Source organism: Pseudomonas spelaei (genome assembly GCF_009724245.1).
Taxonomy (GTDB): Bacteria; Pseudomonadota; Gammaproteobacteria; order Pseudomonadales; family Pseudomonadaceae; genus Aquipseudomonas; species Aquipseudomonas spelaei.
In genome coordinates this window covers 56,349-113,251 of sequence record NZ_WNNK01000010.1, presented here as the reverse complement: position 1 = coordinate 113,251, position 56,903 = coordinate 56,349, and the positions used below count along the sequence as shown (strand labels likewise).

The window sequence follows — 56,903 nt, the reverse complement described above, 5'->3', positions numbered from 1 at the left end:
ACCGTTCCGCCTGGATCAATGCGCGGACCGTATCGGCCTGGGGGTTTCGCGGATTTACCAGAAGCATTTCATGCGTGAGATGCTCGCCTACATTCGGGTGAAACAGCGCCAGTTTCTGAAGGATGGCCGTGAAGAGGGGCTCAAAACCCTGGAGGACCTGGGCTCGCTGGAGAAGATGCGTACCTTCTGGGATTTCGACGGCCGAGTCACCGCGCCGCTGCACGGCTACCTGAGTGCCGAGGACTATTACCGCCGGGCATCGAGCCGTTATTTCCTCGGTGGCATTCGCACACCGACCCTGATTATCCAGGCTGCCGACGACCCCTTCGTGTTTGCCCACAGCCTGCCTGAGGCCAGCGAGTTATCGGCTTGCACCGAGTTCGAGCTGACGAGCAAAGGCGGCCATGTAGGGTTTGTCGATGGCACGCTGAAACAGCCTGGCTACTACCTTGAACGGCGGATTCCCCAGTGGTTGTCGGCGAAATACGGTTGATTGGGGCTACTCATGAATGTTTTGTAGCCGCTGCCGAGGTACGAGGCTGCGATGCGTGTCCGCAGGACCGCCCTTGGGGCCGCTACGTCGGAATGCCGCACCAAGCCCATCGCAGCCTCGTGCCTCGGCAGCGGCTACAGAAAGCTCGCTGCCTTTGGCTCAATCGCCTGTCGCGATCGCCCGCTGCGGATCGGTGATCCACTCACTCCACGAGCCGGCATACAGCTTGCCCAACGGATAACCCGCCAGACACAGGGCGAACAGGTTATGGCACGCCGTCACCCCAGAGCCGCAGTAGGCCACCAGCTCATCCGGCGAACGGTCTTGCAGCTTGGCCGCAAAGCGCTCCTTGAGCTGTTCAGCCGGCAGAAAACGGCCGTCGCTGCCCAGGTTTTCGTTGAACGCCGCACATTGCGCGCCAGGGATATGCCCGGCAATCGGGTCGATGGGCTCCACTTCACCGCGAAAGCGCGGCAAGCCACGGGCGTCGATCAGGGTCAGGCCTGGCTGGTCGAGACGCTTTTGCAGGTGTTCGGCATCCAGCAGCAAACGGTTGTCCGGCGTGCCTTTGAAAGTACCCGGTTCCATCACCAGTGCGTCCAGGCTCAGGGGAAAGCCTGCTGCGTGCCAGGCCTTCAGGCCACCATCGAGGATAAAGACCCCATCACGCTTGCCCAGCCAGGTCAGCAGCCACCACGCCCGCGCGGCATACGCACCGGGGCCGTCGTCATACAGAACGATCTCGCTATCGGAATTAACGCCCCAGGCGCGCAACTGCCGGATCAACGACTCCGGCGCCGGCAGCGGGTGACGACCCGTCACACCCTTGGTGACTGGCCCACTGAGGTGACGCTCCAGGTCAGCATACTGCGCACCTTCGATATGCCCTTCGGCATAGCTGCAAAGGCCGTAATCCGGGTCTTCCAGGGCAAAGCGACAATCAAGGATCACCAGAGCACCACGCGTCTGGCGCTCGGCCAGTTGCTGGGGGCTGATCAGTTGGGCAAGCGGCATAACGGACTCCTATGAAGGTATCAGGGGAAAATCCTACTTCACTTCTTCCAGCGCCTGATTCAACGGCACGTAAAACTCTTTGAACAACGCGTCCACGGCCTCTTTTGCCTGCGGGGTGATAAACCCGGCTTCCAGCACCAGCACCTGATACACCCCGCGTTTGATCGCTTCGGCGCTCAAATGGGTGGATTTTTCGTTGGTGGTGCACAGAAAACGCACCCAGGACGTAAGGATGATCCAGGCATTGAGGGTCAGGGCTTCGGTTTGCACCGGGTCCATGTTCAAGATGCCGGCATCGACAAAACCCTGGTAGATGGCGCCGCCCTGGATCAGGCAACGCTGGGAGAAACGCCGATAACCGGTGGCCAGCTCCGGGTCGCTCTCCAGCAGATGCTCAAGGTCGCGGTGCAAAAAGCGATAGCGCCACATGCCGGCCAGGACCGCCTGCAGGTAGAAACGCTTGTCTTCCACGGTCACGGCACGGCCCTGGGGCGGGCGCAGGAAGCTGTCCACCAGGGCTTCGTACTCACGGAACAGCACGGCGATGATCGCCTGCTTGTTGGGGAAGTGGTAGTACAGGTTGCCCGGGGAAATTTCCATATGGGCAGCGATATGGTTGGTGCTGACACTGCGCTCACCCTGCTGGTTAAACAGCTCCAGGCTGGTTTGCACAATGCGCTCGCTGGTCTTTACTCGTGGTGCCATGGGGGATCAGCTTCGATTACCAGTGGTGCGGGCATCTTACGGCCTATCCTTGTCTGGATAAATCCAAGTGTTGCTGCAATGTTATTTGACAATTTAGAGCAATGACTCTAAATACTGATGCATTCCAATAACAAACGGGACCTGCGCCATGTCTGCCAATGTAGCCTACCTGCAAGATTCTCAGGCGCTGGACCAGCTCCAGGACCTGTTCGATGCTCAACGTCTCGCCTACGCCGCCAACCCCATGCCGCCGGCTGCGCAGCGCCAGCAGTGGCTCAAGGCCCTGCGAGACTTGCTCAGCGATGAGCGCCAGGTGCTGATCGACGCCATCAGCAGCGATTTCAGCCACCGCAGCGCAGACGAAACCCTGTTCGCCGAACTGATGCCGAGCCTGCACGGCATTCACTACGCCAGTAAGCACCTCAAGGGCTGGATGAAACCTTCCCGCCGCGCGGTAGGCATCGCCTTCCAACCTGCGTCGGCCAAGGTCATCTACCAACCCCTGGGCGTGGTCGGGGTGATCGTGCCCTGGAACTACCCGCTGTATTTGGCCATTGGCCCGCTGGTGGGCGCGTTGGCCGCCGGTAACCGGGTGATGCTCAAGCTCAGCGAATCCACGCCAGCCACCGGGCAGTTGCTCAAGGCCCTGCTGGCGAAGATCTTCCCCGAGGACCTGGTGTGCGTGGTACTCGGCGAGGCCGAAGTGGGCATGGCGTTCTCCAAATTGCGCTTCGATCACCTGCTGTTCACTGGCGCTACTAGTGTCGGTAAGCATGTGATGCGCGCCGCAGCCGAAAATCTGACCCCTGTGACCCTGGAGCTGGGCGGCAAGTCGCCGGCCATTGTTTCCGCCGATGTACCGCTCAAGGATGCGGCCGAACGTATCGCCTTCGGCAAGGCGCTGAACGCCGGGCAAACCTGTGTCGCACCGGACTACGTGCTGGTGCCGGAAGACCGTGTCGACGGTTTCGTCGAGGCCTACAGCAAAGCGGTTCGCGGTTTCTACCCGACCTTGAGCGACAACCCGGACTACACCGCCATCATCAACGAACGGCAATTGGCCCGGCTCAACGGCTACATCAAGGACGCCACCGACAAAGGCGCCACCCTGGTCCCGCTGTACGACCAAAGCCAGGCACGACGTATGGCCCACAGCCTGCTGCTGAATGTCAGCGACGAGATGACCGTGATGCAGGACGAGATCTTCGGCCCGGTATTGCCCATCGTGCCCTATCGCGGCCTCGACCAGGCCTTTGCCTACATCAACCAACGCCCTCGCCCGCTGGCCCTGTATTACTTCGGCTACAACAAGGCCGAACAACACCGCGTGCTCCACGAGACCCACTCCGGTGGTGTGTGCCTGAACGATACCTTGCTGCACGTGGCCCAGGACGACATGCCCTTCGGCGGCATCGGTCCGTCGGGCATGGGCCATTACCACGGTCACGAAGGCTTCTTGACGTTCAGCAAGGCCAAGGGCGTGCTGGTCAAACAGCGCTTGAACGCGGCGAAACTGATTTACCCGCCGTACGGCAAATCCATCCAGAAGTTGATTCAAAAGCTGTTTGTCCGCTAACAACCCACTGCGGGATAACAATAAGAATGAACCCTAGCCTGACTGAAACACCGGGGCTGTCGCGGCGCGGCGTCCTGAAAATCGGCCTGTGTGCCAGCGCCTTCCTGGCCACTGCCGGCCTGGGTGCCAGCCTCAGCGGTTGCTCCAGCAGCACGCCGGCCAGTGGCTTTGCCATGTTGCGCAGCAGTGACCTGCCCTTTCTGCGGGCGGTAATCCCGGTACTGCTGGAAGGCGCCGCCACGGCCGAAGTGGTTGCCGCCGGTATTGATGACACCCTGAAAAAGCTCGACTACAGCCTGCAACACCTGTCGCCGGAGATGTTCAAGCTGACCCAGCAGTTGTTCGACGTGCTGGGTATGGCGGTCACCCGCGGACCGTTGACCGGCGTGTGGGGCAGTTGGGAAAACGCCAGCAGCGAGCAGATCCGCAACTTCCTGCACCGTTGGGAGAACAGCTACCTGAACCTGCTGCGCATGGGCCAGGGGTCGTTGCTCAAGCTGGTGATCATGGCCTGGTACTTCCGACCCGAGTCCTGGGCCCATTGCGGCTACCCCGGCCCACCGAAAATCTGATCTGCACCTTCATAAAAACAAGAGACGATCCTGATGCCCGTACCCGATCTGTTCCGCGACGGCCTGGCCCGCGGCTGGAAAACCTACAATGGCGCCGCCCTCGACCAGGACCTGATCCTGGAAGCCGATGTCGCGATCATCGGCAGCGGCGCGGGCGGTGGCACCACCGCTGAAATCCTCAGCGCCGCCGGCTACAAGGTGTTGTTGATCGAGGAAGGCCCGCTCAAGACCAGCAGTGACTTCAAGCTATTGGAGGACGAGGCCTACGCCAGCCTGTACCAGGAAGGCATCGGTCGCATGAGCAAGGACGGCGCCATCACCATCCTTCAGGGCCGCGCCGTGGGCGGCACCACGCTGATCAACTGGACCTCGAGTTTCCGCACGCCAGACCCAACGCTGTCCCACTGGGCCAGCGAATACGCGGTCAAGGGCCACAGCAGTGCCGAGATGGCACCCTGGTTCGAAAAAATGGAACAGCGCCTGGGCATCGCCCCCTGGGCAATGCCACCCAATGCCAACAATGATGTGATCCGCAAAGGCTGCGAAAAGCTCGGCTACAGCTGGCACGTGATCCCGCGCAATGTGCGCGGCTGTTTCAACCTGGGGTATTGCGGCATGGGCTGCCCGGTCAACGCCAAGCAATCAATGCTGGTGACCACTATTCCCTCGACCCTGGAAAAAGGCGGCGAGCTGCTGTACCTGGCCCGTGCCGAGCGCTTGAAATTCAGCGGCGACACCATCACCAGCCTGGAATGCGTGGCCATGGACCCGCGCTGCGTATCACCTACCGGCCGCAAGATCACGGTCAAAGCCAAGCATTACGTACTGGCGGGCGGCGGCATCAACAGCCCGGCGCTGCTGATGCGCTCGGACGCACCCGATCCCCATTCGCGGCTGGGTAAACGGACGTTCCTGCACTTGGTGAATTTCTCCGCAGCCTTGTTCGATGAAGTGATCAACCCGTTCTACGGCGCACCGCAGTCGATCTACTCCGACCACTTCCAGTGGCAGGATGGCACCACCGGGAAAATGTCCTACAAGTTGGAAGTCCCACCGTTGCACCCTGGCCTGGCCAGCACGTTATTGGGTGGTTACGGCACGCAAAACGCCCTGGACATGGGTCAACTACCCAAGACTCACGCCATGCTTGCGCTACTGCGCGACGGCTTTCACCCCGACAGCCCAGGCGGCAGCGTCGAACTACGCGGCGACGGCACACCGGTGCTCGACTATCAGGTCTCGCCCTACGCCTGGGACGGCCTGCGCCGCGCGTTCCACAGCATGGCGGAGATTCAGTTTGCCGGTGGCGCCAAGTCCGTCATGCCGCTGCACGGTGATGCCCGTTACGTGAACACCTTGGCCGAGGCCCGCAGCATGATTGACGGCTTGAACCTGGAATTGCACCGCACACGCCTGGGCAGCGCCCACGTGATGGGCGGTTGTGCCATGGGTGAAGAACCGACAAACGCCGTAGCGGACAGCCTCGGCCGCCATCACCAACTGCGCAATCTGTCGATCCACGACGGCTCGTTGTTCCCCACTAGCATTGGTGCCAACCCACAGCTTTCGGTGTACGGACTGACGGCGCAACTGGCGACGGCGCTGGCTGAACGTCTGAAAACAGCGTGAAAAAACAGGAAATTTGCCATGTCTATAGTGCTTTCTTCTGCATAAGTTGACTTGGCCGACCGGTAAGGCTGCGATACCATCCGGTTCCCCAACGGACTCCGCCAGGACGACGCGATGAACCGAGTGTTGTACCCAGGTACCTTCGACCCGATTACCAAGGGCCATGGCGATCTGGTCGAACGCGCCTCGCGCTTGTTCGACCACGTCATCATTGCGGTCGCAGCCAGCCCCAAGAAAAACCCGCTGTTTCCCCTGGAACAGCGCGTGGAGCTGGCCCGTGAGGTCACCAAGCATTTGCCCAACGTCGAAGTTGTTGGCTTCGCCACGCTGCTGGCGCATTTCGCCAAGGAACAGAACGCCAATGTGTTCCTGCGCGGCCTGCGGGCGGTGTCAGACTTCGAATATGAATTCCAACTGGCCAACATGAACCGCCAACTGGCGCCGGACGTGGAAAGCCTGTTCCTCACGCCGTCGGAGCGTTATTCGTTCATTTCCTCGACGCTGGTCCGGGAAATCGCCGCGCTGGGCGGTGATATCACCAAGTTCGTGCACCCGGCTGTGGCTGATGCGCTGACCCTTCGCTTCAAGAAGTAAGACCGCTCAAGCGGCGCCCGCTCGCACTGCGGGCGCCAATGCGGCACAATTGCGCGCATTAGTTTTTCAAATGCCTTGGCTGAGTGCCCTGGCAGGAGTTTCCATGTCCCTGATCATCACCGACGATTGCATCAACTGCGACGTCTGCGAACCCGAGTGCCCGAACGCTGCCATTTCCCAGGGCGAAGAGATCTACGTGATCGACCCCAACCTGTGCACCCAGTGTGTCGGCCACTACGACGAACCCCAGTGCCAGCAGGTTTGCCCGGTGGATTGCATTCCGCTGGATGAGGCCCATCCGGAGACGGAAGAGCAGTTGATGGAGAAGTACCGGTTGATTACCGGGAAGGCGTAAGCCCTAAGGGCCTCATCGTGGGCAAGCCCGGCTCCCACATTGACCGAGTTCACCGATCAAATGTGAGAGCTGGCTTGCCTGCGATGAGGCCAGCAGCAACACCGCACACCTTCAGCTCTGGCACCTCGGGCAAAACACACTCGCCCGCTGCCCCAGCGTCACGCTGCGCAACTCGGTCCCACAGACCTTGCACGCTTCGCCTCCTCGGCCATAGACAAACAGTTCCTGCTGGAAATACCCCGGCTGCCCGTCGCCACCAATAAAGTCGCGCAACGTGGTGCCGCCGCGCTCAATCGCGGCTGCCAGGATGCGTTTGATCTCGATGGCCAGTTTCAGGTAACGCCCACGGGAAATGCCCTTGGCTTCCCGGCGTGGATCAATACCCGCCGCAAACAACGCCTCGGTCGCATAGATATTGCCCACCCCCACCACCACCGCGTTGTCCATGATGAACGGCTTGACCGCCATCGAACGCCCACGGGACAGCTGGAACAGCCGCTCGCCGTCGAACAGGTCGGTCAACGGCTCCGGCCCCAGGCGAATCAACAGTTCATGATTGTGCGGGTCGAGGCTCCAAAGCATCGCCCCAAAACGCCGAGGGTCGGTGTAACGCAGGGCCAGGCCCGATTCCAATTCGATGTCCACATGCTCATGCTTGGCCGCCGGCATGCCGACTTCCACCAACCGCAGGTTGCCGGACATACCCAAATGGCTGATCAAGGTGCCCACTTCAGCATTGATCAGCAGGTATTTGGCCCGCCGCTCCACCCGCACGATGCGTTGCCCGGACAGGCGCACATCGAGGTCTTCCGGGATCGGCCAGCGTAGGCGACGCTCACGCACCACCACACGGCTGACCCGCTGGCCTTCCAGGTGCGGCGCAATACCGCGTCGGGTGGTTTCGACTTCGGGTAACTCAGGCATGTTGGCCTCGCTCGTGAAGGTTTAGTGCGCACCCAGCTCACGAATCGACAACTTCAAGCTCTCGAAGTCGTAATCCGACAGGCCGACGTGGTCCAGCACCAGATGACCGATGCTGTTCCATTCGTGATCATCCACCTGATTACCCAGTACCCGGCAGGACGCGCAAATGTGCTCGGCCATTTTCAGGATCGCCAGCAGGTTTTTCAGCTGCGGGTTGCGCGCCGACTCATCACTGAAAATCGCCAAGGCGTTATGGTGGTTGGCAATAGCGTCAGTCACGTGCTCCGGCAAGCGCCAGGACTTGGCCGTGTAGTAACCCACCACCGCGTGGTTGGTGTTGAACACCCGGTTCTCAGTATCGACCACCCGAGACTCGGGGCCGGCGCAGGCGTAGGCCTCTTCCAGCACCGCCATGTAATCGGGGAAGCGCTTGAGCATCAGCGGCACGCCGCAATCGTGAAACAGCCCCAAGGCATACGCTTCGTCCACCGTCTGGGAGCCGGTGCGCTTGGCCAGAGTCAAACAGGTCATGGCCACGTCCTGGGCGGTGTCCCAGAAGCGGTTGAGGGTGACGATGGTGTCGTCGCTCATCTCGCCCTTGATCGACTGCGCGTTGATCAGGTTGATGATGGAGCGGCTGCCCAGCAGGTTCACCGCGCGCTGAATGGAGGCGATCTTGTTGCTCAAGCCGTAATACGGCGAGTTGACGATCTTCAGCAGCGAACCAGACAGGCCTGGGTCCTGGGCGATCAGCCGGGCGATCACTTCCAGGTCAGGGTCGGGCATGTACTGCTCCATCTGCAAATCCACCATGATTTGCGGTTGAGGCGGCACGCTGATTCCTTGCAAGGCCTGTTGGATCTGTTCGGGAGAAAGCTCTTGGGGCATAAGGACACACTCTGGACTAGGCGGCGATTCTAACCCCTATCGCTGACTGGCCGACACCTCTATGGCCGACCTGAAATGAGGTCACCTGTGGGAGCTGGCTTGCCTGCGATAGCATCGACTCTATTTACCTGAAGGCCCGAGTCGCCTGCATCGCGGGCAAGCCCGCTCCCACACAAACGCGGTCCCGCATATCTGGCTACGCGGCCAATTCCCACACAACACGGTATACTTCCGCTCTTTTTTCCGGAGCGACGTCATGTCCCTGCCAAGCCTGCGTCTCAAAGCCAACGCCGATCGTCGTTTGCGCAACGGCCACCTGTGGGTCTACAGCAACGAAATCGACGTGGCCGCCACCCCACTTCACGGCTTCCAGGCAGGCGACCAGGCCATCCTGGAAGCGGCCGGCGGCAAGACCCTGGGCATCGTGGCCATGAGCCCGAACAACCTGATCTGCGCACGCCTGCTGTCGCGCGACATCAAGTTGCCACTGGACAAGTCGCTGCTGGTGCACCGCATCAACGTGGCCCTGTCCCTGCGCGATCGCCTGTTCGACAAGCCGTTCTACCGCCTGGTCTACGGCGACTCCGACCTGTTGCCAGGCCTGGTCGTCGACCGTTTCGGCGACATCCTGGTGGTGCAGATCGCCTCGGCGACCATGGAAGCCCATAAAGAAGACGTGATCGCCGCCTTGACCCAAGTGCTCAAGCCAAGCGGCATTCTGTTCAAGAATGACTCCGCCGCCCGCGACGCCGAAGGCCTCAACCGCTACGTCGAAACCGTATTCGGCCTGGTGCCGGAGTGGGTTGCCCTGGAAGAGAACGGCGTGAAGTTCGAAGCCCCGGTGATCCAGGGCCAGAAAACCGGCTGGTTCTACGACCACCGCATGAACCGCGCTCGCCTGGCCCCTTACGCCAAAGGCAAGCGCGTCCTCGACCTGTACAGCTACATCGGCGGCTGGGGCGTGCAAGCTGCGGCCTTCGGCGCCAGTGAAGTGTTCTGCGTAGACGCTTCCGCCTTCGCCCTAGACGGCGTCGAGCGCAACGCCGCGCTCAACGGTGTGGCCGAAAAAATGACCTGCATCGAAGGCGACGTCTTCGAAGCCCTGAAAGAACTGAAAGCCAGCGAAGAGCGCTTCGACGTGATCGTCGCCGACCCGCCGGCCTTCATCAAACGCAAAAAAGACATGAAAAACGGCGAAGGCGCCTACCACCGCCTGAACGAGCAAGCCATGCGCCTGCTCAGCAAGGACGGCATCCTGGTCAGCGCTTCGTGCTCCATGCACTTGCCGGAAGATGACCTGCAGAACATCCTGCTGACCAGCGCCCGTCACCTGGATCGCAATATCCAGATGCTGGAACGTGGCGGCCAGGGCCCTGATCATCCGGTGCACCCGGCGATTGCCGAGACGCGGTATATCAAGAGCATTACGTGCCGGTTGTTGCCCAATAGCTAAGCCACACTCCGCTCTCCGATAGAGCGTGGATCAAAAAGTGGGAGCGGGCTTGCTCGCTCCCACTTTTTTTGCGGAGTGTCAGAAACTGTTTTCCTACCGCTGCAAGCCATATCAATCTGGGAACCTTCCCACAGCGTTTTTGATTGAATTCCACTTTTCACAGACTAATATCGGTTTCTGGTTTTACTCCGGAAAATAAAAATAATGTCTGAGTCCTCCTATTCCCAGCCAAGTGGCGACATAAAACGCCAACAGCTCTCTCGATTTATCCTCATCACCTGCATTTCACTGATCAGCTTTTTCCCACTCAATATTCTCCTGCCTTCTTTCCCTGCCCTCGCCGCGAAGTTCGACATTTCAACCGCAGAGGTCGCCCTATCCGTCAGCTTGTTCACACTAGTTTTTGCGATCTCTCAATTAGTAACCGGCCCGCTCTCAGATAAGTTTGGGCGCAAGGAAGTACTGCTGGGATGTATCGTCGTTTCGACCCTCGGTTCTATAGGCTGCGCACTCGCGACGGATTACCCGGTTTTCCTCCTATTCCGCGCCATCCAGGCCATCGGCTGTGGTTTTTTTGTGCTCGGCCACGCGCTGGTCGAAGATCTGTTCGAAGAACAGGATCGGGCCCGTGTGCGCCTCTATTACATGACCTTGAGCGGATCGTTTGTGGCCCTGTCGCCACTGCTGGGCTCATGGCTGCAAACTACCTTCGACTGGCAGGGAAGCTTTTATGGATTTGCGGTGATGGCGCTCGGCATGTTCATCCACGCTCTATGGATATTGCCCTCCAAATCAGAGAGCCCGAAAAAAGCCCCGACCGCTATCCTCCACACGCTGAAAAGCATCATGGGCAATCGAGATTTCCTGCGTTACTGGTGGATCGCCGCGTTGGTATTCGCCTGCTATTTCGCATTGATCAGCGTGACGCCGCTGATCTTCATGGATGAGTTGAAACTCTCCGAGTACCAGTACGCGCTGGTGTTGATGGTGTATGGAGTGGCCTACCTACTCGGCGGCGTCGCTGCTTCGTTTTTGCAGAAACACATCTCCCTGTCCCGGCAAATCAATATCGGTCTCGGTTTACTGGGCGTCGCGGGCATTTTGTTAGCGTTGATCATCCGTTATGAAGCGATAACCACCATCACCCTGCTGATACCGATGCTGATCAGCGCCCTGGCCGTCACGCTGGTTCGGCCGGCCGCGATTTCTGCGGCGATGTTGCTGTTCTCCAGTAGCGCCGGTACGGCCGCATCAGCGGGCAACAGCATCATGTTCTTCACCGCAGCCATCAGCAGCGCGGCACTCGCGCAAGCTGGAGCCAACTTGCTGATGACCATCGCCATCAGCTTCATCGTCTTCAGCATTTGGGGCATGGTGACGAATGCCAGGGTCGGGCGCTAATCACTGTGTGGCTTGCTCGCTAAAGCGGTGTATCAACCACAGCAGATGTCGACTGAAGTACCGTCTTCGCGAGCAAGCCCGCTCCCACACAAGCTCGCTCCTTGGTATACGGCCATTCCCTCCGGCCGCCAGCGGTGTAGAATCGACGCTATTCATCGCCAGTCATCCCCCGGCGGGTTTATGAGCTCGAGGCCCGAGCGTGCGGCGATCCCGCGACGCGAGTGGCAACTTCCGGACACACGGTCATTTCTGAGTGTTCCCGACGTCAATAGAAGCTCTCTCCCCTTAGTACCTGATTAGTAGTGCCTGATTAGCCGCCCGGAGTGCTCCATGCCAGATTACCGCTCGAAGACATCCACCCACGGCCGCAACATGGCCGGCGCCCGCGCGCTGTGGCGCGCCACGGGGATGAAAGATGACGACTTCAAGAAGCCGATCATCGCGATTGTCAACTCGTTCACCCAGTTCGTACCGGGCCACGTCCACCTCAAGGACCTGGGGCAACTGGTGGCCCGCGAGATCGAACGCGCTGGCGGCGTAGCCAAGGAATTCAACACCATCGCCGTGGATGACGGCATCGCCATGGGCCATGACGGCATGCTGTATTCCCTGCCGAGCCGCGAGATCATCGCCGACTCCGTGGAGTACATGGTCAACGCCCACTGCGCCGACGCCATCGTGTGCATTTCCAACTGCGACAAGATCACCCCCGGCATGCTGATGGCCTCCCTGCGCCTGAACATCCCGGTGATCTTCGTGTCCGGCGGCCCGATGGAAGCCGGCAAGACCAAGCTCGCCAGCCACGGCCTGGACCTGGTGGACGCCATGGTCATCGCAGCCGATTCCAGCGCGTCTGACGAGAAGGTTGCGGAATACGAGCGCAGCGCCTGCCCTACCTGCGGTTCGTGTTCCGGCATGTTCACCGCCAACTCGATGAACTGCCTGGTGGAAGCCCTGGGCCTGGCGTTGCCGGGCAACGGCTCGACACTGGCCACCCACAGCGACCGCGAGCAACTGTTCCTGCAGGCCGGCCGCACCATCGTCGAGCTGTGTAAGCGTTACTACACCGAAAACGATGAGTCGGTGTTGCCGCGCAACATTGCCAACTTCAAGGCGTTCGAAAACGCCATGACCCTGGACATCGCCATGGGCGGTTCCACCAATACCATCCTGCACTTGCTGGCCGCCGCCCAGGAAGCCGAGATCGATTTCGACCTGCGCGACATCGACCGTCTGTCCCGTCACGTACCGCAACTGTGCAAAGTCGCGCCGAACATCCAGAAGTACCACATGGAAGACGTGCACCGCGCCGGCGGGATCTTCTCGATCCTCGGCTCCCTGGCCCGTGGCGGCCTGTTGCACACTGACCTGCCGACCGTGCACAGCAAATCCCTGGCCGAAGGCATCGCCAAGTGGGACATCACCCAGACTGACGACGAAGCCGTGCACACCTTCTTCAAGGCAGGCCCGGCCGGCATCCCGACGCAGACGGCGTTCAGCCAGTCGACCCGCTGGGAAACCCTGGACGACGACCGTGAAAACGGCTGTATCCGCAGTGTCGAACACGCTTACTCCCAAGAAGGCGGCCTGGCCGTGCTGTACGGCAACATCGCCCTCGACGGCTGCGTGGTGAAAACCGCGGGCGTGGACGAGTCGATCCACGTCTTCGAAGGTCGCGCCAAGATCTACGAAAGCCAGGACAGCTCGGTACGCGGCATCCTCGCTGACGAAGTCAAAGAAGGCGACATCGTCATCATCCGTTACGAAGGCCCGAAAGGCGGCCCGGGCATGCAGGAAATGCTCTACCCGACGTCGTACCTGAAATCCAAGGGCCTGGGCAAAGCCTGCGCCCTGCTGACCGACGGTCGCTTCTCCGGTGGCACTTCCGGGCTGTCCATCGGCCACGCTTCGCCAGAAGCCGCTGCCGGTGGCGCCATTGGTCTGGTGCAGGATGGCGACAAGGTGCTGATCGACATTCCGAACCGTTCGATCAACCTGTTGATCAGCGATGAAGAACTGGCCGCACGCCGGGTCGAGCAGGACAAGAAAGGTTGGAAGCCGGTAGAGAAGCGTCCACGCAAAGTCACCACCGCGCTGAAGGCTTACGCCCTGTTGGCCACCAGTGCCGACAAGGGTGCAGTACGTAACAAGGCGATGCTGGACGGGCTGTAAGTCTTAGCTGCTCCCATAAAAATGCCCCGCCAAGTGCGGGGCATTTTTATGCCTGGCAAAAATCCCCCAAACAAAGGAGATCAAATGTGGGAGCTGGCTTGCCTGCGATGCGGGCGACTCGGTGAGTCAGATTTACCGCAGCGCTGCCATCGCAGGCAAGCCAGCTCCCACAATTGACTGCATACACTCGTGATTACTGAATCTCGTCCGGCTTGACGATCACCCAGTTTTTATCCGCCGTCACCGGCAACCCTTCCTTGGCCTGGGCCGCAGCGTGCTTGGCCATCATGCCGTTAAGCTGGGTCATGTACTTGTCCTTGCGGTTGACCCACAGGTGGATGCCGCCCTTGGCCACGTCGACATCGTGGAACAGCATGTAGCCGTCACTGGTCGGGGTGTCGCCGCCGACGATGACCGGTTTTTTCCATTCGTCGATGTAGGTGAGGATTGCCGCATGCTTGCCGGCCATCCAGGTCGCCGGAGTCCATAGGTAAGGAGTCAGTTCCAGGCCGAGGTTGGCTTTCTCGTCATACTTGCCGGCAGCAATTTGCTTGCGGGCAGTGGTCAGTTCGCCAGTCTTGCGGTCCTTGAGCAAGGTACTCACGCCAATGACGTTCTCGGGTTTGACGTTGTAGCCGTACTTCGGATCGGCGGCGACCATACGCACCAGCTCTTCAGAAGCGGCGGTCATCACGTAGACCTCGATACCGTTTTCCATCAGTTTGTTGTACAGCTCGGCCTGGCCGGTGAAGACTTTCGGCGGCTGGACCTCCATGTTCTTCACCACGTCGCCTTCGTAGTAGGTGACAGGCACCGGCTTGCCGGAAGCCATCAGCTCATCGACGTAGCCCTTGAGTTCCTTGAGGGTGAAGCCGGAGAAAATCTGCGCAACCCACGGGTAGCAGACCATGTCGTCGACTTCGCAGAGACGGTAGTAGTAGCTGAACAGGCTTTCCTTGTGGTCGGCGGTGTCCTTGAACGGGATCAGCTTCAGGGAAGGGTCCATCGTGTCGCGGGTGATCAGGCCCTTGTTTTCCAGGTAAGGCAGCAAGGACTCTTCGAGGTCGTAGCGGTAACTGGTGTTGTCCATGTCGAACACCGCGAAGTTACCCTTGTTGGCGTTGGCGGCGATCATCGCATCCAGTTGCTTGGCGGCGGGCGCCGGCCAGTGTTTCAACTCGGTGGCAGCCAGGGCCTGGCCGGCAAGGCCCAGGCACAGTGCAGCGGCAAACAATCTCGGTGCGAGCTTCATGTGCGTTTTCTCCCTGAGTGAAAGATATCGACGCTAACAAATCTCTGTGACAGTTATCGTCCGAGCACGACCGCTTGCGTTCTGATTCCGCCAGCGCCATATGCCTGGGCGTCATTCTCTTATTCCAAAAACGACAGTCGCCATTCCATAACGGTATTAAATCAATATATTTCAAGCTGTTAGGCTTTCCGGTTCACAATCGCCGGTTAAAGCGATTGGCAGCCATCCTTGGAGTTTCAATGAATCTGCCCCTGATTCTCAATTTGCTGGTGTTCGTGGCCCTGTTGCTGGGCCTGGCACAGACCCGCCGCACTAACTGGAGCCTGGCCAAGAAGGTCTTGTTTGCTCTGGTACTTGGTGTGATTTTCGGTGTGGTCCTGCACGCCATCTACGGTGCCGGCAACCCGGTACTCAAGGCCTCCATCGGGTGGTTTGACCTGGTGGGCAATGGTTATGTGCAGTTGCTGCAAATGATCGTGATCCCGCTGGTGTTCGCTTCGATCCTCAGCGCCGTGGCCCGCCTGCATAACGCCTCGTCCCTGGGCAAGATCAGCTTCCTGACCATCGGCACGCTGCTGTTCACCACGGCGATTGCGGCGCTGATCGGTATCGGCCTGACCAACCTGTTCGGCCTCACCGCCGAAGGCTTGGTGGCTGGCACCCAGGAAATGGCCCGCCTGCAAGTGATCCAGAGTGATTATGCCGGCAAGGTCGCCGACCTGAATGTGCCGCAGTTGCTGCTGTCGTTCATCCCGCAAAACCCGTTCGCCGACCTGGCCCGTGCCAAGCCGACCTCGATCATCAGCGTGGTGATTTTCGCCGCCTTCCTCGGGGTTGCCGCACTGCAACTGCTCAAGGATGACGTGGAGAAAGGCCAGAAAGTGCTCAACGCCATCGACACCCTGCAAGCCTGGGTGATGCGCCTGGTGCGCCTGGTGATGAAGCTGACCCCGTACGGCGTGCTGGCATTGATGACCAAAGTGGTCGCCAGCTCCAACCTGCAAGACATCATCAAGCTCGGCAGTTTTGTGGTGGTGTCCTACCTGGCCCTGGGGCTGATGTTTGTGGTCCACGGCCTGTTGTTGTCCCTGGCCGGGATCAACCCGCTGCGGTTTTTCCGCAAGGTGTGGCCGGTGCTGACGTTTGCCTTCACCAGCCGCTCCAGCGCAGCCAGCATCCCGCTGAGCATTGAAGCGCAGACCCGTCGCCTGGGCATTCCGCAGTCCATCGCCGGCTTTGCCGCCTCGTTTGGCGCGACGATTGGCCAGAACGGCTGCGCGGGCCTGTACCCGGCGATGTTGGCGGTGATGGTCGCGCCGACCGTGGGCATCAACCCGCTGGATCCGCTGTGGATCGCGACGCTGGTGGCGATTGTGACCCTGAGTTCGGCCGGTGTGGCGGGCGTGGGCGGTGGTGCGACGTTTGCCGCGCTGATCGTGCTGCCGGCCATGGGCTTGCCGGTTTCATTGGTAGCACTGCTGATTTCGGTAGAGCCGCTGATCGACATGGGTCGTACGGCGTTGAACGTAAATGGTTCGATGACGGCGGGGGCGATTACCAGCCAGATCATGCAGCAGACGGATAAAGAATTGCTGAATGCGGATGAGCATGCGGAGTTGGCGCAGGCTTAACTAAGCCTGCCCTGTGGCAGGGAGCTTGCTCCCTGCTAGCTCAAGCGGTCAGTGGCTTTGCGATACACCTCGTCGCGCTCACGCTTATCCACAGCCACAACAAACACCGTGACCTCCTGATCAATCACTTGATAGACCAACCGATAGCCGCTGCTGCGAAGCTTGATTTTGTAGCAATCAGGTAAGCCATGGAGACGGTTCGCCTCAATGCGTGGATAGCTCAGGAGCTCAACCAGTTTTTTCTTGAACTGTTGACGAACAGTATCCCCAAGTTTGTGCCATTCCTTTAAAGCTCGTGCATCGAACTCAAGGCTATAGGTCATCCAGTGAGACCTTCACCCGCTGGGGAGCTGCCAACCGTTCCCGAACAGTGGCAAACAAGGCTTCATCTTCTTCTGTCATCAGAACCGGTTTAAAGGGTAATTGGCCGCGCTCAGCCACGTATTGCAAGGCTTGGCGCATCAATTCAGAAGGCGTTACGCCGAGCTTTTCCAGCTCATGATAAGCACGGGCTTTAAGATCGTCGTCGATACGAACATTGATAGAGGCCATGGGTCAGCCCTCACTGTAATGACATTGGTCATTACAGTGGCGCAAGAGGCCCTCTTTTGCAAGCCAGATTTGTCGGCGATGCTTCAGGCTTTTTCCCAAACCTCAAAACTGTACGCCGGCTTATCCCCTTGCGCCGGATTCTCGACATTCGACATCAGCTTCCACTGATTCAAATCAAACTCGGGAAACCACGCGTCCCCGTCCGGGTTCAACGCCACCCGCGTCAGATACAGGCGATCCGCCTGCTCCAGGCCTTGCGCATACAACTGCGCGCCGCCGATCAGCATCAGCTCATCCGCGCCCTGGGCCCTTGCCCATTCCTCAGCACGCGCCACCGCCGCATCAAGGGACGGAAAAACTTCCGCACCTTCGAGCGCCAGATCGGTCTGACGGCTGACCACAATATTCAAGCGACCCGGCAACGGTCGACCCAGGGAATCCCAGGTCTTGCGCCCCATGATGATCGGCTTGCCCAGCGTGGTGGCCTTGAAATACTTGAAATCCCCCGGCAAGTGCCAGGGCATGCTGTTGTCGACGCCGATCACGCGGTTTTCACCGAGGGCTGCGATCAGGCTTAAAGGGAGAGTTTTTTTCATGGCGACGAGAATACCAGAGGCGCGGGCGGCATACCCCAACCGGCGCTCCAGCGGTTATGCTCCAACCTCACTGGCTCAACAGGACGGCGCGTGACTGCACTGAACCCCCTGCAAAAACTCTGGCTGACGGAAACCGTGCGCCTGCGCGAAGAACACGCAGGCCCGCTCGAAGACCAGGAAGCCAATCGCCAGGCCCGCAGCACCGGCGGCGACTTGCCAACGCGCATTCAAAACCGCGCCCTGTGGCTGGCCGAACGCGATGGTCTGAGCGCCGCCCTTGGCCGTTGGCTGCAAGGCGCGCGGCTGGCGCTGATCCTGCTGGCGGTGGTCGCCATCGTCAGTGGTGCCGGCCTGGCCTTTGCAGCACTGGGCAACGGCCTGACGCCGGTGAATGTGTTCTGGGCTCTGGGCAGTCTGCTGGGCTTGAACCTGATCCTGTTGTTGAGCTGGGCCTTGGGCCTGGTGTTTGCCGGTGAGCACAGCGCCAGCCTGGGTCGCCTGTGGTTGTGGCTCAGCGAAAAACTCGCCCGCGACGCCAAGGCCGCACAACTGGCACCTGCACTGCTGCTGTTGCTGCAACGCCAGAAACTCAATCGCTGGGCCGTCGGCATGCTGGTCAACAGCCTGTGGCTGCTGGCCCTGCTCAGCGCAATGGTGATCCTGCTGACCCTGCTCGCCACCCGGCGCTACGGCTTTGTCTGGGAAACCACCATCCTGGGAGCCGACACCTTTGTCAGCGTGACCCAAACCCTCGGCACCCTGCCAGCGCTGTTGGGCTTCAACGTACCCACCGTCGAAATGATCCGCGCCAGCGGCGACTCGGCCTTGAATATCGAAAGCGCCCGCCAAGCCTGGGCTGCCTGGCTCGTCGGTGTGCTGCTGGCCTACGGCATCCTGCCCCGGTTGATCCTCGCCCTGCTGTGCCTATGGCGCTGGAAACGCGGGCGCGCAGGCTTGCACCTTGACCTCAACCTGCCCGGCTACAGCGCACTGCGTGAACGTTTGATGCCCAGCAGTGAACGGCTTGGGGTCAACGACGCCGCACCTGAGCAATTGCATCACGTCGAAGGCGGCGTCAGCGAGCTGGAAAGCGACGGTGCCTTGCTGGTGGCTATCGAGCTGGATGACCAACACCCCTGGCCGCCAAAACTGCCCGCCGGCGTCAAAGACGCTGGCATCCTCGACAGCCGCGAATCGCGCAACAAACTGCTGGAACAACTGACCCGTTTCCCGCCCGCGCGCCTGGCCATTGCCTGCGACCCGCGTCGCTCGCCGGATCGCGGCAGCCTGGCGTTGATTGCCGAACTGGCCCGCAGCGCCACGGCCACGCGCGTCTGGTTGCTGCAAGCGCCCGCCGGCCAGGCCCTGGACGCTGAACGCCTCGGTGACTGGCACACCGCGTTGCAACAGCTTGAACTGCCATTCGCCGATTGTGCGCCGCTGAATTGGCTGGAGACCGGTCATGACTAAACCGCTGAAACTCGCCGTAGTCGGCCACACCAACGTCGGCAAGACCTCGTTGCTGCGGACCCTGACCCGAGACGTGGGTTTTGGCGAAGTCTCCCATCGCCCCAGCACCACACGACATGTCGAGGGTGCGCGTCTGTCGGTGGACGGCGAAGCCCTGTTGGAACTGTACGACACGCCCGGCCTGGAAGACGCCATCGCCCTGCTCGACTACCTCGAGCGCCTGGACCGCCCCGGCGAGCGCCTCGACGGCCCGGCACGGCTGGCGCGGTTTCTGGAAGGCAGCGAAGCCCGGCAACGCTTCGAACAGGAAGCCAAGGTCCTGCGCCAATTGCTGGCGTCCGACGCCGGCCTCTATGTCATCGACGCCCGTGAACCGGTACTGGCCAAGTACCGCGACGAGTTACAAGTGCTCGCCAGTTGCGGCAAGCCACTGCTGCCGGTGCTCAACTTTGTCAGCAGCAGCGACCATCGCGAGCCGGACTGGCGTGAAGCCCTCGCCCGCCTCGGCCTGCATGCGCTGGTGCGCTTCGACAGCGTGGCCCCACCGGAAGACGGCGAGCGTCGACTCTATGAAAGCCTCGCGCTGCTACTGGAAAACTCCCGTGGACAACTGGAACGGCTGATCCTCGACCAGGAAGCCCAACGCCAGGCCCGTCAGCAAAGCGCCGCACGCCTGATTGCAGAGTTGCTGGTGGACTGCGCCGCTTGCCGGCGCAGCGTGGTCAGCGAAGCTGAGATCGAACAGCAAGCCGTCAGCGAACTGCGCAAGGCCGTGCGTCAGCGGGAGCAACGTTGCGTGGAAGCCCTGCTCAAGCTATTCGGCTTCCGCCCGCAAGACGCCGCCGCCAGCGATTTGCCGCTGTTGGACGGCCGCTGGGGTGATGACTTGTTCAACCCGGAAACCCTCAAGCAATTGGGCGTGCGGGTTGGCAGTGGGATTGCGGCGGGCGCAGCGGCAGGTGCTGGTGTCGACTTGTTGGTGGGCGGCCTGACCTTGGGCGCAGCGGCCCTGGCCGGTGCCATCGCCGGGGGTGCCCTGCAAACTGCCCGCAGCTATGGCAGCCGTTTGTTGGGCAAGATCAAAGGCCAGCGTGAACTGACCGTCGACGACAGCGTGTTGCGCCTGCTGGCCCTGCGCCAACGCCAACTGCTCAAGGCCCTGAACCTGCGCGGGCACGCGGCCATGCACAGCATCAAGGTCGACACGCCCCAGGACAAGACCTGGCGCGAAGGCAAGTTGCCGGAAGCGCTGAACAAGGCACGGGCCCATCCGCAATGGTCGTCCCTTAATCCGCACCCGAAACTGAGCCAGGCCGAACGCCAAGAGCAGATCGAAGCCCTGGCCTTGCGCCTGGACGAGACCTAAGCCGCCAATAACTGCCGGGCCTTGGCCTTCAAGACATCAAGGTCGAGTACCGGCACGTGCATTTCCTTGGCCTGCTCATCCCAATGGCGCATGCGCAAACTGACGGAGCACAACGGATCCTGCTCGAAGGCCCGCGCCTCTTCTGCACTCATCACCCCACCTTGATAACCCAGGGTACGACGGCTGGCCTCGCTCAAGCGTGAGTAATAATCCGGCTGGCTGAACGTCAGGTAACGCTTGGCCTGGACGTGGTACTCCACCAGTGTTGCCATCCGCTCGCTAAAACCCGCCCGGCGCAGGTAGTCCGCCCCGAGCCGTTCATGGCTGACCACACCGTAGCCGCCCATGTTCTCACCGCCCTGGCCGCAGATATGCCCGATGTCGTGGAAGAACGCCGCCAGCACCACTTCATCATCGAAACCTTCCGCCATGGCCAACTGCGCAGCCTGGGACATGTGCTCGATCTGCGACACCGGTTCGCCGATGTAATCGGCGGCGCCATGCTGTTCGTACAAGCCGAACACCTCGGCGATAACCTGTTCAATGCTCATCACTGCTCCCCCAACAGTTGCGCGATATTGCTCTCGGCCATCGCCGGCCCGACGCTCATGCCCACGCCCGTGTGCATCAAAGCGACACTCACCCCCGGCGCAACCCGCAGGAAGGAAAACGGCCCTGGCCCACGGGAGCCGTACACACCCTGCCAACGCTCCGTGACTTGAATCTTGCAACCCAACGTCTGCTCGGCCAACTCAATCATCCAGTCGTCGACCTGCTCGGCGTTGAATGGGGAGGGATCGCTGCCGTAATGGTGGGAATCGCCGATGATCAACTCGCCATAAGGCGTGGGGCTGATCAGCAGGTGGATGCCGTTTTCGTGCAGGTGCGGGGCGTCCCGCAGGATTTGTGCCTGTACCGGTGCCGCTTCCGGCAAGTCGGCAAAGGCGCCGTAATGCACGCAACTGAGGCCGGTCAACAACGCGTGTTGCAGGTTCAAATTCACCTGCGGCCTGGCGCGCAGCATCTGCAGCCGGCAGATTTGCGGATTGAGCTCGGCGATCTGCTCGGCCAGTAACGTCTGGTAGTCGTGGCCGGAGCAGACAATGATCTGCTCGCCGCGAAAGGTCCCGGCGGTGCTGTGCAACTGGCCGGGCTCGATGTCACGCACCAGGGTGGAGAAATGAAACTCCACCTTGAGCTCGCGACACAGGTAGTTGATCAGCGCGGGGATGGCCTCGCGGGAATACACCTGTTGATCGTCCAGGCCGTGGAGTGCAGCACGGTGATGGCGGAATTGGCCGCCGTACAGGTCGTTCATTGCCGTGCCCTGGAGCAGCTCGACGCGATAGTCGTGCTCCTGCGCACGTCCCGCGCAAAAGGCCTCCAGCAGGTGCTCTTCTGCTTCGTTACGGGCGAACAGATAGGAACCGTTGCGCTTGAGCTGCAGGCCCGAAAGCTGCGCCCATTGAGCCCAGATGTCGCGACTTTCGCGGGCCAGGTCGAGCATGGCTCCGGGCGGCTGGCCGGTGACCAGCGCCTGGCCGAAGTTGCGCACCGAGGCGCCCAACGGCGTGGCGCTGCGTTCGAATACCTTGACCTTGAGACCACGTTTGGCGGCGGCGTAGGCATGGGACAGGCCGAGGATGCCGGCGCCGATGATCAGCAGTTGTGTCATGAAGTGATGTCCTGAATTAGAGACCGCTATCGCAGGCAAGCCAGCTCCCACAGGGGAATGCATTCCAATGTGGGAGACGGCGGTGCGACGATTCGACTTGCCCGCGATGAGGCCATCAGCCCAAACGAAAACCTTACTGACCGGCTACCTTCTCCGACTTGCCGTCATAGCGTTTGCGCCATTCCGTCAGGATGCTGTCGCGGTTTTTCGAGGCCCAGGCGAAGTCGTTCTTGATCAGCCGTTGCTCATAGTCAGCCGGCAATTCGGTCTGTGGCTTGGCAATGCCCGGCTGTGCCAGGACCGCAAAATTTTCCTTGTAGAGCTCCATCGCGGCAGGGCTGGCGGAGAAGTCGGCGAGTTTCTTCGCTGCATCCTCATGGGCGGTGCCTTTGATCACAGCCGTGGCTTCGATTTCCCAGCCCAGGCCTTCTTTCGGCAACACGATGTCCAGCGGCGCGCCCTGGCGCTTGAGCTGTACCGCCGGGTATTCAAAGGAAATACCGATCGGGAACTCGCCCGATGCCGCCAGCTTGCACGGCTTGGAACCGGAGTGAACGTACTGGCCGATGTTCTGGTGCAATTCGTCCATGTACTGCCAGCCCTGCTTCTCGCCGAAGGTCTGCAACCAGGCGCTGACGTCCAGGAAACCGGTGCCGGACGACGCCGGGTTCGGCATGACGATCTTGCCCTTGTATTCAGGCTTGGTCAGGTCTTGCCAGCTCCCCGGCTTGGTCAGGCCCTGCTTTTCGGCCTCGACGGTGTTGAAGCAAATGGTCGCGGCCCAGACGTCCATGCCGACCCAGGCGGGCGGGTTGGCAACGTCACGGTAGTTCGCGCCGATCTTGTCCAGGTCTTTCGGCGCGTAGCTTTGCAGCATGCCTTGCTGGTCGAGGATCGCCAGGCTGGAAGCGGCCAGGCCCCAGACAGCATCCGCTTGCGGGCGAGCTTTCTCGGCCAGCAGTTTGGCGGTGATGATCCCGGTGGAATCGCGCACCCATTTGATTTCCACGTCCGGGTTAGCCTTTTCGAAGGCTTGTTTGTAAGTCTTCAACTGCTCGGCTTCGAGGGCCGTGTACACGGTCAACTCGGTTTTCGCGGCAAAGGCATTCAGGCTGAACGCAGTGAGCACAGCAGCGGCTAACGCCAGGGGCTTGAACATGGTGCGGTTCCTTTATGGTTGTGGGGCAGATTTATTGGCCGGGGGCGGTGGTGCGCCAGGCTTGAGAGCGACGCAACAAACCGCGTGAAGCCCAGGCCAGCAGCAGGGACACGCCCGCCGAGGTAAACAGAATCAGGGTGGACATGGCTGCTGCGCCGCCGACGTTGCCGGCATCGTCCATGTTCAACACGGCGACAGCGGCAAGGATGGTGTCGGGGCTGTAGAGGAAGATCGCTGCCGAAACGGTGGTCATGGCCGAGACGAACAGGTAGCGCACGATGTCCAGCAACGCCGGCAGGCAGATCGGCACGGTGACCCGCAGATAGTGGCGGTACAGCGGCGCCTTGAGAGACAGCGCAGCAGCTTCAAACTCAGCGTCCAGTTGGCGCAGGGCCGTGGTGGCAGTCATCTGTGCGGTGGTCAAATAGTGCGCAATGGTGCACACCACCAGCAGCGTCATGGTTCCGTACAACACATGCAGCGGGTTGCCGTTGAGATTGAAAAAGAACACGTAGCCCAGGCCCAGCACCAACCCCGGCACCGCCATCGGTACGAAGCTGAGCATGCGCAGCGCCAGGTTCAGGCCGCGCTGGCCCTTGGTTTTTTCCATCAGGTAGGCGCCGGTGAAGATCAGCACACTGCCGATCAACGCCGTGCACAACGCCATGGTCAGGCTGTTGCGATAGGCCAGCCAGCCGCCGCCCGCCGTGTCGTTGAACTGATAGTGGTTCAGCGACAGCGACAGGTTGTAAGGCCAGAACTTCACCACCGACGAATAAACGGCCATGCCGAACACCAGCAACAGCACCGCGCAGATCAGCAGCACGATGGCCAGGTAGCAACCATCGCGCAGCCGCGATGGCGCGGGTTGGAAGACTTGGGCGCGGCCGCTCATGGAGTCGCCGTGACGACGACGCAGCCAGGCATCCACACCAAAACTGAACAACGCTGGCAGCAACAAGACCATGCCGATCAAGGCGCCTCGACCGAATTGTTGTTGGCCGACTACCGCCTTGTAGGCTTCCAGGGCCAACACTTGGTAATCGCCACCCACCACCACGGGCACGCCGAAGTCGGTGATGGTCAGGGTGAACACCAGGCAAAACGCGGCGAATACTGCCTGGCGCGTCGCCGGCCAGGTGATGCTGCGAAACGCCCGGGCCGGGCTTGCGCCCATGCTCGACGCCGCATCAAACAACCGCGCATCCGCCAGGGACAATGCCGACAGCAGGATCATCAGCGCATGGGGGAAGGTGTAGATCACTTCACCGAGGACGATGCCCCAGAAGCCGTAGATGTTGTCTGACAGCAAGCCACGCAGCATGCCCTGGTTGCCGAACAGATAGACCAGCGCGATCCCCGGCAGCATCGAAGGCGCCATCAACGGCAGCAACGACATGCCGCGCCAGATGGCCTTGCCAGGAATCAGCGTGCGTTGCAGCGCATAGGCAAACAGGTAGGCCAGCGGTACGACGATGGCGGCAACGCTGAGGGAAACCTTCAGGCTATTGCCCAGCAACCAGTGGAAGTTGTCGCTGGTCACCAGTTCTTTTGCAGCGACCAGGCCACCGCCCTGCCCGTCTTCGCTGCTGAAGCCGCGCCAGAAGATCGCCAGCAGTGGCAGCAATACGGCGATGCCCAGCAGAAGCAGCCACACCAGCTTGCCGCCCACCACGAAAATACGGTCGCCGAGTTCGGCACGAGAAACCTGGCGAGCCACGTTATCGGGTATCGGCAGCGTCATGTCGGCAGGCATCTCAGGCAAACACCTGTAGGCTGCGGGGCGGCAGCGCGACCCAGATGTCCTGGGCGCCCAGGCGTGGCATGGCCTCCGGCGCCAGTTCCGCCAGTAGCGGATGGCCGGGCAATTGATCCAGCTCAAAACTCATGCGGCAGCGGTTGCCGAGGAAAGTGATTTCGCGGACCTTGGCCGGGAACAGGTTTTCTTCATGCACCACCGGGTTGACGCTGATGGCTTCCGGGCGGCAGAACAAGCGGCCTGAGGCGGCCTTGTTGGCATTGTCGGCCAGGCGCATGTTCATCCCGCCGACCTGGGCGTGGCTGTCACTGTTGCGGCTGAACGGCAGCCAGTTGCCCTGGCCCACAAACTCGGCCACGAACGGCGTGGCCGGGCGGTCGTAGATTTCCTGGGGCGTGGCGTACTGCTCGACCTTGCCGTTGTTCATCACGGCAATACGGTCGGCCATCAGCATGGCCTCGTCCTGGTTGTGGGTCACCATCAAGGTGGTGATGCCCAAGCGCCGCTGCAGTTGGCGCAGTTCGGTGCACAGGTGCTCGCGGACGCGGGCATCAAGGGCGGACATCGGCTCATCCAGCAGCAACAGTGACGGTGCCGGCGCCAAGGCGCGGGCCAGCGCGACTCGCTGTTGTTGGCCGCCGGACAGTTGGCCGGGGTATTTTTTTTCGCTGCCGAGCAGGCCGACCAGCTCCAGCATCTGCCCGACGCGCTTGCGCACTTCATCGCGGCCGCTGCCGGTCAGGCCGTAGCCGATGTTGGCTTCGACCGTGAGGTTGGGAAACAAAGCGTAGGACTGGAACAGAATGCCGTAGTCCCGAGCCTGAGGTGCCAGCAGGGAAACGTCGCGATCACCCAGGTACAACTCGCCGCTGTCCTGACGCTCCAGGCCGGCAATGCAACGCAGCAAGGTGGTCTTGCCGCAGCCCGACGGGCCCAGCAGGCACACCAGTTCGCCAGCGGCGACGTCAAGGGATACGTTGTCCAGGGCGGTAAACGCGCCGAAGCGTTTCTGCACGCCGCGCACTTTCATTGGCGCGCCGGGGTTGGTCAGGGCTGTGTTCATGGAGGCACCTCATCGAACTGATGAAGTCCATCCTAGGGAGTGAATGCGTCCCTTGTGTGGCAGGGAGGCAAAACTGGGCGATAGTGGTATTGGTGGTTTTGTGTAGGACGTAATGAATGTGTTGCCCGAACCGACGCCATCGCGGGCAAGCCCGGCTCCCACAATTGACCGAGTGCTCCCAGAGGAACGCCTTCCAACTGTGGGAGCTGGCTTGCCTGCGATAGCAATATCAAGATCACCATAAACCTTCAGAGCGGCGACATTTCCTGCGCCAACCCCAGAAACGCCGCCGGCAACCGCGCGCCTTTGCGCTCTTTGAGGCAGTACAAGTACTCAGGAATCTGCGGTGCATTCTCGATGCTCAGCACTCGCAACTGCGGGTCATGAGGCACTTCCTGGCGGGCAATGATGCTGATGCCGATATTGCGCAACACCGCCTCCCGGATCGACTCCCGACTGCCAATCTCCAGCAGCGGCCCGTAGCTCACGCCTGCGCCCTGCAGCATTTCTTCGGTCAACCGGCGTGTGGTGGAGCCCGGCTCGCGCATCAGCAAGGTGTGCCCGGCGAGGGCGCTCAACGACACATGGTCGAGCGACGCCAGCGGATGATTGCGATGCACCGCCAGTACCAGTGGGTCCATGCCCAACACACGGCGAATCAGGCGCGGATCCTCCAGCAGTTGCGACGAAGCGGCGACATCGACCCGGTATTCATCCAGCGCTTCCAGCACCTGCTGGGAATTGCCGATTTCCACCGACACTTCAACATGGGGCAGCCGTTCGCGGAAGGTTTTGACCAGGTCGAGGATGTAATACGGCGCTGTCGCCGCAATTCTCAGCGCGCCCTGGACCTGGCCACTGTTGCGCAGGAAAAACTCGATATCGCTTTCCTGCTGCAACAGTGCCTTGACCATCGGCAGCAACCGCGCGCCTTCGTCGCTGACGGTGAGGCGGCGGCCGCCTCGGTAGAACAGCTCAACCGAGTATTGGCTTTCCAGGTGACGAATCTGGGTGGTCACCGTCGGTTGGCTCAGGCCGAGTTTTTTCGCCGCCTGGGTGATGCTGCCCAGACGGGCGACCATGTAAAACGCCTTCAGCTCGGCACTCAGCACACCACCCTCTCATCGACTATTTGCGCAACAGGCGCAGACCATTGAAGACCACCAGCAGGCTCACGCCCATGTCGGCGAACACCGCCATCCACATGGTGGCCATGCCCAGGAAGGTGACGGCAAGGAAGATCGCCTTGATCACCAGCGCCAGGGCGATGTTCTGCTTGAGGATACTCGACGTTTGCCGCGACAACCGAATGAATGCTGGAATCTTGCGCAGGTCATCGTCCATCAGCGCCACGTCGGCGGTCTCGATGGCGGTGTCGGTACCGGCTGCCGCCATGGCAAAACCGATCTCGGCACGAGCCAGGGCCGGGGCGTCGTTGATACCGTCACCGACCATGCCGACGCGGTGGCCCTTGCCATAGAGGGTTTCGATGGCTTGCAGTTTGTCGGTAGGCAACAGGTCACCCTGGGCCTGATCAATGCCGACCTGGGCCGCAATCGCCTGGGCGGTGTGGGTGTTGTCACCGGTGAGCATCAGGGTCTTGATGCCTAGCTCATGCAACTGCTGGATCGCTTCGCGGCTGCTGTCTTTAACGGTGTCCGCTACGGCGAACAGTGCCATCGGGCCGGACTTGTCCAGCAGCAGGACCACGGACTTGCCTTGTTTTTCCAGGGCAAAGAGCTTTTCTTCCAGCGCTGGGGAGCACAGGTTCAGCTCTTCCACCAAGCGGTGGTTGCCCAGATAGTAGGTTTGGCCGTTGATTTCGCCACGCACACCGCGACCGGTCAGGGCCTCGAAGTTATCCACAGTGTGCACCGGCAATTTCTTATCCACAGCCGCATTCGCAATGGCCAGGGACACCGGGTGATCGGAACGCGCCGCCAGGCTCGCAGCCAGGGCGGGTGCCGTGTCTTCAACGTTGGGGAACAGCGCCAGGTAATCGGTTTGCACCGGTTTGCCGTGGGTGATGGTGCCGGTCTTGTCCAAGGCCAGGTAGTCGAGCTTGTAACCGCCCTCCAGGTACACACCGCCCTTGATCAGGATGCCTTTGCGAGCGGCGGCGGCCAGGCCGCTGACGATGGTCACCGGGGTGGAAATCACCAGCGCGCACGGGCAAGCAACCACCAGCAACACCAGCGCACGGTAGATCCAGTCAAACCAGGCGCCTGCCATGAACAGCGGCGGGATCAGCGCCACGCCCAAGGCGAAGAGAAATACCGCCGGGGTGTAGATTTTGGAGAAGCTGTCGACAAACCGCTGGGTCGGCGCTCGCGAACCCTGAGCCTGCTCCACGGCGTGGATGATCCGCGCCAGGGTGGAGTTGTTGGCCGCCGCCGTAACTTTGTACTCCAGGGAGCCGGCCTGGTTGATGGTCCCGGCGAAGACTTTATCGCCCACAGTCTTTTCGATCGGCAGGCTTTCACCGGTAATCGGCGCCTGGTCGATGGTGGACTGGCCGGCGGTGACTTCACCGTCCAGGCCAATGCGCTCGCCGGGTCGAACCCGCACGATGGCACCCAGTTCGATGGTTTTGGCGTCCTGTTCAGCCCAGCTTCCGTCGGCCTGGCGTACCGTGGCCTGTTCCGGCGTCATCTGCATCAGGCCGCTGATGGCGTTACGTGCACGGTCGAGGGATTTGGCCTCGATCAGCTCAGCGACGGTAAACAGGAACATCACCATCGCCGCTTCAGGCCACTGGCCGATAAGGATCGCGCCGGTCACGGCGATGCTCATCAGGGCATTGATGTTCAGGTTAAGGTTTTTCAGGGCAATCCAGCCCTTCTTGTACGTGGTGAGGCCGCCGCTGAAGATCGACACCAGCGCCACCAACGCAATCACCCACGTAGGGGCGGTGCTGGTGAAGTGCAGCACTTCGGCACCCAGGGCGCCAATGCCGGACAGGGCCAGCGGCCACCAGTGCTTCTTCGCGGGCGGCGCGGCCGGGGCCACACCCTCTTCGATAGGGTCGGCCTGCATGCCGATGGATTTGATGGCCTCAATGATCGGCGCAGTGCTCGGCAGATCATGGGTCACGCCGAGGATACGGTTGATCAAGTTGAATTCCAGTTGCTGCACGCCGGCGAGCTTGCCCAGCTTGTTCTGGATCAGGGTTTGCTCGGTGGGGCAGTCCATGGCTTCGATACGGAAGGTGCTCAGCCGCGAGCCCGCTGTCGGTGCCTCGGTCAGCTTCACCAGCGCAGGCGCAGCATCGCTGGAGCAGCAGGAACCGCCATGGCTGGCATGGTCGTGCTTTTGCACGGGCTTGAGCTTTGGGCCGTGATCATGGGCATGACTGTGGTCATGCGTATGGCCGTGATCGTGATCGTGATCGTGATCGTGATCGTGATCGTGATCGTGATCGTGATCGTGATCGTGATCGTGGCCAGCATGGGCCTTGTTTGGGGTGTGAATGGAATCGCTCATTGGTCGCGTCCGTAAAGGTGCCTGTTGCCAAGTAAAGACCCTGTAGCCACTATAGGGTCAAGCACCCTTTTGGAGATTGCTGCGATGAAGATCGGCGAATTGGCAAAATTGACGGATTGCCAAGTGGAAACCATCCGTTATTACGAGAAAGAAGGCCTGCTGCCACCACCTGCGCGCAGTGACGGCAACTATCGCCTGTACACCCAGGCCCACACCGAGCGGCTGACCTTCATCCGCAACTGCCGCAGCCTGGACATGACCCTGGAAGAAATCCGCAGCCTGCTGGGTTTGCGCGACAGCCCCCAGGACCAGTGCGAAAGCGTCAATGCGTTGATCGATGAACACATCCACCACGTCAAGGCGCGGATTGATGGACTGATGGCGTTGCAGGAACAACTGCTCGTGCTGCGCCAGCGCTGTGGCGCAGGGCCAGAGGCCGATCAGTGCGGGATTTTGCAGCGGCTGGAAGTCAGCGGAGGCGTGACGGCGAGTGAAGCTGAGCATTCCCATGTGGGTAGAAGTCACGGGCATTGAGGAATGCGGCGCCTGAACTGACGCCATCGCAGGCAAGCCAGCTCCCACAGGGGAATGCATTCCAAATGTGGGAGCTGGCTTGCCTGCGATGGCGGTGTGTCGGGTTACACCGCCATTGGCGCCGTCATCGGCGCATGGTGCTCGTAACCTTCCAGCGAGAAATCGCTCGGCTCGATCAACTCTAGCCACTCAGGCTGGTACACACCGGTCTTGGCAAACTCCGGCACGCGATCACTGATCACCAGCTTCGGCGCAGCGAGCGGTTCACGCTTGAGCTGCTCATTGAGCATGTCCAGGTGGTTCTCGTAGACGTGGGCATCACCGATGAAATAGGTAAACCAGCGCGGCGTGTAGCCGGTCAGGCGGCCGATCAGGCTCAGCAACGCAGCGCCTTCGGTCAGGTTGAACGGCGTGCCCAGGCCCAGGTCGTTGGAACGGATGTAGAGGGTCAGGGAGATTTCCCGGGTCTCGACATTCGGGTGGAACTGGTACAGCAGGTGGCACGGCGGCAGGGCCATTTCATCAAGCTGGGCGCAGTTCCAGCCGTGGAACAGGATACGGCGGCTGCCCGGGTCCTTGATGATGGTGTCGACGCACTGGCGAATCTGGTCGATGGCCTTGTACAGCACCACGTAGGCCTGACCATTTTCTTCGCCTTCAGCGATTTGACGGTAACCCTGAGCCAGTGTTTGTTCGATCGCCGCCTGATTGCTCAGCGGGATCTGCTTGTACGCCGGCCATTTGCGCCATTGCACACCGTAGATCTCGCCAAGGTCGTCGTCGCCCTGGCGGAACGGGTTGGCCAGCCACTGGGCGTTTTCGTTGGCGTTCTGGTCCCAGACCTTGCAGCCCAGGGCGCGGAATTCGGCAGCGTTGTTCACGCCACGCAGGAAGCCGCACATCTCGCCGATAGCCGACTTGAAGGCCATCTTGCGGGTGGTGATCGCCGGGAACCCTTCCTGCAGGTCAAAGCGCAACATCGCACCGGGAAAGCTGATGGTGTTCACGCCAGTGCGGTTGGCCTGTTTGGTGCCGTTCTTGATGACGTGGGAAACCAGGTCGAGATATTGCTTCATGACAGTACCTGTATCGTTGAAGCCGAGGCCCTTGAGCCTCGGCGTTCGAATTTAAAGCGCGGTGTTCTTGATCGGTTGCGGGCGATTGTAAGCCCACCACAGCATACCCAGGCCGGCGAGGATCATCGGCAGGCTGAGAATCTGACCCATGGTCACCCAGCCCCACGCCAGGTAGCCCAGCTGTGCATCCGGCACCCGCACGAACTCGACGACAAAGCGGAAGATCCCGTAGAACAACGCGAACATGCCCGATACCGCCATGGTAGGGCGCGGTTTACGCGAAAAGATGTAGAGGATCAGGAACAGTGCCACGCCTTCCAGCGCGAACTGGTACAGCTGCGACGGGTGGCGCGGCAGTTGCGCCGGGTCGCTGAACGGCGGGAACACCATGGCCCACGGCACGTCAGTCGGCTTGCCCCACAACTCGGCGTTGATGAAGTTGCCAATGCGCCCGGCACCCAGGCCGATCGGCACGAACGGTGCGACAAAGTCCATCAGCTGGAAGAACGACTTGCCATTACGCCGGCCAAACCACCAGGCGGCGATCATCACGCCGATAAACCCACCGTGGAACGCCATACCGCCCTTCCACACCTCGAAGATCAAGGTCGGGTTGGCAATGTACGCACTCAGGTCGTAGAACAGCACATACCCCAGTCGTCCGCCGACGATGACCCCCATCGACATCCAGAACACCATGTCGGAGAGCTTCTCCTTGGTCCAGGTCGGGTCGAAACGGTTCAGGCGCCGGGAAGCCAGCAGCCAGGCACCGCCGATACCGATCAGGTACATCAACCCGTACCAGTGGATTTTCAGCGGACCGATGGCCAGGGCCACCGGGTCGATCTGCGGGTAAGGCAGCATTGCGACTCCTCGTTAAATCATTTAGTCATGACGCTCCGGACCATGCCGGTGCGCGATTAAGCCTTCGTTACAGCCACTTTTTTTACAACAAGAAGTTCAAACCCACGCAAAACAGCAAACCGGCGAACAATCGCTTGAGCAGACGCGGCGACAACCGATGCGCCAGACGCGCGCCAAAGCGGGCCGCTACCATGCTGGTCAGGGCAATGCCCAGCAGCGCCGGCAAATACACAAAGCCGAGACTATGAGCGGGCAGCAGCGGCTCATGCCAGCCCAAAATCATGAAACTTAATGCACTGGCCAGGGCGATCGGCAAGCCGCAGGCCGACGAGGTCGCCACCGCCTGCTGCATCGGCACGCTACGCCAGGTCAAAAATGGCACGGTCAGCGAGCCGCCGCCAGTGCCGAAAATCGCCGAAGACCAGCCAATCACGCCGCCCGCCAGGGTCAGACCGAACTTGCCCGGCACCGTTCGACTGGCCTTGGGTTTAAGCTCCAGGGTCATTTGCAGAGCAATCACAAGGGCAAATACACCGATGATCTTCTGCAAGTGCGGCCCGGAAATCGCCTCCGCTGTCAGCGCCCCAAGGCCCGCTCCCAGCAGAATCCCCACCGCCATCCACACAAAAATCGGCCAACGCACCGCACCGCGTCGGTGATGCTCGCGTACCGCATTAATCGACGTGAAGATGATGGACGCCAGGGACGTGCCGACCGCCAGGTGTGTCAGCACCGAGGGATCGAACCCCTGCAAGGTGAAACTGAATACCAGCACCGGAACAATAATGATCCCGCCGCCCACGCCGAATAACCCGGCGAGGGTGCCCGCACAGGCGCCCAACAGCAAATACAGCAGAAATTCCATGGGCGCTCCCAAAATCAGACCGGCATGTTAACGGAAGGAAGGCACGTGGCCCAACTGGATACGATGGATAGCCGGCAGTTCTGTGGGTAGAGTGGTGAAAAACACAAAGGGATCACCTTATGTGCCTGATTGTTTTTGCCTGGCGGCCTGGCCACACCCAACCGCTGATCGTCGCGGCCAACCGTGATGAATTCTATGCCCGACCCAGCCTGCCGTTGGCCCAATGGCCGGATATACCCCACGTGTATGCCGGACGCGACCAGGAAGCGGGTGGCACCTGGCTAGGGGTTGGCGCGGACGGGCGCTTTGCGGCGCTGACCAATATTCGTGACCCGCACCAGCCGCCGGCACGCAAGTCCCGGGGAGAGCTGGTGGCGCGCTTTCTCAGCGGATCGCTGCCAATTGACGACTATTTGGCCGACGTTAACGGCAGGTCGATTGAATATGCCGGGTTTAACCTGTTGGTTGGGACGCGGGATGAGTTATGGCATTACAACGCCAATGACACTGACCCCACTCGATTGAAGGCTGGGCTTTATGGGTTATCCAATGCCGGGCTGGATACACCGTGGCCGAAGCTGCTGAAGGCCAAGGCGGCGCTGGCTGAAGTGCTGGAAGATCCGCAGCCTGAAGCGTTGCTGGGAATTCTGAGCGACCCGCAGACCGCACCGTTTGCAGACCTGCCGGACACCGGTGTGGGCTTGGCGACCGAGAGCTTGCTGTCGAGTGTGTTTATTGCCAGTCCCAGTTACGGAACGCGAGCGAGTACGGCGTTGATTGTGAATGCGGATGGCACACGACATATCGTTGAGCGCAGCTTTGGGCCGTATGGCGGGCAGCTTGGAGAGGTTGAACTGAGGATTTAGTGTTGCCTGGGCTGACGCCATCGCGGGCAAGCCCGGCTCCCACCTTGGAATGCATTCTCCTGTGGGAGCCGGGCTTGCCCGCGATGGCCTCGCCTCGGTTCAGAGGTTTTTTGTAGAAGCCGGATTGATCATCCGCGCCAACCCAAGGTTTTTCAGCGCCAATTGCAGCGAGCTGTGGATAACTTGCGGGTTGTCGATGGTCATCAACTCCGCCAACAGCTCCTTGGCCCGGCTCAGGTTGATCTGGCGCAGCATCCATTTCACTTTCGGCAAGTTGGTGGCGTTCATCGACAGGCTGTCAAAGCCCATCGCCATCAACAGCACCGCCGCCGCCGGGTCACCGGCCATTTCACCGCAGATACTCACCGGCTTGCCTTCGGCATGGGCATCGCGCACCACATTCTGCAAGGCTTGCAGCACCGCCGGATGGAGGTAGTCGTAAAGGTCCGCGACCCGAGGGTTGTTGCGGTCCACGGCCAACAGGTACTGGGTCAGGTCGTTGGAGCCGACGGAGAGGAAGTCCACCTGCCGCGCCAGTTCCTTGGCCTGGTACACCGCCGCCGGGATCTCGATCATCACGCCAATCGGCGGCATCGGCACGTCGGCGCCTTCGTCGCGCACTTCGCCCCAGGCCCGGTGGATCAGGTGCAGGGCTTCTTCCAGCTCGTGGGTGCCGGAAATCATGGGCAACAGGATGCGCAGGTTGTTCAGGCCTTCGCTGGCCTTGAGCATGGCCCGGGTCTGGACGAGGAAAATTTCAGGGTGGTCGAGGGTAACGCGAATACCGCGCCAGCCGAGGAAGGGGTTGTCTTCTTTAATCGGGAAATATGACAGTGACTTGTCGCCGCCAATGTCCAGGCTGCGCATGGTCACCGGTAACGGATGGAAGGCGGACAGTTGCTCGCGATAAATCGCCAGCTGCTCCTTCTCACTCGGAAAACGCTGGTTGATCATGAACGGCACTTCGGTGCGGTACAGCCCCACCCCTTCCGCGCCGCGCTGTTGTGCACGGGCCACATCCGCCAGCAGGCCGGTGTTGACCAGCAGCGGTACACGGTGGCCATCCAGGGTCACGCACGGCAACTCGCGCAGGGCGTCGAGGCCCTGGGACAGCTGGCGTTCTTCTTCCACCACTTCGGCGTACTGCTTGCGCAGCACTTCGCTGGGGTTGGTATAGACCTCGCCGTGGTAGCCGTCGACGATCATTTCGATGCCGTCGACCTTGGAATAAGGCAGGTCCACCAGGCCCATCACCGTCGGGATGCCCATGGCCCGGGCCAGGATCGCGACGTGGGAGTTGCCGGAGCCCAATACCGAGACCAGGCCCACCAGTTTGCCTTCCGGCACTTCGCCGAGCATGGTGGCAGTCAGTTCTTCACTGATCAGAATGGTGTTGTCGGGGTAGACCAGCGTGGTCGAGCGCTCTTCCTGCAGGTAAGCCAGCAGACGGCGACCGAGGTCCTTCACGTCCGAGGCGCGCTCGCGCAGGTAGGCGTCGTCCATCAGTTCAAAACGGTTGACGTGATCGGTGACCACCTGGCGCAACGCGCCCTGAGCCCACTGGCCGGTCTTGATCACATCCTTGACTTCGCTGCCCAGGGACGCGTCGTCGAGCATCATCAGGTAGACGTCGAACAGCGCACGCTCTTCGGGACGCAGCTGGGTGGCCAGCTTGGTCGACAACGTACGCATGTCATTGCGCACGCCTTCGAGGGCGGTCTTGAACAGTTTGATTTCAGCGTCGATGTCGGTGATGGTCTTGTCCGGCACCACATCGAGATCGGCGGCCGGCAGCATGACCACCGCCGTACCGACGGCAGCACCGGGCGATCCGGGTACGCCGACAAACTTGGCTTCCTGGATACCCTTGCCCTGGCGACCCAGGCCGCGAATCGAGCCCGTTGCCTCGGCGTGGGCGATAACCCCGGCCAATTGCGCGCTCATCGTCACCAGGAAGGCTTCTTCACCTTCGTCGAACTGGCGGCGCTCTTTCTGCTGGATGACCAACACGCCGACAACGCGGCGGTGGTGAATGATCGGTGCACCGAGGAACGAGGCGTAACGCTCTTCGCCGGTTTCGGCAAAGTAGCGATAACGCGGGTGATCGGCGGCATTTTCGAGGTTCAGGGGTTCTTCACGCGTCCCCACCAGGCCCACCAGACCTTCATTGGGCGCCATGCTGACCTTGCCGATGGAGCGCTTGTTCAAGCCCTCCGTCGCCATCAGCACAAAACGGTTGGTCTCGGGGTCCAGCAGGTAAACCGAGCAGACCTGGCTGCCCATGGCTTCCTTGACGCGCAACACAATAATCCCCAACGCCGCCTTGAGATCCTTGGCGGAGTTAACTTCCTGGACGATCTTGCGCAGCGTATTGAGCATGGCTCGGGGTCGAACTCCGTCGTCAGTCGCGCGATAAAAGGCGCGGGGCAAGCTCTTTAAGAGCGCGACGATAAACTTCGCGCTTGAATGTCACCACCTGGCCCAACGGATACCAATAACTGACCCAGCGCCAGCCATCGAATTCCGGTTTACCGGTCAAATCCATCCGCACCCGCTGCTCGTTGGAGATCAGGCGCAGGAGAAACCATTTCTGTTTCTGGCCGATGCACAGCGGTTGGCTGTGGGTACGCACCAGACGTTGCGGCAAACGATAGCGCAACCAGCCTCGGGTGCAGGCGAGAATTTGCACATCTTCGCGTTCAAGGCCTACTTCTTCGTTCAACTCGCGGTACAAGGCATCTTCAGGGGTTTCGTCGGGGTTGATTCCGCCTTGAGGAAACTGCCAGGCATCTTGGTTGATACGGCGAGCCCATAGCACCTGTCCGGCATCATTCGTAAGAATAATCCCGACATTAGGACGGAAACCATCGGGGTCGATCACGGCAACAACCTCGCAAACGCATGTCGCCGCATTGTTCCACAAAGGTTGTTCCAGCGGCAACGAGGCTGCTTACCTTATGTGCACTCTTGTGAAAAGACCGTATTCTGGACGCCTTTTTACAGACTTTTCAGCGAGTAACTGCAATGCGCCTGGCTTTATTCGACTTGGACAACACACTCTTGGGCGGCGACAGCGACCACGCCTGGGGCGATTACCTGTGTGAACGCGGGATTCTCGACGCGGTGGCCTACAAGGCCCGTAACGACGAGTTCTACCAGGATTACCTGGCGGGCAAGCTGGACAACGCCGAGTACCTGAACTTCTGCCTGGAAATCCTCGGCCGCACCGAGATGGCTCAGCTCGACGAATGGCACCGTGACTACATGCGCGATTGCATCGAGCCGATCATGTTGCCCCAGGCCGTTGAGTTACTGGCCAAGCACCGGGCTGCCGGTGACAAGCTGGTCATCATCACCGCCACCAACCGATTCGTCACCGCGCCGATTGCCGAGCGTCTGGGGGTTGAAACCCTGATTGCCACGGAATGCGAGATGGCCGATGGCCGTTATACCGGGCGCAGCACTGACATTCCATGCTTTCGCGAGGGCAAGGTGACGCGCTTGAATCGGTGGCTGGAAGAGACCGGGTATAGCCTGCAAGACAGCTATTTCTACAGTGACTCGATGAATGACTTGCCGTTGCTGGAGCAGGTGACGCATCCGGTGGCGGTGGATCCGGATCCGAATTTGCGGGCGGAGGCCGAGAAGCGTGGTTGGCCGGTGATTAGCCTGCGTGGCTGATTACGCCATCGCAGGCAAGCCAGCTCCCACCTTTTGATCTGTGAATACATTCAAAGGTGGGAGCTGGCTTGCCTGCGATGAAGGCGACGCGGTCCCAAGCCTTAAACCGGCTTAGCCCCCATCAACCCCGCAATCGCCACAAACCCCACCAAGCTGACCACCGCCAGCACCAAGGTGAAATTCAGACTCCCCGAGCCGCCCAACCGCAGGCGATTCAGCCGCGCCACCAGCCAGAACCAGCTCAGCGCTGCCACGGTGTAGATCAGGCTGGAGCCCAGGATCCAGGTCTGCCCCAGCGGCCAGCCGATCAAATGCACCAGCCACCAGCCGGTGAACGGCATGCTCACCACGCAGATTCCCATCAGCAACCAGACAAACACCCATGGGCGTTGCACGGTATAAGCAGGGCCTGCGCTGCGTTTGCGCCAGGCCAGCACGGCAAGAGCCAGGCCGCTGAGCAGCAGCAATACCGTGGCAGCAATGTGGATCACTTTGAGGGTTGTCAGCGTTTCCATGTTCTCGATTCCTTAAAGGCCGCCCAGTCAGCGTAGTCGCTCAACCGAGGAACAGTTGATAGGCCGGGTTATCGCTTTCATCCCAATACGGATAGCCGATTTCTGCCAGCGCCGCGGGTACCAGGTGACGCTCGTCGGCCGGCACTTGTAGCCCGGCCACCACGCGACCGTCAGCCGCGCCGTGGTTGCGGTAGTGGAACATCGAGATGTTCCAGCGCCCGCCCAACTTGTTGAGAAAGTTGAACAACGCGCCAGGACGCTCGGGGAATTCGAAGCGAAACACCACTTCATCACTGACCCGCGCCGCATGGCCGCCGACCATATGACGGATGTGCAGCTTGGCCAGTTCATTTTCCGTCAAATCCAATACCGGAAAACCTTGAGTGGTCAGGCTGGCGATCAATGCGCTGCGCGGATCGTTTTCCGGGTGGGTCTGCACGCCGACGAAAATGTGCGCTTCGCGCCCCGAGTGGTAGCGGTAGTTGAATTCGGTGATCTGGCGCTTGCCCACCGCCTCGCAGAAGGCCTTGAAGCTGCCTGGCTGCTCAGGGATGGTCACAGCGATAATGGCTTCACGGCCTTCACCCAGTTCGGCGCGCTCGGCCACGTGGCGCAGGCGATCGAAGTTGACGTTGGCCCCGGAGTCGATGGCCACCAGGGTCTGCCCGCTGACGCCACGGGTTTCCACGTACTTCTTGATCCCGGCCACACCGAGGGCACCGGCCGGCTCGGTAATGGAGCGGGTATCGTCGTAGATGTCCTTGATCGCCGCGCAGATTTCATCGGTGCTGACGGTGATCACTTCATCCACATAGTCCTTGCAGATGTCGAAGGTGTGCTGGCCGATCTGCGCCACCGCTACGCCGTCGGCGAAGATACCCACCGTTGGCAATACCACGCGCTCGCCCGCCGCCATGGCCGCTTGCAAGCAGTTGGAATCGTCCGGCTCGACGCCGATGATCTTGATCTCCGGGCGCAGGTACTTCACATAGGCGGCGATGCCGGCAATCAGGCCGCCGCCGCCGACCGGAACAAAAATCGCGTCCAATGGCCCTGGATGCTGGCGCAGAATCTCCATTGCCACGGTGCCCTGCCCGGCAATGGTGTGCGGATCATCGTAGGGGTGAATGTAGACGTAGCCTTTTTCATCGACCAGTTTCAGCGAATACGCCAACGCTTCAGGGAAAGAGTCCCCGTGCAGCACCACTTTGCCGCCACGGGAACGCACACCTTCGACCTTGATTTCCGGGGTGGTCTTGGGCATCACGATGGTGGCCTTGACCCCCAGCACCTTGGCCGCCAGGGCCAGGCCCTGGGCATGGTTGCCCGCCGAGGCGGTAACCACGCCACGCGCGCGCTCTTCGGCCGTCAGTTGGGTCAGCTTGTTATAAGCACCACGAATCTTGAAGGAGAACACCGGCTGCAAGTCTTCGCGCTTGAGCCAGACCTTGTTGCCCAGCCGCTCGGAGAGCTGGCGAGCGGTCTGCAATGGGGTTTCTACGGCAACGTCATAAACGCGCGAGGTGAGGATCTTTTTGACGTACTGTTCGAGCATCGGAAAGCATCACTGGGCGGGTTGGGCAGGGCCAAGGAGTCTAACCCAGCGTTTGGCCGGGCGACCACACGAAAACAGAGGTTTTGTTGGGTTATACTCGCGCCCCTCTTTACTCCCCGCCCGTTCCGGAGCCCGCATGACCCAGGATCAACTCAAACAGGCAGTGGCCCAGGCCGCCGTCGATTTAATCCTTCCTAAACTCGACGATAAAAGCATCGTCGGTGTCGGCACCGGCTCCACCGCCAACTGCTTTATCGATGCGCTGGCCCTGCACAAGGGCGCGTTCGACGGCGCGGTGGCCAGTTCCGAAGCCACTGCCGCACGGCTCAAGGGCCATGGCATTCCGGTGTATGAGCTCAACACCGTGAGCGACCTGGAGTTCTACGTCGACGGCGCCGATGAAAGCGACGAGCACCTGAACCTGATCAAGGGCGGCGGCGCAGCCCTGACCCGCGAGAAGATCGTCGCGGCCGTGGCCAAGACCTTTATCTGCATCGCTGACGCCAGCAAGCTGGTGCCGGTCCTTGGGGCGTTCCCGCTGCCGGTGGAAGTGATCCCGATGGCTCGCAGCCATGTGGCCCGCGAGCTGGTGAAACTGGGCGGTGACCCGGTGTACCGCGAAGGCGTGCTGACCGACAACGGCAACATCATTATCGATGTGTTCAACATGCAGATCACCAACCCGGTGGAGTTGGAGCGTCAGATCAATGCCATCGTTGGCGTGGTCACCAATGGTTTGTTTGCGGCGCGTCCTGCGGATGTGTTGCTGCTGGGTACTGCTGACGGTGTGAAAACCCTCAAGGCTTAAATTGCACCCTGCTTTATGTGGGAGCCGGGCTTGCCCGCGATGGCGATTGCAACCGCATTCGCAGGCAAGCCAGCTCCCACATTTGATCGAGTTCTACTCGATGCATATGTAACAGAAACGCTACCTTTCGCAGCACTCAGGCCCACGCTCGCCCGAAACTGCGCATTCCATCACGGCATTCCTTGCCGCCTTTAGTATCAAATCCGTTACAAATTACAGCCAGGCGACCCGCGCTTCCATCAATGCGCCAATTCGCGCGCGACCAAGGAATGAGGCGCGCATTGTGCAAACGGTCTCGGCTTTCTTATCCCCATCACCTCAAGGACGACCTTGTGATCAAGCCTCTAGCGCTCGCTATCAGCGTGGCCAGTGCCCTGCTGTCGACCCAGACCCTGGCCTACGATTACGGCCAGCACGCCAACACCACCCTGGAAAAGCTGATCAACGACTACCCCGGCCGTTATCGCGGCACGGCCAATTTCGCCGGCGCTGCCGATTGGATGCAGAGCCAGATGGGCAATGCCTACAGCATCAGCCGCCAGGATTTTTCCTGGACAGCCGGCGGCACCCATCGCGCCTCGCAAAACGTAGTCGCCTACGCCGCCGGCACCAAACCGCAGTACGTGGTGATCGGCGCACACTTTGACACCTACTTCGGCCGCCCGACCCTGCAAGGCCTGGACGACAATGGCTCCGGCGCCAGCGTGCTGACGGAAGTGGCCAGGAACCTGGGAGGACTGCAACTGGAAAACGGCCTGCAAATCGTCGGCTTTGGCGCTGAAGAAGAAGGCCTGCGCGGCTCCAAGGCCTTCGTCAATTCACTGAGTGCCAGCCAGCGGGCCAACATGCTGGCGATGATCAACCTCGACAGCCTGATCACCGGCGACATGATGTACGCCCACGCTGGCCAGAACAGCACCGCCAACCCGGCGCTGGCGTCATTGCGCGAACACACGTTCCAGATCGCCAAGGAGTTGAACATCAACCTGTTCACCAACCCCGGCCTCGACCCGCAGTACCCCAAGGGCACCGGCTGCTGCAGCGACGGCGAGCCCTTCGAGCCGCTGAACATCCCGATTCTGTATGTCGAAGCCACCAATTGGGAGCTGGGGGATCTGGACGGTTACACCCAGACCAACAACCCGAAAATCCCCGGCGGCTCCACCTGGCACGACCCCAAGGAAGACAACAAGGCCGTGCTGACCGACGCCTTCGGCCAGGAACGCATTGACCAGCGCCTGCGGGACTACTCGCGCCTGCTCAGCCGCCTGGTGCTGGAACTCACCAACGCGGACTTGATGGCTTCTACCGCATCGGGCGGCACGGTTGCACGCAATATGCAGGACAACCTGCAGCGTCAACATCAGTCCATGGTGCGCCTGCACGACCGGCGCTGGCTGACCCTGCAAGCGGCCAGCCGCGAGGTCGGCAGCTTTGATGGCGAGATTGGCGTTGACGGCGAATACACCCCGGACAGCGGCTTCGACACCGCCCTCAATCCCGAGGCCCGGCGCCTGGGCCTGCATGCCTTGGGTGACTATCAGCTCAACCCAAGCCTGAACATCGGTGCCAGCCTCAGCTACCTCAACGGCCGCGACAAGCTGGAACATCGCGGCAAACTGGACAGCGACACCTGGCAGGCCGCGGTCTACGCCTTGCTGAACGACGGTGGCCCAAGCTGGCTGGCCGGTGACCTGAGCGTCGGCCACAGCAGCTTCGACTCCAAGCGCAACCTGGTGATCCAGGCCAACGACGGGCCGGTGTTGCTTAATCAGCGCCTGACCGGCGAAACCGACGCGCTGTCCCTTGGCGCACGGGTGCTGGGCGGCTATGACTTCGACTTCGGCGCGATCAAGAGCGGACCGTTTGCCGGGCTGGATTACAGCCACTACCGCATCGATAAGTTCCACGAGAAGCAGAACCTGCGCACCGCCCTGGAGTACGAAGAACAATCCTTCGACTCCCTGGAAGCCAGCCTCGGCTGGCGCGTGCGCGGCGCCGTCGCCCTGCCCTATGGCCTGAACCTGATGCCTTACGGCGACATCGCCTGGGTCAAGGAACTGGCGGATGGCCGCCTGGACGACCTCGACCTGACCGCCCGCGCTGATGGCCAGGCGCGTACTGCCAAGCTGGGTTCAGTGGACAAGAGCTTTGGTCGGGCGCAGATCGGTAGCCAGTTGGCAATCACACCGCAGTTGGGGGTGTATGCCGAAGTGAACGGTCGGCTGGGGCATGCCGAGGGGAGCCAGACCGGTTACTCATTGGGCGTGCAATGGATGTTCTGATCAAGGCTTCTTGAACACATAGAACAGGTTCGGCTCGCTGACCAGATACAACGTGCCATCGTTGTCCATCGCAATCCCTTCGGCCTGAGGCACACGCTTGCTCAGGCCATGGCGACCCTTGAGCAGGGACAGACTGCTCAAGGGACGACCGTCGATATCCAGTTCCAGCACCAGGAACGACTCATCGGACAGTGCCAGTAAATGGCCGCTGCGCTCATCGTATTGCAGGCTGGACAGGTCGCGGACAAACAACCCGGCATCGCGCTTGGGGTTGTTGACGACGTGCACCGAGTAGGTTTTTTCTGGCTTGAAGTGAGGAAAACCGTGCACTTCGTAGATCAACATCGGGTCCCGTTCCTTGGCGACAAACAGGCGCTTGCCCACCGAGTCATAGGCCAGGCCTTCAAAGCCTTTGTTGCCACTCAGGTGTACGCCGAGGGTCATTTGTTCGGCATCGGCGATGTCGAGGAACTGTGTGCCCTCTTCCAGATGGATCTTGATCAGCCGCTGCTCACGCTCATCACTGATGACATAGGTGTCTTCACTGATGAACTCCACCGCTTCGGCATCGCCAAACCCGATCAGCGGGATGCGCCGCAGGAGCTTGCCGTCCAGGGACAACTCGATCAGCTCGGCATTCTTGTTGGTCACGGTGAACAGGCTATTACGCACTGGATCATAGGTCAGGGCCGAGACGTCATCGTCCAGACCATCGATCACCTGCGCTTCCAACACCACGTGATAGTCCGCGAGCCCAATGGAACGCTCATCAGCCGGATGACGCCAGACTTGCCAGTTGAACCAGGCACGTTCGAACAGACGAAATTGCTGCGCGACCACCCCGACGGTAACCAGGGCGATCAACAGAAGAATAAAAAAGGCGGGTTTGGGACGGGCAAGTCGGCGCATCAATGGAGGCTCAAGGTAAAAACTGGCGAATGAATATCACACCCGCATGAATTTAAACTTAAACGCCCCTGGTGTCTGGTCGATGCCGCAGACAGAGAACTATCTGACGTAATCGGTCTACTGTTTCTGCTTCTCGAAGCGATAAAACAGGTTCGGCTCACTGACCATATACAACGTGCCGTTCTCGTCCATGGTCACCCCTTCCGCTCGAGGAATGGTGTTTTTCAGGCCGTTGAAACCGCCCAGCAGGACCATGAAGCTGACTTGCTGGCCTTTCTCATCCAGCTCCAGCAGCAAGTGTGAGTCGGCCGACAACGCCAGCATATGGCCGGTGCGCGGGTCGATGCTCAGTGCCGATAGGTTGCGCATGTCCAGCTCATCGCTGGGCTGCTTTTGCTTGTCGCCGGCCAGCGTCTGGCTGCCGTCGCTTTTCCAGGTGAACAAGGCCGGCGGACGCTCTTCGCCCAACACCAACTGCTGGTTTCGCTTGTCCCAGGCTACAGCTTCAAAGGCTTTGTTCTGGTTCTTGGAAGGGCCAAGGTCGTAGGTCGGGAAATCGGCGAACGTCAGTTGCTGAGTGCTGGCGTCAACCTTGACCAGGGTCAGGGTATGCATGCGCTCATCGACAATGGCCATCACGCCATTCTCCATCACTGTCACGCCTTCCGGGTTGTTCCAGCCCACCAGCGGCATCTTGCGCAGCACGTCGCCTTGCAGGGTCAACTCCACCAGGAATGGATTCTTGCCCATGACCGAGAACAGGGTTTTGGTCTGCGGGTTGTAGGTCAGGTCCGAGGCTTCGTCCTTTTCCATGCCGGGCAGCAGCTTGGCATCAATCACGGCATGGTAATCCGGGAGCCAGACACTCTCCTGGCGCTCCGTCGGCGTTTCGAAATGCTCCTCAACCCACAACACGCCGCGATCGTCCCAATGCATCAGCCAGGAAACACCGTAGGTAATCACCCCGACAAGCAACAGCCAGGAGTACCAGCGCATGAAGAAACGTGAACGACGAGCGGGCTTAGAGGTGGGAACGGACACGGCCATTGGGAGAGCTTTCCAGAAAGTCAGCTATAGGGGATAGCACAGGATCAACAAACCCGCGCGCAGGAGGCGGCCGATTATCCGGATGGCGTGTGAAAAAAATGCAAACAGACCTCTACAGGTACACGCAAAACAATGTGGGAGCGGCGGTGCGACGATTCGACTTGCTCGCTCCCACATTGACCGCGTCGGGTTAGCGAACGCTGCTTTCGAAGCGGCTCACACCCGGCAATTCCAACACCAGTTCATCACCGACATCCAGCGGCCCCACACCCACCGGCGTGCCGGTCAGGATCACATCACCGGCCTGCAACGAGAAGCAGCCGGCCATGTGCTGGATCATCGGGATGATCGGGTTGAGCATGATTGCGCTGTTACCGTCCTGGCGCACTTCGCCATTGATGGTCAGGCGAATGCCGATGTCGGTCAGGTCCGGGAAGGTGCTGCCCACCACGAAGGGGGCAATCACTGCCGCACCGTCGAAGGACTTGGCGATCTCCCACGGCAGGCCCTTGGCCTTGAGCTCGGCCTGCTTGTCGCGCAGGGTCAAATCCAGGGCCGGGGCGAAACCGGAGATAGCATCCAGCACTTCTTCACGGCTGGGCTTGGTGGACAGCGGCTTGCCGATCAGCACCGCGATTTCCGCTTCGTAATGCACCGAACCGCGTTCGGTCGGAATGGTGAAACCACCTTCCAGCGCCACCACACAGCTGCCCGGCTTGATGAACAGCAGGGGCTCGGTAGGCACCGGATTGTCCAGTTCCTTGGCGTGTTCGGCGTAGTTGCGCCCAATGCACACCACTTTTCCCAGGGGAAAGTGGATGTTGGTCCCGTCGACATACTTGTGCTGATAGCTCATTGACCGACTCCTCTGGCGTGACCGTTAAACAGCGAAGATCTTGCCCGGGTTCATGATCCCGTTGGGGTCGAACACCGCCTTCACTGCCTTCATGTATTCAATTTCAACCGGGGAACGGCTGTAAGTCAGGTAATCGCGCTTGGTCATGCCCACACCGTGCTCAGCAGAGATCGAACCGTTGTACTTCTCGACGGTTTCGAATACCCACTTGTTGACGGTGGCACATTTGGCGAAGAACTCGTCCTTGGACAAGTTATCCGGCTTGAGGATGTTCAAGTGCAGGTTGCCATCACCGATGTGGCCGAACCAAACGATTTCGAAGTCCGGGTAGTATTCGCCGACGATAGCGTCGATTTCCTTCAGGAAAGCCGGCACTTTCGACACGGTCACCGAAATGTCGTTCTTGTACGGGGTCCAGTGGGAAATAGTCTCGGAGATGTACTCACGCAGCTTCCACAGGTTGTGCAGCTGGGTTTCGCTCTGGCTCATCACACCGTCCAGCACCCAGCCTTGCTCGACACAGTGCTCAAAGGTTTCCAGGGCATGGTTGGCCACTTCTTCAGTGGTCGCTTCGAATTCCAGCAGCGCGTAGAACGGGCATTCGGATTCAAATGGCGCCGGCACGTCGCCACGGGCGAGGACCTTGGCCAGGGCCTTGTCGGAGAAGAACTCGAAAGCGGTCAGGTCCAGCTTGCTCTGGAAGGCGTGCAGCACCGGCATGATCGAATCAAAGTCGGCGGTGCCGAGGACCATCGCGGTGAGGTTTTTCGGCGCGCGGTCCAGGCGCATGGTCGCTTCGACCACAAAACCCAGGGTGCCTTCGGCGCCGATAAACAGTTGGCGCAGGTCGTAGCCGGTGGCGTTCTTGATCAGGTCTTTGTTCAGTTCCAGCAAGTCGCCCTTGCCAGTGACCACTTTCATGCCGGCCACCCAGTTGCGGGTCATGCCGTAGCGAATCACCTTGATCCCCCCAGCATTGGTGCCGATGTTGCCGCCAATCTGGCTGGAGCCGGACGAGGCGAAGTCCACCGGGTAGTACAGGCCCTTTTCTTCGGCCAGGTTCTGCAATTGCTTGGTGACCACGCCCGGCTGGCACACGGCGGTGCGGTCGGTGAGGTTCACGTCGAGGATCTGGTTCATGTAGTCGAACGACACCACCACTTCGCCATTGGCGGCAACAGCGGCGGCTGACAACCCGGTACGACCACCGGACGGCACCAGCGCCACCTTGTGTTCATTAGCCCAACGGACTATGGCCTGCACCTGTTCGGTGGTCTTGGGGAAGACGATGGCGACGGGGGCCGGGGCGAAATGCTTGGTCCAGTCCTTGCCGTAAGCATTCAGGGAGTCGGCATCGGTCAGGACCTTGCCAGGCTCAACCAGGGTCTTCAGCTCATCAATCAGGGCAGGATGGGTCATCGACAGAACTCTCGAACAATTCATGGTCATCCTGAGAACGCTTCACGTCGCAGGAATGGGTGTTTAGCGGGGCACGTATGCTAGCATACCGCCCCCGCAGGACAGAGCCCAAGGGCGTTCTGCGGTGACGGCTTTCCTGCCGTCCGGGTCAGCTCTTGTGCACTGATTCAGGGCACTAACTGCTCGATTCCCTGCCATTTTTCTCCGGGATACAGGTTTACGCAGATGAGCAAGACTTCTCTCGATAAGAGCAAGATCAAGTTCCTTCTTCTGGAAGGCGTCCACCCATCGGCCGTCGACGTCCTGAAGGCCGCCGGGTACACCAGCATTGAGTACATCACCAGTTCTCTGCCGGAAGCCCAGCTCAAGGAAAAGATCGCCGACGCGCACTTTATCGGCATTCGCTCCCGCACTCAGCTGACCGAAGAAATCTTCGATCACGCCAAGAAGCTTGTCGCTGTAGGTTGTTTCTGCATCGGCACCAACCAGGTCGACCTCAATGCAGCGCGCGAGCGCGGCATCGCAGTGTTCAACGCACCGTACTCCAACACCCGTTCCGTAGCCGAACTGGTATTGGCCGAGGCGATCCTGCTGTTGCGCGGCATTCCTGAGAAGAACGCTTCCTGCCACCGTGGCGGCTGGATCAAGAGCGCGGCCAATTCCTTCGAAATCCGTGGCAAGAAGCTGGGTATCGTCGGTTACGGCTCGATCGGCACGCAATTGTCGGTCCTGGCCGAAGGCCTGGGCATGCAGGTGTTCTTCTACGACACCCTGACCAAGCTGCCTTTGGGTAACGCCACTCAAGTGGCCAGCCTGACCGAACTGCTGGGCATGTCGGATATCGTCACCCTGCACGTTCCGGAAACCGCTGAAACCCAGTGGATGATCGGCGAGAAGGAAATCCGCGCCATCAAGAAAGGCGGGATCCTGATCAACGCCGCTCGCGGTACCGTGGTCGAGTTGGACGCCCTGGCCAACGCGATCAAGGACAAACACCTGATCGGCGCCGCCATCGACGTGTTCCCGGTGGAGCCTCGCTCCAACGACGACATCTTCGAAAGCCCGCTGCGTGGCCTGGACAACGTGATCCTGACCCCGCACATCGGCGGTTCCACCGCTGAAGCCCAAGCCAACATTGGCCTGGAAGTGTCGGAGAAACTGGTCAAGTACAGCGACAATGGTACGTCGGTGTCCTCGGTCAACTTCCCGGAAGTGGCGCTGCCGGCTCACCCTGGCAAGCACCGTCTGCTGCACATCCACCAGAACATTCCGGGTGTGATGATGGAGATCAACAAGGTCTTCGCGGAAAACGGCATCAACATTTCCGGTCAGTTCCTGCAGACCAACGAGAAAGTCGGCTACGTGGTTATCGACGTAGACGCCGAGTACTCGGACCTGGCGCAAGAGAAGCTGCAGCACATCAACGGCACTATCCGTAGCCGCGTGTTGTTCTAAGGTTTCAAGCGTCCACGAAAAAGGGAGACCCTCGGGTCTCCCTTTTTTACGTCTGAACAAATCTTACTTGACGTTAACCGTGATGACTTTCGACGCTACAGTCGGGTTGAACTGCATGTGCAGCTTGTCCCCGGCCACCAGTTGCAAGGTGTGCTTGCCCGGGGAGAGGGTCAATTCGGTTTCGGTCTGGGCCTTGCCGTAGTGGATCACGGTGTCGGTGGCCGGGATGGGCACGCTGGCGTCCGGCAGTGCTTTCTGGTCTATCAACAGGTGGTGGTGACCGGTGCCTGGGGTCTGGTCGGTGGCCGGCGCCAGCTTCAGGCCTTCCATGCCGAATTTCACGGTGAAGGTTTTATCGACCGTAGCGCCGTCTTTCGGCGAGACGATAAATACTTTGGCACCTTCCGGCGGAGCGCTGCGGGGGATACCGTCAGCGGCAGTTGCCAGCATCGAAGCACCCAGCAGCAGGCTGGCCAGGGTGACATGAGACAAAAAGGCTTTCATTCGCTTCTCCAGTTTTTCGGTGAAATCTGTAGGGTTATGACAACTTCACGACAAATTGCTGTCCAACGGCACTCAACACCATAGCAAAGCGGGCCGGAACGGCATCTCGCTCATTAGAATTCTTTAGGAGTGACCATGCGGTTTCTGCCTGGCCTGTTACTTTTGCTTCCCCTTGTGAGCCCCTTGGCTTACGCCGAATTGATCGACGATGTGTTTGATCGCGGTGAATTGCGTATCGCCCTGGAAGCCAACACGCCACCGTTCAACTTCAAGGAAGGCGACAAACTCACAGGCTTTGAAGTGGAACTGGGTGAGTTGCTGGCCAAGGAGATGGACGTACGCGCCTCCTTCGTCACCATTGATGGCACCGACTTGCTGCCCGGTGTGGAAAGCGGCAGGTACGACGTGGCGATCAACCATATCGCTATGACTCCTGAACTGCAGGATCGGTTCGATTTCAGTGAGCCCTACAGCTACTCCAACGCGCAGTTGATTGTGCGCAAGCAAGAGAAACGCCCGCTGGCCAGCTTCGAAGCACTCAAGGGCAAGGCATTGGGCGTGGCGCAAGGCAGTCAGTTTGTCGAGCAGGCGCGCACCGCTAACGGCGTGGACCTGCGCAGTTATCCCGATGCCAAGCAGCCAATCAAGGACGTGGCCGAGCAGCAGATTGATGCGGCCATCAGTGATCGTTTGCTGATTCCTTATGCGATCCGCGACAGCCAGTTACCGGTGAAGGAAGGGGCGGCGCTCGGTCCAACCTTGAGCCTGGCGATTCCGTTCCAGAAGGGTAATCCGGCGTTCAAGGCCAGCCTGGACAAGGCGTTGCAACGCGTGAAGGCCGATGGCCGGCTGACGGCCTTGTCGGAAAAATGGTTTGGAATGGATGCGAGCAAGCCGGTGGCGAAGGTTCAGTAAGCGACTCGGTCAATGTGGGAGCTGGCTTGCCTGCGATAACGGTGGTGACTGCCACGCCGCTATCGCAGGCAAGCCAGCTCCCACATTTGATCTAGGTCGGATTTGAGAGTTGTGCCAAGGCAGTTGCCGCCTCTGGCAGCTCCAGTTCACTGAACACCAACACCCCGTGGCGCTTGAGCAGCGCCGCCGTCACTCCTTCGCCGCTGACCTTCACCCCGCTGAACGTGCCGTCATAGGTCAGCAGGTTGCCGCATGACGGGCTATTGGCCTTGAGCACAGCAATGCGGATGTTGTGGCGCTGCACCAATGCCAACGCCTGACGGGCGCCGTCGAGGAAGGCTTCGCTGAAATCTTCACCTGCAGCCGTCATCACCTGTGCGCGGCCTTCCCAGACATCGATCCCCTGCCCGCCCGGAATCTCGGCAGACGGTCGTGGCGTCGGCAAGCCACCGGCCACTTCCGGGCACACCGCGATGACTCGACCTTGGGCCTGCCAGGCCGCCAGTTGATCAAACGGCCCGCTGGCCCCGCCGTCGTAGCGCACTCGGTGTCCGAGCAGGCAGCGACTGATCAGAATTTTTTCCATGATTAAAACGGCTCGTTACCCCGTCGGCGAAACCAGCCCGTCAAGGACAGGCGTTCACGGGTGGCGGGCAGGACTTCGTGGGGCACTTCCCCCGACAGGAACACCACCAGGCAACCGCCCGTGGGCACCACATCGTATTCAACGTTGTCCTTGAGGTACATACGCAACTGGCCACCGTGCTCAGGCAGCCACGCATCGTTCAGGTAGACCACCGCCGAGACCATGCGCCGGTCATCATCGCGAAAGCGGTCGACGTGCTTGAGGTAAAACGCCCCCGGCGGGTACATCGCGAAGTGGCTTTCAAAATCCTCCAGGCCCAGGAACAGACCACGGTTCATTGCCAGCCGCAGACTGTCCATCAGGTTCAGATAGGTGTCACAAATTGCAGCCTCGCCGGGCTCCAGCCACTGAATATGGTCGCCCCGAATCCCCTCGCGAATCTCCTGGAACGGCCCGCGCCCAACCGCCGCCGGTGCCAATTCCCCTTCGGCGGCGCGTTTATGGCACTCAGCCGCCAGTTCGAGGGTCAGACCCTCGGGCAGGAAGATGTTCTGCTGCGACCAGCCTTTCACGGCCAGGTCGTCGACGATGCTCAGCAGCAGCGGGTGATCGTAGGGTATTTGCATGGCGCGCATAGTATCCATACGCCTTTGAATCCGACAGAGCCGCCGAGCGTCTGAATACACTTTAGTCAGGTGACTGATAGGACTTCTCGACAAATCCTACGCCCGACACGGACAATAGTGGCCGACTGACAGGAGTCCATATGCGTCGTTTGTTTTTTTCCTTGCTGATGTTCTGCGTTTTGCCCGCCTGGGCAGACAGCCATGACCAGTTGTACACGGTCGCCGGTTGGCCAGAACAACGCGCGCATTTCAATGACGCCTTGAGTGCTGCCCAGCAACGCTATCGCAACAGTTTGCCGCCCGCCGTGTACCAGGCGTTGGTGGACAACAGCAATAAACGCTTTGCGCCAAAAGCCATGGATCAGCGCGCTGAATCCCAGTTGCGCAAGAACCTGGCGGACCCAGCGCCCGCCCTGGCATTTTTCCAGACGCCCCTTGGTCGCAAGATTGTTGCCGCCGAGCTGCTGGCGACCCGTCGTGATCAGTTGGCGAAAAATGCCCAGGGCCTGCCACAGATGAAAGCCGACGCTACCCGCAGCCTGATCATCGGCCACCTGGCCCAGGCCCTGCCCGCCCGTGAAGCCGGTGCAGAAGTCAGCCTGGCGATTGCCGGTGTCGCGGCCGACAGCTTGAGCCAGATGATCCCGGGCCTGCTCGGCGGTGGTCAGGCCCAAGGCATGTTGAATGGTCAGCGCGAGCGGTTGATGCAGCAGATCGGCAATGACCTGAACAACACGCTGTTGTACGTCTATCGGGATTTGTCCGACCCGGAGTTGGAAGAGTTCGCGACATTCGCCGAGTCGCCGGAGGGCAAGGCGTATTACCAGGCGGCGCTGGCGGCGATCCGTGCGGGCCTGGCCGTCGGGCAAAGCACTTCAAGCCTGGCGCCTTGAACGCCTGATCGCCTGATCGCCTGTAGCCGCTGCCGAGGTACGAGGCTGCGATGCGTGTCCGCAGGACCGCCCTCGGGGGTCGCTTCGCAACCCATCGCAGCCTCGTACCTCGTCAGCGGCTACAGGGATCGATTATTTCAAGTGCTCGGTGAGGTACTTGAAGTACTCCTGCCGAATCTCCGGAATCTCATTGGCCAAATGATGCCTGCCCCGAGGCAGCATCAGGATCTCCGGCTGATCGAACTTCCCTCGCAGCACCTGCAAGTTGTGCTGCCAATCCACCGTCATGTCTTCCTCACCCTGCACAATCACCGGCCTGCGCGTGCTGCGGGGTGCGGCTTCGACGCGCTTGATCCAACGCGCCAGCGCCCCTACCCAGGCGGTGGGCAGTTGGCGCGGCTGCAAGGGGTCGGCCTCCAGGAACGGCTTGAACTGCGGGTCATTGGTGTTATCGCTGAAGCGTCGGGCGATGCCTTTGACGAAAGGCCTGAGCAGGTAATAGCTCAGCTGCGACCACCCCCAGGCACGCGGGCGAACCAGGGGTGATAACAGGAACGTCTTGCCCTGTGCCGGGCTGCCCGCGCCGTCACTGAGCAGGTGATCCACCACAATCGCCCCACCCGTGCTTTGCCCGAACAGGTGCCAGGGTTGTGGCAGTTGCAACGCCTTGGCCTGCTCAAACAGCGCCTGCACCACATGCTGGTACACCGCGAAATCATCGATGCTCGCCCGTTCGCCACTGGACAGGCCGTGTCCCGGCAGGTCGCAGGCGATCACCACGAAGCCTTGGTCCAGCGCCCACTCCACCACATGACGGTACAACCCCATGTGATCGTAGAAGCCGTGGTACATAAACAAGGTAGCCACCGGCTGCTGCGGCCACCAGACCTGAGCGACCACCTCGAACCCATCGACGTCGAAACGCCCCAGGCGGCTGCCCACCGGCGCCTTGCGTCCCGGCAGGTCCAGGCCATAAAAGCGCTGGTAGACCCGGGCCTCGACCGAAAGCGGCTGCGCATCCACCAGGGGCCGCAAGCTTTCGCGTAGATGATCAGGGTCAAAAGTAACGGGCATAAGAGGTTCCAGACTGAGGCTCATCGCACTGAACAGGTTTTATCGACCTGCGATATTCATCTGTCAGGGCAAGCATGGCAAGCTACGCGTCCTGCGAGGATTGATCCGAATGCGACAGCCCTACCGTACAACCCTGTTCGCCAGCCTGATCGCACTTATCTGCGCCGGCGTACTGTGGGCCGCATATGACTGGTTCCAGGGGCGCTACCTGCGAGCGTTCAGCGAGCACACGGCGGTGTTTTCCGGAGACCTGCTGAAGCTGCCCCCCGACCTCGCCGGGCCCGGGCCCATTCGCCTGGTGCACTTCTGGGACCCGGCATGCCCGTGCAATGTCGGTAATCAACAGCATCTGAGCGAACTGGTCGAACAGTACGCGCCCCAGGGTGTGGAGTTTTATTCCCTGCAAAAAAGCGGCAGTCACGGCCAGTTGCCCGCCACCCTCGGCACGATGAAAGTCATCAACGCCCTGCCCGGCGCCGAACACGTCCCCGCCAGCCCCGCCGTGGGCATCTGGGACCGCAGTGGCAAGCTGGCGTATTTCGGGCCCTACAGCGAAGGGCTGACCTGTAATTCCAGCAACAGCTTTATCGAACCGATCCTGCAAGCCCTGGAGAACGGACGCGAGGTCAATGCGACCCACACCCTCGCGGTGGGCTGCTATTGTTCGTGGCCGGAAGGTTTGTAGATCGCAGCCCACTTTTACTAAGGAATCTTGATGAAGCGCGTCTTGCAGGTACTCGCGGTTCTGGTAGTGCTGATCGCCCTCGGCGCCGGCTGGTATGTGTACAGCAAGCAGCCGACCCGCCAGGGCACGGTGGAGCTTGCCCACCTGCAAGGCTCCGTCACCGTGCGCTACGACGACCGTGGCGTACCGCATATTCGCGCTGAGAACGAGGCCGACCTGTACCGCGCCCTGGGCTACGTGCATGCGCAAGACCGCTTGTTCCAGATGGAAATCATGCGCCGGCTTTCCCGTGGCGAACTGGCCGAAGTACTGGGCCCGAAGCTGCTGGAAACCGACAAGCTGTTTCGCAGCCTGCGCATTCGTGAGCGTGCCCTGCGTTACGTGGAACACATGGATCACGAGTCTGCGGCCTGGAAGGCCCTGCAAGCCTATCTGGACGGGATCAACCAGTATCAGGACAGCCACGCCAAACCCATGGAGTTCGACGTACTGGGCATCCCCAAGCGTCCATTTACCGCCGAGGACACCATCAGCGTCGCCGGCTATCTCGCCTACAGCTTTGCCGCCGCGTTCCGTACCGAACCGCTGTTGACCTACGTACGGGATCAATTGGGCAGTGATTACCTGAAGATCTTCGACCTCGACTGGCAACCCAAGGGCGCGTTGAACCTGGCTGCCGGCGATTGGAAAGACTTGGGTGCCCTCGCTCAGTTGAGCGAACAAGCCCTGGCCGACAACGGCCTGCCGCAATACGAAGGCAGCAACGCCTGGGCCATCAGCGGCTCGCGCACCAAAAGTGGCAAGCCGTTGCTGGCGGGTGACCCGCATATCCGCTTCTCGGTGCCCTCGGTGTGGTACGAAGCGCAGCTGTCAGCGCCGGGCTTCGAGCTATACGGCTATCACAACGCCTTGGTGCCCGTGGCGTTCCTGGGGCACAACACGGATTTCGGCTGGAGCCTGACCATGTTCCAGAACGATGACGTGGACCTGATCGCCGAGAAGGTCAACCCGGACAACCCCAATCAGGTCTGGTACCACGGCCAATGGGTCGACATGACCAGCAGCGAGCAACAGATCGCCGTCAAGGGCCAGGCCCCGGTGATTATCACCCTGCGCCAATCGCCTCACGGGCCGATCATCAATGACGTACTCGGCGAGAATGCCGGAAAGACACCTATCGCCATGTGGTGGGCCTTCCTGGAAACCGACGACCCGATCCTCGAAGGTTTCTACCAGCTCAACCGCGCCGATACCCTGGCCAAAGCCCGCAGCGCCGCAGCCAAGGTCCAGGCGCCGGGTTTGAATATCGTCTGGGCCAATGCCAAGGGCGATATCGGCTGGTGGGCCGCCGCGCAATTGCCGGTCCGCCCGGCCGGGGTCAATCCCGGGTTTATCCTCGATGGCAGCACGCCCCAGGCCGACAAGCTGGGCTTCTACCCATTCAGCGCCAACCCCCAGGAAGAAAACCCGGCGCGAGGCTATATCGTCTCGGCCAATGCCCAACCCGCATCACCCACCGGCATGGAGATCCCCGGTTACTACAACCTGGCGGATCGCGGCCAACAGCTGAACGCGCAATTAAGCGACAACAGTGTGAAGTGGGACCTGAACAACAGCCAGGCCTTGCAACTGGGCACCACCAACGCCTACGGGCCACGGTTTATGGCGCCACTGCTGCCGGTGTTACGTGAGGTGGTCAAGGATCCAGCCGAATTGAAGCTGGTGGAGCAACTGGCGACGTGGAAAGGTGACTACCCGCTGGACTCCACCACGGCCACGCTGTTCAACCAGTTCCTCTACGACCTGGCGTATGCGGCGATGCATGACAAGCTGGGCGACAACCTGTTTGAAACCCTGATCACCACCCGCGTCGTCGATGCCGCCCTGCCACGCCTGGCGGCATCGCCGGATTCGCCGTGGTGGAACAACGGCACGACTAAAACCCGCGCCGATACCGTCAAGCTCGCCTGGGACAACAGCCTCAAGCACCTCAAGGCGACCTTGGGCGATGATCCGACGCAGTGGCAATGGGGCAAGGCGCACACCCTGACCCACGGTCACCCATTGGGCTCACAGAAACCGCTGGACCGAATCTTCAACGTCGGCCCGTTCGCCGCCCCCGGCACCCACGAAGTACCCAACAACCTGTCGGCCAAAATCGGCCCGGCCCCCTGGCCGGTCAACTATGGCCCCTCCACCCGACGCCTGATCGACTTCGCCGACGCCGCCCACGCACTGACCATCAACCCGGTGGGACAAAGCGGCGTGCCGTTCGACAAACATTACGCCGATCAGGCCGAGACCTACATCGAAGGCGGGTATGAGCAGGCGCATTTCAATGATGACGAAGTGACCGCGAATACGCGCGGGACGCTCAAGCTTTTGCCGGCCCGAGCGCCGTAATAAACCTGTAGCCGCACTTCAGACTGGCGCCGCGAAATTCAGCCTGAATTGTTGCGGCGTCACCCCCAGCCGGCGGTTGAACACGCTACGCATGTGCTGGGCATCGCGGAATCCGCATTGATAGGCCACCGTTTTCAGCGGTGCGCTGCCGCTTTCCAGCATCACCCGCGCCGCATCCACTCGCGCCCGCTCGACAAACTCCGCCGGGGTAATTTGCGCTTCTCGGGCGAACACCCGGGAGAAATTACGCGCACTCATGTTCGCCGCCTTGGCCAGGTCGGCGATGGTCAAATCCCCCGTCAGGTTCGCCAGCACATACAACTGCACCAACGCCACCGCCGAGGTTGATTCGGCATGCGGTGTCAGGAATGGACTGAACTGCGACTGCCCACCCGAACGCTGGGTGAACACCACCAGACGTTTGGCCACGCTGAGGGCCACTTCCGAGCCGTGGTCCTGGGCCAGCAAATACAACGACAAGTCGATGCCCGCCGTGACCCCGGCGGAGGTGTAAAGGTTGCCGTCTTGCACGTAGAGCCGGTCGGCTTCTACTTGGGTCAACGGGCACAAACTCGTCAGCGCGGCGGCATCGCCCCAATGGGTGGTGACGGTACGGCCGTCCAGCAAACCGGCGCGGGCGAGCATGAACGCACCGTTGCAGATCGAGCCAAAACGCTTGGCTCTGGCACTGGCTTGGCGT

Annotated in this window: 53 protein-coding genes (2 of these 53 cut by a window edge); 22 read left to right on the top strand and 31 right to left on the bottom strand. The window is 60.7% G+C overall.

The window, feature by feature from the left end; all coding sequences use genetic code 11:
• Positions 1–493: the final stretch of a hydrolase gene (locus GNF76_RS13810; protein WP_155583703.1), read on the top strand. The gene continues 503 nt to the left of window position 1, outside the view; 493 of the gene's 996 nt are visible here — the last part of the coding sequence; its start codon lies beyond the left edge, outside the window; it ends in the stop codon at positions 491–493.
• Between the two features lie 159 nt (positions 494–652).
• Here GNF76_RS13810 and GNF76_RS13805 read toward each other — a convergent pair whose 3' ends face one another.
• Both GNF76_RS13805 and GNF76_RS13800 read right to left on the bottom strand, forming a co-directional pair.
• On the bottom strand, positions 653–1,507 hold the full coding sequence (locus GNF76_RS13805) for a sulfurtransferase (protein ID WP_155583702.1): 855 nt from the start codon (positions 1,505–1,507) through the stop codon (positions 653–655).
• Positions 1,508–1,540: 33 nt separating this feature from the next.
• The gene (locus GNF76_RS13800; protein ID WP_155583701.1) at positions 1,541–2,212 is read right to left on the bottom strand and encodes a TetR/AcrR family transcriptional regulator; all 672 of its coding nucleotides are present in this window, start codon (positions 2,210–2,212) and stop codon (positions 1,541–1,543) included.
• A gap of 148 nt (positions 2,213–2,360) precedes the next feature.
• On the opposite strand from GNF76_RS13800, the gene GNF76_RS13795 reads away from it, so the two are divergent.
• The 5 genes from GNF76_RS13795 (at position 2,361) to GNF76_RS13775 (ending at position 6,938) form a co-directional block, all read left to right on the top strand.
• Positions 2,361–3,788 (top strand): coniferyl aldehyde dehydrogenase, encoded by a 1,428-nt coding sequence (locus tag GNF76_RS13795; RefSeq protein WP_155583700.1) that lies wholly within the window; start codon positions 2,361–2,363, stop codon positions 3,786–3,788.
• A 26-nt stretch (positions 3,789–3,814) separates the two neighbouring features.
• Positions 3,815–4,360 carry a twin-arginine translocation pathway signal protein gene (locus GNF76_RS13790; protein ID WP_155583699.1) on the top strand — a complete coding sequence of 182 codons (546 nt, stop codon included), beginning with the start codon at positions 3,815–3,817 and terminating at the stop codon, positions 4,358–4,360.
• A gap of 33 nt (positions 4,361–4,393) precedes the next feature.
• A complete protein-coding gene (locus tag GNF76_RS13785; RefSeq protein ID WP_155583698.1) occupies positions 4,394–5,989 on the top strand; it encodes a GMC family oxidoreductase in 1,596 nt (531 codons plus the stop codon).
• A gap of 114 nt (positions 5,990–6,103) precedes the next feature.
• On the top strand, positions 6,104–6,583 hold the full coding sequence (gene coaD / locus GNF76_RS13780; protein WP_049711086.1) for a pantetheine-phosphate adenylyltransferase: 480 nt from the start codon (positions 6,104–6,106) through the stop codon (positions 6,581–6,583).
• 103 nt (positions 6,584–6,686) lie between these two features.
• Positions 6,687–6,938, top strand: coding sequence for a YfhL family 4Fe-4S dicluster ferredoxin (locus tag GNF76_RS13775; protein WP_003213796.1), 252 nt, complete (start codon positions 6,687–6,689; stop codon positions 6,936–6,938).
• A 111-nt stretch (positions 6,939–7,049) separates the two neighbouring features.
• On the opposite strand, the gene mutM is transcribed toward GNF76_RS13775, so the two are convergent.
• Positions 7,050–7,862 (bottom strand): bifunctional DNA-formamidopyrimidine glycosylase/DNA-(apurinic or apyrimidinic site) lyase, encoded by an 813-nt coding sequence (gene mutM, locus GNF76_RS13770; protein WP_155583697.1) that lies wholly within the window; start codon positions 7,860–7,862, stop codon positions 7,050–7,052.
• A 21-nt stretch (positions 7,863–7,883) separates the two neighbouring features.
• Entirely contained in the window at positions 7,884–8,696 is an 813-nt protein-coding gene (locus GNF76_RS13765; RefSeq protein ID WP_178123336.1) for an HDOD domain-containing protein, read from the bottom strand.
• Positions 8,697–9,006: 310 nt separating this feature from the next.
• Here GNF76_RS13765 and GNF76_RS13760 point away from each other — a divergent pair, with 310 nt between their 5' ends.
• From GNF76_RS13760 to ilvD, 3 genes are all read left to right on the top strand, one after another.
• Positions 9,007–10,203, top strand: a complete 1,197-nt coding sequence (locus GNF76_RS13760; RefSeq protein WP_155583695.1) for a class I SAM-dependent rRNA methyltransferase — start codon at positions 9,007–9,009, stop codon at positions 10,201–10,203.
• A 204-nt stretch (positions 10,204–10,407) separates the two neighbouring features.
• Positions 10,408–11,604: an MFS transporter gene (locus GNF76_RS13755; RefSeq protein WP_155583694.1), complete on the top strand. Its 1,197-nt coding sequence runs from the start codon at positions 10,408–10,410 to the stop codon at positions 11,602–11,604.
• A 330-nt stretch (positions 11,605–11,934) separates the two neighbouring features.
• On the top strand, positions 11,935–13,776 hold the full coding sequence (gene ilvD, locus GNF76_RS13750; protein ID WP_155583693.1) for a dihydroxy-acid dehydratase: 1,842 nt from the start codon (positions 11,935–11,937) through the stop codon (positions 13,774–13,776).
• 193 nt (positions 13,777–13,969) lie between these two features.
• Here ilvD and GNF76_RS13745 read toward each other — a convergent pair whose 3' ends face one another.
• Positions 13,970–15,028 (bottom strand): HAD family hydrolase, encoded by a 1,059-nt coding sequence (locus GNF76_RS13745; RefSeq protein ID WP_155583692.1) that lies wholly within the window; start codon positions 15,026–15,028, stop codon positions 13,970–13,972.
• Between the two features lie 239 nt (positions 15,029–15,267).
• On the opposite strand from GNF76_RS13745, the gene GNF76_RS13740 reads away from it, so the two are divergent.
• Entirely contained in the window at positions 15,268–16,659 is a 1,392-nt protein-coding gene (locus GNF76_RS13740) for an L-cystine transporter (RefSeq protein ID WP_155583691.1), read from the top strand.
• 35 nt (positions 16,660–16,694) lie between these two features.
• Here GNF76_RS13740 and GNF76_RS13735 read toward each other — a convergent pair whose 3' ends face one another.
• The 3 genes from GNF76_RS13735 to GNF76_RS13725 form a co-directional block, all read right to left on the bottom strand.
• Complete coding sequence (locus tag GNF76_RS13735; RefSeq protein WP_155583690.1) at positions 16,695–16,982, bottom strand: type II toxin-antitoxin system RelE family toxin; 288 nt, start codon at positions 16,980–16,982, stop codon at positions 16,695–16,697.
• Positions 16,972–17,211 carry a type II toxin-antitoxin system RelB/DinJ family antitoxin gene (locus GNF76_RS13730; protein ID WP_155583689.1) on the bottom strand — a complete coding sequence of 80 codons (240 nt, stop codon included), beginning with the start codon at positions 17,209–17,211 and terminating at the stop codon, positions 16,972–16,974. The genes GNF76_RS13735 and GNF76_RS13730 overlap by 11 nt, the downstream gene beginning before the upstream one ends.
• Before the next feature lie 83 nt (positions 17,212–17,294).
• A complete protein-coding gene (locus GNF76_RS13725; protein WP_155583688.1) occupies positions 17,295–17,807 on the bottom strand; it encodes a dihydrofolate reductase in 513 nt (170 codons plus the stop codon).
• Between the two features lie 90 nt (positions 17,808–17,897).
• On the opposite strand from GNF76_RS13725, the gene GNF76_RS13720 reads away from it, so the two are divergent.
• Positions 17,898–19,277, top strand: coding sequence for a DUF2868 domain-containing protein (locus GNF76_RS13720; protein ID WP_178123328.1), 1,380 nt, complete (start codon positions 17,898–17,900; stop codon positions 19,275–19,277).
• Positions 19,270–20,643 carry a DUF3482 domain-containing protein gene (locus tag GNF76_RS13715; RefSeq protein WP_155583687.1) on the top strand — a complete coding sequence of 458 codons (1,374 nt, stop codon included), beginning with the start codon at positions 19,270–19,272 and terminating at the stop codon, positions 20,641–20,643. Before GNF76_RS13720 ends, GNF76_RS13715 begins: the two co-directional genes overlap by 8 nt.
• Here the strand turns inward: GNF76_RS13715 and GNF76_RS13710 are convergent.
• The 7 genes from GNF76_RS13710 to GNF76_RS13680 form a co-directional block, all read right to left on the bottom strand.
• A complete protein-coding gene (locus tag GNF76_RS13710; RefSeq protein WP_155583686.1) occupies positions 20,640–21,194 on the bottom strand; it encodes a phosphonate degradation HD-domain oxygenase in 555 nt (184 codons plus the stop codon). The genes GNF76_RS13715 and GNF76_RS13710 overlap by 4 nt on opposite strands.
• Complete coding sequence (locus tag GNF76_RS13705; protein ID WP_155583685.1) at positions 21,194–22,318, bottom strand: TIGR03364 family FAD-dependent oxidoreductase; 1,125 nt, start codon at positions 22,316–22,318, stop codon at positions 21,194–21,196. Before GNF76_RS13705 ends, GNF76_RS13710 begins: the two co-directional genes overlap by 1 nt.
• 133 nt (positions 22,319–22,451) lie before the next feature.
• Positions 22,452–23,477, bottom strand: coding sequence for a putative 2-aminoethylphosphonate ABC transporter substrate-binding protein (locus GNF76_RS13700; RefSeq protein WP_155583684.1), 1,026 nt, complete (start codon positions 23,475–23,477; stop codon positions 22,452–22,454).
• Between the two features lie 31 nt (positions 23,478–23,508).
• Positions 23,509–25,233 (bottom strand): putative 2-aminoethylphosphonate ABC transporter permease subunit, encoded by a 1,725-nt coding sequence (locus GNF76_RS13695; protein WP_155583683.1) that lies wholly within the window; start codon positions 25,231–25,233, stop codon positions 23,509–23,511.
• A 1-nt stretch (position 25,234) separates the two neighbouring features.
• Positions 25,235–26,299 carry a putative 2-aminoethylphosphonate ABC transporter ATP-binding protein gene (locus GNF76_RS13690; RefSeq protein ID WP_155583682.1) on the bottom strand — a complete coding sequence of 355 codons (1,065 nt, stop codon included), beginning with the start codon at positions 26,297–26,299 and terminating at the stop codon, positions 25,235–25,237.
• A gap of 248 nt (positions 26,300–26,547) precedes the next feature.
• Positions 26,548–27,411 carry a LysR family transcriptional regulator gene (locus GNF76_RS13685; protein ID WP_178123327.1) on the bottom strand — a complete coding sequence of 288 codons (864 nt, stop codon included), beginning with the start codon at positions 27,409–27,411 and terminating at the stop codon, positions 26,548–26,550.
• A gap of 16 nt (positions 27,412–27,427) precedes the next feature.
• Entirely contained in the window at positions 27,428–29,782 is a 2,355-nt protein-coding gene (locus GNF76_RS13680) for a heavy metal translocating P-type ATPase (RefSeq protein WP_155583680.1), read from the bottom strand.
• An 84-nt stretch (positions 29,783–29,866) separates the two neighbouring features.
• Between GNF76_RS13680 and cadR the strand changes: the two genes are divergently transcribed.
• Positions 29,867–30,316: a Cd(II)/Pb(II)-responsive transcriptional regulator gene (gene cadR / locus GNF76_RS13675; protein ID WP_155583679.1), complete on the top strand. Its 450-nt coding sequence runs from the start codon at positions 29,867–29,869 to the stop codon at positions 30,314–30,316.
• Positions 30,317–30,420: 104 nt separating this feature from the next.
• On the opposite strand, the gene GNF76_RS13670 is transcribed toward cadR, so the two are convergent.
• From GNF76_RS13670 to GNF76_RS13660, 3 genes are all read right to left on the bottom strand, one after another.
• Positions 30,421–31,392 carry a thymidylate synthase gene (locus tag GNF76_RS13670; RefSeq protein ID WP_155583678.1) on the bottom strand — a complete coding sequence of 324 codons (972 nt, stop codon included), beginning with the start codon at positions 31,390–31,392 and terminating at the stop codon, positions 30,421–30,423.
• A 51-nt stretch (positions 31,393–31,443) separates the two neighbouring features.
• Complete coding sequence (gene lgt / locus GNF76_RS13665; RefSeq protein WP_155583677.1) at positions 31,444–32,256, bottom strand: prolipoprotein diacylglyceryl transferase; 813 nt, start codon at positions 32,254–32,256, stop codon at positions 31,444–31,446.
• 82 nt (positions 32,257–32,338) lie between these two features.
• Entirely contained in the window at positions 32,339–33,121 is a 783-nt protein-coding gene (locus tag GNF76_RS13660) for a sulfite exporter TauE/SafE family protein (protein ID WP_155583676.1), read from the bottom strand.
• A gap of 119 nt (positions 33,122–33,240) precedes the next feature.
• Here GNF76_RS13660 and GNF76_RS13655 point away from each other — a divergent pair, with 119 nt between their 5' ends.
• Entirely contained in the window at positions 33,241–33,987 is a 747-nt protein-coding gene (locus tag GNF76_RS13655; RefSeq protein WP_155583675.1) for an NRDE family protein, read from the top strand.
• Between the two features lie 99 nt (positions 33,988–34,086).
• Here GNF76_RS13655 and ptsP read toward each other — a convergent pair whose 3' ends face one another.
• Both ptsP and GNF76_RS13645 read right to left on the bottom strand, forming a co-directional pair.
• On the bottom strand, positions 34,087–36,366 hold the full coding sequence (gene ptsP, locus GNF76_RS13650) for a phosphoenolpyruvate--protein phosphotransferase (RefSeq protein WP_155583674.1): 2,280 nt from the start codon (positions 36,364–36,366) through the stop codon (positions 34,087–34,089).
• A 22-nt stretch (positions 36,367–36,388) separates the two neighbouring features.
• The gene (locus GNF76_RS13645; protein ID WP_053128161.1) at positions 36,389–36,868 is read right to left on the bottom strand and encodes an RNA pyrophosphohydrolase; all 480 of its coding nucleotides are present in this window, start codon (positions 36,866–36,868) and stop codon (positions 36,389–36,391) included.
• A gap of 143 nt (positions 36,869–37,011) precedes the next feature.
• Here GNF76_RS13645 and GNF76_RS13640 point away from each other — a divergent pair, with 143 nt between their 5' ends.
• On the top strand, positions 37,012–37,668 hold the full coding sequence (locus tag GNF76_RS13640) for a histidinol-phosphatase (RefSeq protein ID WP_155583672.1): 657 nt from the start codon (positions 37,012–37,014) through the stop codon (positions 37,666–37,668).
• Between the two features lie 101 nt (positions 37,669–37,769).
• On the opposite strand, the gene GNF76_RS13635 is transcribed toward GNF76_RS13640, so the two are convergent.
• Both GNF76_RS13635 and ilvA read right to left on the bottom strand, forming a co-directional pair.
• Positions 37,770–38,183 carry a DUF2269 family protein gene (locus tag GNF76_RS13635; RefSeq protein ID WP_155583671.1) on the bottom strand — a complete coding sequence of 138 codons (414 nt, stop codon included), beginning with the start codon at positions 38,181–38,183 and terminating at the stop codon, positions 37,770–37,772.
• 40 nt (positions 38,184–38,223) lie between these two features.
• Entirely contained in the window at positions 38,224–39,738 is a 1,515-nt protein-coding gene (gene ilvA / locus GNF76_RS13630; protein ID WP_155583670.1) for a threonine ammonia-lyase, biosynthetic, read from the bottom strand.
• A 136-nt stretch (positions 39,739–39,874) separates the two neighbouring features.
• On the opposite strand from ilvA, the gene rpiA reads away from it, so the two are divergent.
• Complete coding sequence (gene rpiA / locus GNF76_RS13625) at positions 39,875–40,546, top strand: ribose-5-phosphate isomerase RpiA (protein ID WP_155583669.1); 672 nt, start codon at positions 39,875–39,877, stop codon at positions 40,544–40,546.
• Positions 40,547–40,878: 332 nt separating this feature from the next.
• Entirely contained in the window at positions 40,879–42,831 is a 1,953-nt protein-coding gene (locus GNF76_RS13620; protein WP_178123326.1) for an autotransporter domain-containing protein, read from the top strand.
• Here the strand turns inward: GNF76_RS13620 and GNF76_RS13615 are convergent, their stop codons facing one another.
• The 4 genes from GNF76_RS13615 to GNF76_RS13600 all read right to left on the bottom strand — a co-directional run bounded on the left by GNF76_RS13615 (position 42,832) and on the right by GNF76_RS13600 (position 47,062).
• Entirely contained in the window at positions 42,832–43,740 is a 909-nt protein-coding gene (locus GNF76_RS13615) for an SdiA-regulated domain-containing protein (protein WP_155583667.1), read from the bottom strand.
• A 117-nt stretch (positions 43,741–43,857) separates the two neighbouring features.
• Positions 43,858–44,787 carry an SdiA-regulated domain-containing protein gene (locus GNF76_RS13610; protein ID WP_155583666.1) on the bottom strand — a complete coding sequence of 310 codons (930 nt, stop codon included), beginning with the start codon at positions 44,785–44,787 and terminating at the stop codon, positions 43,858–43,860.
• Between the two features lie 190 nt (positions 44,788–44,977).
• Positions 44,978–45,643 (bottom strand): fumarylacetoacetate hydrolase family protein, encoded by a 666-nt coding sequence (locus tag GNF76_RS13605; RefSeq protein ID WP_155583665.1) that lies wholly within the window; start codon positions 45,641–45,643, stop codon positions 44,978–44,980.
• 24 nt (positions 45,644–45,667) lie between these two features.
• The gene (locus GNF76_RS13600; RefSeq protein ID WP_155583664.1) at positions 45,668–47,062 is read right to left on the bottom strand and encodes an FAD-binding oxidoreductase; all 1,395 of its coding nucleotides are present in this window, start codon (positions 47,060–47,062) and stop codon (positions 45,668–45,670) included.
• A gap of 225 nt (positions 47,063–47,287) precedes the next feature.
• Here GNF76_RS13600 and serA point away from each other — a divergent pair, with 225 nt between their 5' ends.
• Positions 47,288–48,517, top strand: a complete 1,230-nt coding sequence (gene serA / locus GNF76_RS13595; RefSeq protein ID WP_155583663.1) for a phosphoglycerate dehydrogenase — start codon at positions 47,288–47,290, stop codon at positions 48,515–48,517.
• 63 nt (positions 48,518–48,580) lie between these two features.
• Here the strand turns inward: serA and GNF76_RS13590 are convergent, their stop codons facing one another.
• Positions 48,581–49,021 (bottom strand): DUF4399 domain-containing protein, encoded by a 441-nt coding sequence (locus GNF76_RS13590; RefSeq protein ID WP_155583662.1) that lies wholly within the window; start codon positions 49,019–49,021, stop codon positions 48,581–48,583.
• 135 nt (positions 49,022–49,156) lie between these two features.
• Between GNF76_RS13590 and GNF76_RS13585 the strand changes: the two genes are divergently transcribed.
• Positions 49,157–49,936 (top strand): transporter substrate-binding domain-containing protein, encoded by a 780-nt coding sequence (locus GNF76_RS13585; protein WP_155583661.1) that lies wholly within the window; start codon positions 49,157–49,159, stop codon positions 49,934–49,936.
• Between the two features lie 91 nt (positions 49,937–50,027).
• On the opposite strand, the gene GNF76_RS13580 is transcribed toward GNF76_RS13585, so the two are convergent.
• Both GNF76_RS13580 and GNF76_RS13575 read right to left on the bottom strand, forming a co-directional pair.
• Positions 50,028–50,522 carry a 2-thiouracil desulfurase family protein gene (locus GNF76_RS13580; protein ID WP_155583660.1) on the bottom strand — a complete coding sequence of 165 codons (495 nt, stop codon included), beginning with the start codon at positions 50,520–50,522 and terminating at the stop codon, positions 50,028–50,030.
• A gap of 2 nt (positions 50,523–50,524) precedes the next feature.
• Positions 50,525–51,157: a 2OG-Fe(II) oxygenase gene (locus GNF76_RS13575; RefSeq protein ID WP_155583798.1), complete on the bottom strand. Its 633-nt coding sequence runs from the start codon at positions 51,155–51,157 to the stop codon at positions 50,525–50,527.
• 131 nt (positions 51,158–51,288) lie between these two features.
• Between GNF76_RS13575 and GNF76_RS13570 the strand changes: the two genes are divergently transcribed.
• A complete protein-coding gene (locus GNF76_RS13570; protein ID WP_155583659.1) occupies positions 51,289–52,041 on the top strand; it encodes a DUF2059 domain-containing protein in 753 nt (250 codons plus the stop codon).
• A gap of 132 nt (positions 52,042–52,173) precedes the next feature.
• Here the strand turns inward: GNF76_RS13570 and bipL are convergent, their stop codons facing one another.
• Positions 52,174–53,115 (bottom strand): phospholipase BipL, encoded by a 942-nt coding sequence (gene bipL / locus GNF76_RS13565; RefSeq protein ID WP_155583658.1) that lies wholly within the window; start codon positions 53,113–53,115, stop codon positions 52,174–52,176.
• A gap of 109 nt (positions 53,116–53,224) precedes the next feature.
• Between bipL and GNF76_RS13560 the strand changes: the two genes are divergently transcribed.
• The gene (locus GNF76_RS13560) at positions 53,225–53,800 is read left to right on the top strand and encodes a DUF6436 domain-containing protein (RefSeq protein WP_155583657.1); all 576 of its coding nucleotides are present in this window, start codon (positions 53,225–53,227) and stop codon (positions 53,798–53,800) included.
• Between the two features lie 30 nt (positions 53,801–53,830).
• Positions 53,831–56,203, top strand: coding sequence for a penicillin acylase family protein (locus tag GNF76_RS13555; protein ID WP_155583656.1), 2,373 nt, complete (start codon positions 53,831–53,833; stop codon positions 56,201–56,203).
• Positions 56,204–56,221: 18 nt separating this feature from the next.
• Here the strand turns inward: GNF76_RS13555 and GNF76_RS13550 are convergent, their stop codons facing one another.
• Positions 56,222–56,903, bottom strand: the 3' portion of a protein-coding gene (locus tag GNF76_RS13550) for a GlxA family transcriptional regulator (protein WP_155583655.1). Its footprint extends 284 nt past the window's final position; 682 of the gene's 966 nt are visible here — the last part of the coding sequence; its start codon lies off the right edge, out of view; its stop codon occupies positions 56,222–56,224.

Coding starts and splice junctions, on each gene's coding strand:
- GNF76_RS13680 (WP_155583680.1), bottom strand. CDS start 29,782: ATGAGCGATTCCATTCACACCCCAAACAAGGCCCATGCTGGCCACGAT.
- GNF76_RS13635 (WP_155583671.1), bottom strand. CDS start 38,183: ATGGAAACGCTGACAACCCTCAAAGTGATCCACATTGCTGCCACGGTA.
- GNF76_RS13775 (WP_003213796.1), top strand. CDS start 6,687: ATGTCCCTGATCATCACCGACGATTGCATCAACTGCGACGTCTGCGAA.
- GNF76_RS13610 (WP_155583666.1), bottom strand. CDS start 44,787: ATGGCCGTGTCCGTTCCCACCTCTAAGCCCGCTCGTCGTTCACGTTTC.
- GNF76_RS13755 (WP_155583694.1), top strand. CDS start 10,408: ATGTCTGAGTCCTCCTATTCCCAGCCAAGTGGCGACATAAAACGCCAA.
- GNF76_RS13670 (WP_155583678.1), bottom strand. CDS start 31,392: ATGAAGCAATATCTCGACCTGGTTTCCCACGTCATCAAGAACGGCACC.
- mutM (WP_155583697.1), bottom strand. CDS start 7,862: ATGCCTGAGTTACCCGAAGTCGAAACCACCCGACGCGGTATTGCGCCG.
- GNF76_RS13655 (WP_155583675.1), top strand. CDS start 33,241: ATGTGCCTGATTGTTTTTGCCTGGCGGCCTGGCCACACCCAACCGCTG.
- GNF76_RS13590 (WP_155583662.1), bottom strand. CDS start 49,021: ATGAAAGCCTTTTTGTCTCATGTCACCCTGGCCAGCCTGCTGCTGGGT.
- GNF76_RS13730 (WP_155583689.1), bottom strand. CDS start 17,211: ATGGCCTCTATCAATGTTCGTATCGACGACGATCTTAAAGCCCGTGCT.
- ilvD (WP_155583693.1), top strand. CDS start 11,935: ATGCCAGATTACCGCTCGAAGACATCCACCCACGGCCGCAACATGGCC.
- GNF76_RS13690 (WP_155583682.1), bottom strand. CDS start 26,299: ATGAACACAGCCCTGACCAACCCCGGCGCGCCAATGAAAGTGCGCGGC.
- GNF76_RS13660 (WP_155583676.1), bottom strand. CDS start 33,121: ATGGAATTTCTGCTGTATTTGCTGTTGGGCGCCTGTGCGGGCACCCTC.
- GNF76_RS13715 (WP_155583687.1), top strand. CDS start 19,270: ATGACTAAACCGCTGAAACTCGCCGTAGTCGGCCACACCAACGTCGGC.
- coaD (WP_049711086.1), top strand. CDS start 6,104: ATGAACCGAGTGTTGTACCCAGGTACCTTCGACCCGATTACCAAGGGC.
- GNF76_RS13695 (WP_155583683.1), bottom strand. CDS start 25,233: ATGCCTGCCGACATGACGCTGCCGATACCCGATAACGTGGCTCGCCAG.
- GNF76_RS13800 (WP_155583701.1), bottom strand. CDS start 2,212: ATGGCACCACGAGTAAAGACCAGCGAGCGCATTGTGCAAACCAGCCTG.
- GNF76_RS13570 (WP_155583659.1), top strand. CDS start 51,289: ATGCGTCGTTTGTTTTTTTCCTTGCTGATGTTCTGCGTTTTGCCCGCC.
- GNF76_RS13740 (WP_155583691.1), top strand. CDS start 15,268: ATGAATCTGCCCCTGATTCTCAATTTGCTGGTGTTCGTGGCCCTGTTG.
- GNF76_RS13795 (WP_155583700.1), top strand. CDS start 2,361: ATGTCTGCCAATGTAGCCTACCTGCAAGATTCTCAGGCGCTGGACCAG.
- rpiA (WP_155583669.1), top strand. CDS start 39,875: ATGACCCAGGATCAACTCAAACAGGCAGTGGCCCAGGCCGCCGTCGAT.
- lgt (WP_155583677.1), bottom strand. CDS start 32,256: ATGCTGCCTTACCCGCAGATCGACCCGGTGGCCCTGGCCATCGGTCCG.
- GNF76_RS13555 (WP_155583656.1), top strand. CDS start 53,831: ATGAAGCGCGTCTTGCAGGTACTCGCGGTTCTGGTAGTGCTGATCGCC.
- GNF76_RS13760 (WP_155583695.1), top strand. CDS start 9,007: ATGTCCCTGCCAAGCCTGCGTCTCAAAGCCAACGCCGATCGTCGTTTG.
- GNF76_RS13705 (WP_155583685.1), bottom strand. CDS start 22,318: ATGACACAACTGCTGATCATCGGCGCCGGCATCCTCGGCCTGTCCCAT.
- serA (WP_155583663.1), top strand. CDS start 47,288: ATGAGCAAGACTTCTCTCGATAAGAGCAAGATCAAGTTCCTTCTTCTG.
- GNF76_RS13600 (WP_155583664.1), bottom strand. CDS start 47,062: ATGACCCATCCTGCCCTGATTGATGAGCTGAAGACCCTGGTTGAGCCT.
- bipL (WP_155583658.1), bottom strand. CDS start 53,115: ATGCCCGTTACTTTTGACCCTGATCATCTACGCGAAAGCTTGCGGCCC.
- GNF76_RS13735 (WP_155583690.1), bottom strand. CDS start 16,982: ATGACCTATAGCCTTGAGTTCGATGCACGAGCTTTAAAGGAATGGCAC.
- cadR (WP_155583679.1), top strand. CDS start 29,867: ATGAAGATCGGCGAATTGGCAAAATTGACGGATTGCCAAGTGGAAACC.
- GNF76_RS13585 (WP_155583661.1), top strand. CDS start 49,157: ATGCGGTTTCTGCCTGGCCTGTTACTTTTGCTTCCCCTTGTGAGCCCC.
- GNF76_RS13640 (WP_155583672.1), top strand. CDS start 37,012: ATGCGCCTGGCTTTATTCGACTTGGACAACACACTCTTGGGCGGCGAC.
- GNF76_RS13745 (WP_155583692.1), bottom strand. CDS start 15,028: ATGAAGCTCGCACCGAGATTGTTTGCCGCTGCACTGTGCCTGGGCCTT.
- GNF76_RS13560 (WP_155583657.1), top strand. CDS start 53,225: ATGCGACAGCCCTACCGTACAACCCTGTTCGCCAGCCTGATCGCACTT.
- GNF76_RS13575 (WP_155583798.1), bottom strand. CDS start 51,157: ATGCGCGCCATGCAAATACCCTACGATCACCCGCTGCTGCTGAGCATC.
- GNF76_RS13615 (WP_155583667.1), bottom strand. CDS start 43,740: ATGCGCCGACTTGCCCGTCCCAAACCCGCCTTTTTTATTCTTCTGTTG.
- GNF76_RS13605 (WP_155583665.1), bottom strand. CDS start 45,643: ATGAGCTATCAGCACAAGTATGTCGACGGGACCAACATCCACTTTCCC.
- GNF76_RS13700 (WP_155583684.1), bottom strand. CDS start 23,477: ATGTTCAAGCCCCTGGCGTTAGCCGCTGCTGTGCTCACTGCGTTCAGC.
- ilvA (WP_155583670.1), bottom strand. CDS start 39,738: ATGCTCGAACAGTACGTCAAAAAGATCCTCACCTCGCGCGTTTATGAC.
- GNF76_RS13725 (WP_155583688.1), bottom strand. CDS start 17,807: ATGAAAAAAACTCTCCCTTTAAGCCTGATCGCAGCCCTCGGTGAAAAC.
- GNF76_RS13710 (WP_155583686.1), bottom strand. CDS start 21,194: ATGAGCATTGAACAGGTTATCGCCGAGGTGTTCGGCTTGTACGAACAG.
- GNF76_RS13785 (WP_155583698.1), top strand. CDS start 4,394: ATGCCCGTACCCGATCTGTTCCGCGACGGCCTGGCCCGCGGCTGGAAA.
- GNF76_RS13790 (WP_155583699.1), top strand. CDS start 3,815: ATGAACCCTAGCCTGACTGAAACACCGGGGCTGTCGCGGCGCGGCGTC.
- GNF76_RS13805 (WP_155583702.1), bottom strand. CDS start 1,507: ATGCCGCTTGCCCAACTGATCAGCCCCCAGCAACTGGCCGAGCGCCAG.
- GNF76_RS13580 (WP_155583660.1), bottom strand. CDS start 50,522: ATGGAAAAAATTCTGATCAGTCGCTGCCTGCTCGGACACCGAGTGCGC.
- ptsP (WP_155583674.1), bottom strand. CDS start 36,366: ATGCTCAATACGCTGCGCAAGATCGTCCAGGAAGTTAACTCCGCCAAG.